This is a genomic window from Sphingopyxis sp. GW821-FHT12F08 (genome assembly GCF_058806755.1).
In genome coordinates this window covers 114082-165460 of the sequence record NZ_JBXAQA010000008.1, presented here as the reverse complement: position 1 = coordinate 165460, position 51379 = coordinate 114082, and the positions used below count along the sequence as shown (strand labels likewise).

Annotated in this window: 55 protein-coding genes (1 of these 55 cut by a window edge); 30 read left to right on the top strand and 25 right to left on the bottom strand. The window is 67.9% G+C overall.

The window, feature by feature from the left end:
* The first annotated feature begins 164 nt into the window (after positions 1 to 164).
* Together AC1RNQ_RS20565 and AC1RNQ_RS20560 are read left to right on the top strand one after the other, a co-directional pair.
* Positions 165 to 1832 (top strand): NAD+ synthase, encoded by a 1668-nt coding sequence (locus AC1RNQ_RS20565; protein WP_493174210.1) that lies wholly within the window; start codon positions 165 to 167, stop codon positions 1830 to 1832.
* 130 nt (positions 1833 to 1962) lie between these two features.
* Complete coding sequence (locus AC1RNQ_RS20560) at positions 1963 to 2397, top strand: DoxX family protein (RefSeq protein ID WP_493174208.1); 435 nt, start codon at positions 1963 to 1965, stop codon at positions 2395 to 2397.
* Here the strand turns inward: AC1RNQ_RS20560 and AC1RNQ_RS20555 are convergent.
* Positions 2321 to 3544, bottom strand: a complete 1224-nt coding sequence (locus tag AC1RNQ_RS20555; protein WP_493174206.1) for a diguanylate cyclase domain-containing protein — start codon at positions 3542 to 3544, stop codon at positions 2321 to 2323. The genes AC1RNQ_RS20560 and AC1RNQ_RS20555 overlap by 77 nt on opposite strands.
* Positions 3545 to 3941: 397 nt before the next feature.
* Between AC1RNQ_RS20555 and AC1RNQ_RS20550 the strand changes: the two genes are divergently transcribed.
* The 3 genes from AC1RNQ_RS20550 (at position 3942) to rpmG (ending at position 6666) form a co-directional block, all read left to right on the top strand.
* Positions 3942 to 5249: a glutamate--tRNA ligase gene (locus AC1RNQ_RS20550; protein ID WP_493174204.1), complete on the top strand. Its 1308-nt coding sequence runs from the start codon at positions 3942 to 3944 to the stop codon at positions 5247 to 5249.
* 297 nt (positions 5250 to 5546) lie between these two features.
* Positions 5547 to 6278 carry an energy transducer TonB gene (locus tag AC1RNQ_RS20545; protein ID WP_493174202.1) on the top strand — a complete coding sequence of 244 codons (732 nt, stop codon included), beginning with the start codon at positions 5547 to 5549 and terminating at the stop codon, positions 6276 to 6278.
* Positions 6279 to 6498: 220 nt separating this feature from the next.
* Positions 6499 to 6666 carry a 50S ribosomal protein L33 gene (gene rpmG, locus AC1RNQ_RS20540; protein ID WP_058810591.1) on the top strand — a complete coding sequence of 56 codons (168 nt, stop codon included), beginning with the start codon at positions 6499 to 6501 and terminating at the stop codon, positions 6664 to 6666.
* A gap of 358 nt (positions 6667 to 7024) precedes the next feature.
* On the opposite strand, the gene AC1RNQ_RS20535 is transcribed toward rpmG, so the two are convergent.
* On the bottom strand, positions 7025 to 7501 hold the full coding sequence (locus AC1RNQ_RS20535; protein WP_493174200.1) for an Lrp/AsnC family transcriptional regulator: 477 nt from the start codon (positions 7499 to 7501) through the stop codon (positions 7025 to 7027).
* 145 nt (positions 7502 to 7646) lie between these two features.
* Between AC1RNQ_RS20535 and AC1RNQ_RS20530 the strand changes: the two genes are divergently transcribed.
* A complete protein-coding gene (locus AC1RNQ_RS20530; RefSeq protein WP_493174198.1) occupies positions 7647 to 7787 on the top strand; it encodes a hypothetical protein in 141 nt (46 codons plus the stop codon).
* A gap of 413 nt (positions 7788 to 8200) precedes the next feature.
* Here AC1RNQ_RS20530 and AC1RNQ_RS20525 read toward each other — a convergent pair whose 3' ends face one another.
* Entirely contained in the window at positions 8201 to 8563 is a 363-nt protein-coding gene (locus AC1RNQ_RS20525) for a response regulator (protein ID WP_493174196.1), read from the bottom strand.
* A 75-nt stretch (positions 8564 to 8638) separates the two neighbouring features.
* On the opposite strand from AC1RNQ_RS20525, the gene AC1RNQ_RS20520 reads away from it, so the two are divergent.
* The 4 genes from AC1RNQ_RS20520 to AC1RNQ_RS20505 all read left to right on the top strand — a co-directional run bounded on the left by AC1RNQ_RS20520 (position 8639) and on the right by AC1RNQ_RS20505 (position 11492).
* On the top strand, positions 8639 to 8938 hold the full coding sequence (locus tag AC1RNQ_RS20520; protein ID WP_493174194.1) for a DUF3572 family protein: 300 nt from the start codon (positions 8639 to 8641) through the stop codon (positions 8936 to 8938).
* Positions 8935 to 9576, top strand: coding sequence for an HAD family hydrolase (locus AC1RNQ_RS20515; RefSeq protein ID WP_493174192.1), 642 nt, complete (start codon positions 8935 to 8937; stop codon positions 9574 to 9576). The genes AC1RNQ_RS20520 and AC1RNQ_RS20515 overlap by 4 nt, the downstream gene beginning before the upstream one ends.
* 25 nt (positions 9577 to 9601) lie before the next feature.
* Positions 9602 to 10066 carry a RidA family protein gene (locus AC1RNQ_RS20510; protein WP_493174190.1) on the top strand — a complete coding sequence of 155 codons (465 nt, stop codon included), beginning with the start codon at positions 9602 to 9604 and terminating at the stop codon, positions 10064 to 10066.
* 274 nt (positions 10067 to 10340) lie between these two features.
* Positions 10341 to 11492, top strand: coding sequence for a GNAT family N-acetyltransferase (locus AC1RNQ_RS20505; RefSeq protein ID WP_493174188.1), 1152 nt, complete (start codon positions 10341 to 10343; stop codon positions 11490 to 11492).
* A 177-nt stretch (positions 11493 to 11669) separates the two neighbouring features.
* Here AC1RNQ_RS20505 and AC1RNQ_RS20500 read toward each other — a convergent pair whose 3' ends face one another.
* Positions 11670 to 11984: a hypothetical protein gene (locus AC1RNQ_RS20500; protein ID WP_493174186.1), complete on the bottom strand. Its 315-nt coding sequence runs from the start codon at positions 11982 to 11984 to the stop codon at positions 11670 to 11672.
* 264 nt (positions 11985 to 12248) lie between these two features.
* On the bottom strand, positions 12249 to 13088 hold the full coding sequence (panC, locus tag AC1RNQ_RS20495) for a pantoate--beta-alanine ligase (protein ID WP_493174184.1): 840 nt from the start codon (positions 13086 to 13088) through the stop codon (positions 12249 to 12251).
* Positions 13089 to 13170: 82 nt separating this feature from the next.
* On the opposite strand from panC, the gene AC1RNQ_RS20490 reads away from it, so the two are divergent.
* From AC1RNQ_RS20490 to AC1RNQ_RS20460, 7 genes are all read left to right on the top strand, one after another.
* Positions 13171 to 13980 carry a division plane positioning ATPase MipZ gene (locus AC1RNQ_RS20490; protein ID WP_493174182.1) on the top strand — a complete coding sequence of 270 codons (810 nt, stop codon included), beginning with the start codon at positions 13171 to 13173 and terminating at the stop codon, positions 13978 to 13980.
* A 162-nt stretch (positions 13981 to 14142) separates the two neighbouring features.
* The gene (gene pgmG / locus AC1RNQ_RS20485; RefSeq protein WP_493174180.1) at positions 14143 to 15537 is read left to right on the top strand and encodes a phosphoglucomutase/phosphomannomutase PgmG; all 1395 of its coding nucleotides are present in this window, start codon (positions 14143 to 14145) and stop codon (positions 15535 to 15537) included.
* Between the two features lie 224 nt (positions 15538 to 15761).
* Complete coding sequence (gene lptB / locus AC1RNQ_RS20480; RefSeq protein ID WP_493174178.1) at positions 15762 to 16577, top strand: LPS export ABC transporter ATP-binding protein; 816 nt, start codon at positions 15762 to 15764, stop codon at positions 16575 to 16577.
* A gap of 14 nt (positions 16578 to 16591) precedes the next feature.
* On the top strand, positions 16592 to 18049 hold the full coding sequence (rpoN, locus tag AC1RNQ_RS20475) for an RNA polymerase factor sigma-54 (RefSeq protein WP_493174176.1): 1458 nt from the start codon (positions 16592 to 16594) through the stop codon (positions 18047 to 18049).
* 178 nt (positions 18050 to 18227) lie between these two features.
* The gene (galE, locus tag AC1RNQ_RS20470) at positions 18228 to 19244 is read left to right on the top strand and encodes a UDP-glucose 4-epimerase GalE (protein ID WP_493174174.1); all 1017 of its coding nucleotides are present in this window, start codon (positions 18228 to 18230) and stop codon (positions 19242 to 19244) included.
* 303 nt (positions 19245 to 19547) lie between these two features.
* Positions 19548 to 19673, top strand: coding sequence for a type B 50S ribosomal protein L36 (ykgO, locus tag AC1RNQ_RS20465; RefSeq protein WP_003046794.1), 126 nt, complete (start codon positions 19548 to 19550; stop codon positions 19671 to 19673).
* A 97-nt stretch (positions 19674 to 19770) separates the two neighbouring features.
* On the top strand, positions 19771 to 20376 hold the full coding sequence (locus AC1RNQ_RS20460; protein WP_493174226.1) for an HAD family hydrolase: 606 nt from the start codon (positions 19771 to 19773) through the stop codon (positions 20374 to 20376).
* Position 20377: 1 nt separating this feature from the next.
* On the opposite strand, the gene AC1RNQ_RS20455 is transcribed toward AC1RNQ_RS20460, so the two are convergent.
* A complete protein-coding gene (locus AC1RNQ_RS20455) occupies positions 20378 to 20776 on the bottom strand; it encodes an SMI1/KNR4 family protein (protein WP_493174172.1) in 399 nt (132 codons plus the stop codon).
* A gap of 4 nt (positions 20777 to 20780) precedes the next feature.
* Positions 20781 to 22934 carry a S9 family peptidase gene (locus AC1RNQ_RS20450; protein ID WP_493174224.1) on the bottom strand — a complete coding sequence of 718 codons (2154 nt, stop codon included), beginning with the start codon at positions 22932 to 22934 and terminating at the stop codon, positions 20781 to 20783.
* An 83-nt stretch (positions 22935 to 23017) separates the two neighbouring features.
* On the opposite strand from AC1RNQ_RS20450, the gene AC1RNQ_RS20445 reads away from it, so the two are divergent.
* From AC1RNQ_RS20445 to AC1RNQ_RS20425, 5 genes are all read left to right on the top strand, one after another.
* Entirely contained in the window at positions 23018 to 24844 is a 1827-nt protein-coding gene (locus AC1RNQ_RS20445) for an aminopeptidase P family protein (protein ID WP_493174170.1), read from the top strand.
* Positions 24845 to 24846: 2 nt separating this feature from the next.
* Positions 24847 to 25302 carry an acyl-CoA thioesterase gene (locus AC1RNQ_RS20440; RefSeq protein WP_493174168.1) on the top strand — a complete coding sequence of 152 codons (456 nt, stop codon included), beginning with the start codon at positions 24847 to 24849 and terminating at the stop codon, positions 25300 to 25302.
* 279 nt (positions 25303 to 25581) lie between these two features.
* Complete coding sequence (locus tag AC1RNQ_RS20435) at positions 25582 to 26082, top strand: hypothetical protein (RefSeq protein WP_493174166.1); 501 nt, start codon at positions 25582 to 25584, stop codon at positions 26080 to 26082.
* A gap of 33 nt (positions 26083 to 26115) precedes the next feature.
* A complete protein-coding gene (gene ribD / locus AC1RNQ_RS20430; protein ID WP_493174222.1) occupies positions 26116 to 27060 on the top strand; it encodes a bifunctional diaminohydroxyphosphoribosylaminopyrimidine deaminase/5-amino-6-(5-phosphoribosylamino)uracil reductase RibD in 945 nt (314 codons plus the stop codon).
* 6 nt (positions 27061 to 27066) lie between these two features.
* On the top strand, positions 27067 to 27681 hold the full coding sequence (locus tag AC1RNQ_RS20425; RefSeq protein ID WP_493174164.1) for a riboflavin synthase: 615 nt from the start codon (positions 27067 to 27069) through the stop codon (positions 27679 to 27681).
* Positions 27682 to 27971: 290 nt separating this feature from the next.
* On the opposite strand, the gene AC1RNQ_RS20420 is transcribed toward AC1RNQ_RS20425, so the two are convergent.
* The 7 genes from AC1RNQ_RS20420 to AC1RNQ_RS20390 form a co-directional block, all read right to left on the bottom strand.
* Positions 27972 to 28442: an MmcB family DNA repair protein gene (locus AC1RNQ_RS20420; RefSeq protein ID WP_493174162.1), complete on the bottom strand. Its 471-nt coding sequence runs from the start codon at positions 28440 to 28442 to the stop codon at positions 27972 to 27974.
* A 14-nt stretch (positions 28443 to 28456) separates the two neighbouring features.
* Complete coding sequence (ssb, locus tag AC1RNQ_RS20415; protein WP_493174160.1) at positions 28457 to 29014, bottom strand: single-stranded DNA-binding protein; 558 nt, start codon at positions 29012 to 29014, stop codon at positions 28457 to 28459.
* Positions 29015 to 29045: 31 nt separating this feature from the next.
* Complete coding sequence (feoB, locus tag AC1RNQ_RS20410; RefSeq protein ID WP_493174158.1) at positions 29046 to 30908, bottom strand: ferrous iron transporter B; 1863 nt, start codon at positions 30906 to 30908, stop codon at positions 29046 to 29048.
* Positions 30905 to 31186, bottom strand: coding sequence for a FeoA family protein (locus AC1RNQ_RS20405; RefSeq protein ID WP_493174156.1), 282 nt, complete (start codon positions 31184 to 31186; stop codon positions 30905 to 30907). Before AC1RNQ_RS20405 ends, feoB begins: the two co-directional genes overlap by 4 nt.
* Before the next feature lie 66 nt (positions 31187 to 31252).
* Entirely contained in the window at positions 31253 to 32275 is a 1023-nt protein-coding gene (gene rhuM, locus AC1RNQ_RS20400; RefSeq protein ID WP_493174154.1) for a RhuM family protein, read from the bottom strand.
* 90 nt (positions 32276 to 32365) lie between these two features.
* Positions 32366 to 33031, bottom strand: a complete 666-nt coding sequence (locus tag AC1RNQ_RS20395; protein WP_493174152.1) for a COQ9 family protein — start codon at positions 33029 to 33031, stop codon at positions 32366 to 32368.
* A 5-nt stretch (positions 33032 to 33036) separates the two neighbouring features.
* Positions 33037 to 33939, bottom strand: a complete 903-nt coding sequence (locus AC1RNQ_RS20390) for a DMT family transporter (RefSeq protein WP_493174150.1) — start codon at positions 33937 to 33939, stop codon at positions 33037 to 33039.
* Between the two features lie 129 nt (positions 33940 to 34068).
* Here AC1RNQ_RS20390 and AC1RNQ_RS20385 point away from each other — a divergent pair, with 129 nt between their 5' ends.
* Complete coding sequence (locus tag AC1RNQ_RS20385) at positions 34069 to 35154, top strand: alkene reductase (RefSeq protein WP_493174148.1); 1086 nt, start codon at positions 34069 to 34071, stop codon at positions 35152 to 35154.
* Positions 35155 to 35205: 51 nt separating this feature from the next.
* Here AC1RNQ_RS20385 and AC1RNQ_RS20380 read toward each other — a convergent pair whose 3' ends face one another.
* The 4 genes from AC1RNQ_RS20380 to AC1RNQ_RS20365 form a co-directional block, all read right to left on the bottom strand.
* Complete coding sequence (locus tag AC1RNQ_RS20380; protein ID WP_493174146.1) at positions 35206 to 35874, bottom strand: hypothetical protein; 669 nt, start codon at positions 35872 to 35874, stop codon at positions 35206 to 35208.
* On the bottom strand, positions 35867 to 36292 hold the full coding sequence (ribH, locus tag AC1RNQ_RS20375; protein ID WP_493174143.1) for a 6,7-dimethyl-8-ribityllumazine synthase: 426 nt from the start codon (positions 36290 to 36292) through the stop codon (positions 35867 to 35869). Before ribH ends, AC1RNQ_RS20380 begins: the two co-directional genes overlap by 8 nt.
* Positions 36292 to 37575, bottom strand: coding sequence for a 3,4-dihydroxy-2-butanone-4-phosphate synthase (gene ribB / locus AC1RNQ_RS20370; protein WP_493174141.1), 1284 nt, complete (start codon positions 37573 to 37575; stop codon positions 36292 to 36294). Before ribB ends, ribH begins: the two co-directional genes overlap by 1 nt.
* 249 nt (positions 37576 to 37824) lie before the next feature.
* Positions 37825 to 38445, bottom strand: coding sequence for an ankyrin repeat domain-containing protein (locus AC1RNQ_RS20365; RefSeq protein ID WP_493174139.1), 621 nt, complete (start codon positions 38443 to 38445; stop codon positions 37825 to 37827).
* Between the two features lie 96 nt (positions 38446 to 38541).
* On the opposite strand from AC1RNQ_RS20365, the gene AC1RNQ_RS20360 reads away from it, so the two are divergent.
* Genes AC1RNQ_RS20360 through AC1RNQ_RS20350 form a run of 3 tightly spaced genes read left to right on the top strand, consistent with a single transcriptional unit; the run spans position 38542 to position 40332 of the window.
* The gene (locus AC1RNQ_RS20360; protein WP_493174137.1) at positions 38542 to 39189 is read left to right on the top strand and encodes an SCO family protein; all 648 of its coding nucleotides are present in this window, start codon (positions 38542 to 38544) and stop codon (positions 39187 to 39189) included.
* Positions 39177 to 39620, top strand: coding sequence for a YcgN family cysteine cluster protein (locus AC1RNQ_RS20355; RefSeq protein ID WP_493174135.1), 444 nt, complete (start codon positions 39177 to 39179; stop codon positions 39618 to 39620). The genes AC1RNQ_RS20360 and AC1RNQ_RS20355 overlap by 13 nt, the downstream gene beginning before the upstream one ends.
* On the top strand, positions 39601 to 40332 hold the full coding sequence (locus AC1RNQ_RS20350; RefSeq protein WP_493174133.1) for a M48 family metallopeptidase: 732 nt from the start codon (positions 39601 to 39603) through the stop codon (positions 40330 to 40332). Before AC1RNQ_RS20355 ends, AC1RNQ_RS20350 begins: the two co-directional genes overlap by 20 nt.
* 159 nt (positions 40333 to 40491) lie before the next feature.
* Here the strand turns inward: AC1RNQ_RS20350 and AC1RNQ_RS20345 are convergent, their stop codons facing one another.
* The 5 genes from AC1RNQ_RS20345 to AC1RNQ_RS20325 all read right to left on the bottom strand — a co-directional run bounded on the left by AC1RNQ_RS20345 (position 40492) and on the right by AC1RNQ_RS20325 (position 46380).
* On the bottom strand, positions 40492 to 42699 hold the full coding sequence (locus AC1RNQ_RS20345) for a transglycosylase domain-containing protein (protein ID WP_493174131.1): 2208 nt from the start codon (positions 42697 to 42699) through the stop codon (positions 40492 to 40494).
* 68 nt (positions 42700 to 42767) lie between these two features.
* The gene (msrB, locus tag AC1RNQ_RS20340; protein ID WP_493174129.1) at positions 42768 to 43175 is read right to left on the bottom strand and encodes a peptide-methionine (R)-S-oxide reductase MsrB; all 408 of its coding nucleotides are present in this window, start codon (positions 43173 to 43175) and stop codon (positions 42768 to 42770) included.
* Between the two features lie 310 nt (positions 43176 to 43485).
* Positions 43486 to 44586, bottom strand: coding sequence for an NAD(P)/FAD-dependent oxidoreductase (locus tag AC1RNQ_RS20335; protein ID WP_493174221.1), 1101 nt, complete (start codon positions 44584 to 44586; stop codon positions 43486 to 43488).
* 13 nt (positions 44587 to 44599) lie between these two features.
* Positions 44600 to 45313, bottom strand: coding sequence for a methyltransferase domain-containing protein (locus AC1RNQ_RS20330; protein WP_493174127.1), 714 nt, complete (start codon positions 45311 to 45313; stop codon positions 44600 to 44602).
* On the bottom strand, positions 45310 to 46380 hold the full coding sequence (locus AC1RNQ_RS20325; protein ID WP_493174125.1) for a type III polyketide synthase: 1071 nt from the start codon (positions 46378 to 46380) through the stop codon (positions 45310 to 45312). Before AC1RNQ_RS20325 ends, AC1RNQ_RS20330 begins: the two co-directional genes overlap by 4 nt.
* A gap of 262 nt (positions 46381 to 46642) precedes the next feature.
* Here AC1RNQ_RS20325 and AC1RNQ_RS20320 point away from each other — a divergent pair, with 262 nt between their 5' ends.
* Positions 46643 to 47116: a DUF4402 domain-containing protein gene (locus AC1RNQ_RS20320; RefSeq protein ID WP_493174123.1), complete on the top strand. Its 474-nt coding sequence runs from the start codon at positions 46643 to 46645 to the stop codon at positions 47114 to 47116.
* Positions 47117 to 47317: 201 nt separating this feature from the next.
* On the opposite strand, the gene AC1RNQ_RS20315 is transcribed toward AC1RNQ_RS20320, so the two are convergent.
* Positions 47318 to 47980: a YggS family pyridoxal phosphate-dependent enzyme gene (locus AC1RNQ_RS20315; RefSeq protein ID WP_493174121.1), complete on the bottom strand. Its 663-nt coding sequence runs from the start codon at positions 47978 to 47980 to the stop codon at positions 47318 to 47320.
* A gap of 98 nt (positions 47981 to 48078) precedes the next feature.
* Between AC1RNQ_RS20315 and AC1RNQ_RS20310 the strand changes: the two genes are divergently transcribed.
* Positions 48079 to 48645 (top strand): thiamine phosphate synthase, encoded by a 567-nt coding sequence (locus AC1RNQ_RS20310; protein ID WP_493174119.1) that lies wholly within the window; start codon positions 48079 to 48081, stop codon positions 48643 to 48645.
* Positions 48646 to 48911: 266 nt separating this feature from the next.
* Here AC1RNQ_RS20310 and AC1RNQ_RS20305 read toward each other — a convergent pair whose 3' ends face one another.
* Positions 48912 to 49625: a hypothetical protein gene (locus AC1RNQ_RS20305; protein ID WP_493174118.1), complete on the bottom strand. Its 714-nt coding sequence runs from the start codon at positions 49623 to 49625 to the stop codon at positions 48912 to 48914.
* 290 nt (positions 49626 to 49915) lie between these two features.
* On the opposite strand from AC1RNQ_RS20305, the gene AC1RNQ_RS20300 reads away from it, so the two are divergent.
* Both AC1RNQ_RS20300 and leuS read left to right on the top strand, forming a co-directional pair.
* Positions 49916 to 50365, top strand: a complete 450-nt coding sequence (locus tag AC1RNQ_RS20300; protein ID WP_493174219.1) for a DUF3576 domain-containing protein — start codon at positions 49916 to 49918, stop codon at positions 50363 to 50365.
* A 124-nt stretch (positions 50366 to 50489) separates the two neighbouring features.
* A protein-coding gene (gene leuS, locus AC1RNQ_RS20295; RefSeq protein WP_493174116.1) for a leucine--tRNA ligase crosses the window boundary here: on the top strand, positions 50490 to 51379 show its start. 1660 nt of this gene lie beyond the right edge of the window; the window shows 890 of its 2550 coding nt (coding positions 1-890); the start codon lies at positions 50490 to 50492; the stop codon falls past the right edge of the window.

Here is a 51379-nt window from a genome sequence, read left to right as displayed (position 1 = left end):
CACCACCCCGTTCGACTAAAGGCCCGGCTGCGCCGGACCAAGTCTCTCTGCCCCTCCTCTGAAGAGGAGGGGTTTGAGTTGGGAAACCACCCCGAAGCCGGTGCTCCGCGTATCGCCCGTCCCGGTGGGTTGAAATCCGGGTGGTTGGTCCTAAACCCGCTTGCATGACCTCCCCCGCGCAGCAGCTCTCCATCGTCCTTTCGCAGATGACCCAGGCGGTCGGCGACCTCGCCGCCAATGCCGACGCGATGCGCGCGGTGCGCGCGCGGCACCGCGAGGCCGACCTGATCCTCTATCCCGAGCTGCAGCTGATCGGCTATCCACCCGAGGATCTGGTGCTCAAGCCCGCGCTCGCCGAGCGCGCGGCGACGCTGCTCGCCGAACTCGCGGCGGAGACCGCCGACGGCGGCCCGGCGATGCTCGTCGGCTCGGTCGAATGGGAGGCGGGCAGCCTCTACAATATCGTCGCGCTGCTCGATGGCGGGCGGATCGTCGCGACGCGCAGGAAGCACGAGCTGCCCAATTACGGCACCTTCGACGAGAAGCGCATCTTTGCCCCCGGCCCACTGCCCGATGTCGTCGAATGGCGCGGGGTGAGGCTGGGGCTGCCGATCTGCGAGGATGGGTGGTTGCCGAAGGTTTGCCGGCATCTGCTGGGGCAGGGCGCCGAGCTGCTGATCTCGGTCAACGGCAGCCCCTATGAGATCGACAAGGACGAGCGGCGTTTGACGCAGGTGTTCGCGGCCCGCGTCGCCGAAACCTCGCTGCCGGTGATTTTCCTCAACCGCATCGGCGGGCAGGACGAGATCGTGTTCGACGGCTGCTCGTTCGTGCTGAATGGCGACGCGACGACGGCGCACCGGCTGACCGACTGGGAGCCCGAGGAGCGGGTCACGCACTGGACGAAGGGTGCGGACGGCTGGCGCTGCGAGGCGGGCGCGATCGCCGAATGGGAGGCGCATCCTGCCGATATCTACAGCGCGATGATCCTGAGCCTTCGCGACTATGTGACACGCAATCGCTTCCCTGGCGTCGTGCTCGGGCTGTCGGGCGGGATCGATTCGGCGATCTGCGCCGCGATCGCCGCCGACGCGCTCGGCCCCGACAAGGTCTGGTGCGTGATGATGCCGAGCCGTTTCACGGGGCAGGCGAGCCTCGATGATGCCGCGGGCTGCGCGACGATGATCGGGTGCCGGCTCGACACCATATCGATCGTTCCTGCGGTGGAGGCGTTCGACACGATGCTGGCGGGCAGCTTCGCCGACAAGGATGTCGACATCACCGAGGAGAATGTCCAGTCGCGCATCCGCGGCGTGACCTTGATGGCGCTCAGCAACAAATTCGGCCCGATGCTGCTGACCACGGGCAACAAGAGCGAGATGAGCGTCGGTTATGCGACCATCTATGGCGACATGGCGGGCGGCTATAATCCGCTCAAGGACGCGTACAAGATGACGGTGTTTGCGCTCGCCCGGTGGCGCAACGACAATGTGCCGCGGCTGTCGCGCAACCCGGTGACGCCGGTGATGCCCGAGACCATCATCACCAAGCCGCCGAGCGCCGAGCTGCGTCCCGACCAGAAGGACGAGGACAGCCTTCCTCCTTACGTGGACCTCGACCGCATGCTGCACATGCTGGTCGAGGAGGAAGCGAGCGTCGACGATGTCGTGGCGCGCTATGGGTTCGATCGCGATGCGGTGGCGCGGATCGAGCGGCTGCTGATGCTCGCCGAGTACAAGCGGCGTCAGGCGCCGCCGGGGGTCAAGCTCTCGACGCGCAATTTCGGGCGCGACCGGCGCTATCCGATCACTCATGGTTTCCGGACGGGGTGAGCGAGCCATCCTTCGTAACCTCTCGTCATCCCGGGCTTGACCCGGGACCCGCCTTTTTCTTCAAGATAAGGCAGGCCCCGGATCAAGTCCGGGGTGACGATGAAGAACTTCGCGTTGAAGGGGAGAGGCAATGGCTTTACTCGGACCGCAAGTGCCGCCGGCGCGCGCGGCGACGGCGCTGGAGGTGTTGCGCGTTACCGTCGCTTTGCTGATCCTGATCCACGGCGTCTATCGGCTGACGATGGGGCTCGTCGCGCCCTTCGGCACCTGGCTGGACAGTATCGGCTTTCCCTATGGCACTGGCTGGGCGATGGCGGTGACGCTCTACGAACTCGTCGGACCCGCATTGATGCTCGCGCGCCGCTGGACGAGCTTCGCGGCGCTCGGCCACGCCGCGATCCTGACGCTGGGCGCGGTTCTCGTCCATATGCCCGCGGGCTGGTTCGTCGTCGGCGCGGGGCGCAACGGGGTCGAATATAGCGTGCTGCTTATCGCCGCGCTGCTCGCGATCGCCTGGGCCTGGTGGCCGCGGGGCGGGGGAGCGGAGACGGCGACGCTGCACTGACCGGCGCGGCATCGCGCGACGGCTTGGCGGCATAGAGCGCGGCGTCGGCGCTGCGCATCAGCTCGAGCAGCGACGCGCCGTCGCCCGGCGCGCGGGCGATGCCGGCGGTGGCGCCGATGCGGATCGGCTGGCCGTCGATGGGGAAGGGCGGCGCGAGCGCGGCGAGCAGCGCGCTGCTGCGTATGTCGAGCGCGGTGGCATCGCCGTCGGGCAGCAATATCGCGAACTCGTCGCCGCCGATGCGCGCGACGGTCGCGCCCTCGCCGGCCTGCGCGCGCAGGCGTCCGCCGATTGAAATGAGCAACCGGTCGCCCGCGGCATGGCCGTGGCGGTCGTTGACGGGCTTGAAGCCGTCGAGGTCGATCAGGATCAGCGCGGCGCCCGCACCACCCCCGGCGCCCTGCTCGCCGAAAATCTCCTCGGCCGCCATGTGCAGCGCGCGGCGGTTGGCGAGCCCGGTCAGCGGGTCGGTCATCGCCTGGCGCTGCAAGCGATGGCGGAGCAGCAGCATTTCGACCTGCTGGCCGTGCTGGTCGAGCACCAGCCGGGTCAGGAAGGCGGCGGCGAGCAGGATGATCGCGACCGCGACCAGGTCCATCCAATTGCCCGCGAGCAGCAGCATGGCGATCACCGGCGCCAGTCCGGCGGCGAGCACCGCGAGCGTCGCGCCGCGCACGGGGGCGAGGCAGAAGGCGGTGGTGAGCGTGCCCATCACCATGAACATCGGATAATAGCTGCGCTCGCCGGGGACCGAGAGCCACCAGCTCGACATCGTCCAGGCGCCGCACAGCGCCGCGATCGGCGCCGCGAGCAGGAACATCCGGTCGATCTGGCGGTGCGCGGCGGCGGCGCTCATCGGCCGGCCGCGACGGCGCAGCCAGTGCATCAGCCGGATCGCGGCGACGCCGACCGCGGTCAGCGGCATGCCGAAACGCACGATCCACGGCGCCTCGCCACCGGTCGTCAGCGTGGGCGCGTCGCCCGCGGTCGCGATCATCGCGGTGAGGATGACCGCGATCATCGTCGTATAGAGAATGGGAACCAGCACCTCGAGCCGCGCGACGCGCGCAAGCGCGAGCTCGTCGGCAATCGCCGCCGGTACGCGCGGCCACAGCCGCGAACGCCATCCCCTCGCTTCGCCCTCCATCGCGCCACGCTAGGCGCAAAGCGCGAAGAAGCGGTTAATCGTGGGGCAGGGGAAGGGGGAGTGAGGCGTCGGCGGGGGCCGCTTTGGGGGGCGGGGAGGGGGACGGTGCCGATCCTCCCCGGAACGGGGAGGGGGACCAGCGAAGCTGGTGGAGGGGCACAGGCGGCTTGCCTTGCCGTCGAGGTCGTGCACCACGGCTTCGCTAAAGGAAATGAGGGGCTCTTCGGTTGAGCGCCGCGGTAACCTCCTGTACCCCTCCACCACCCTCCGGGTGGTCCCCCTCCCCCTTTGGGGGAGGATCGCTTATGGCCGCAAATGCCCGGAACCCGCCTTTGCCCCCCGGGGCGCCCCCCTCGGCTCTCGCCATCGCCCGCCGATTGCGGCTATAGGCGCGCGGATGACCGTCACGACCCGTTTCGCTCCCTCGCCGACCGGCAATCTGCACGTCGGCAACGTCCGCACCGCGCTCCACAACTGGCTGTGGGCGAGGAAGCACGGCGGGCGCTTCCTGCTGCGCATCGACGACACCGATCTCGAGCGGTCGAAGGAGGAGTATGTCGCGGACATTCGCGCCGATCTCATCTGGCTGGGGCTCGATATCGACGGCGAGGAACGCCAGTCGGCACGCTTCGACCTCTATGCGGCCGAGTTCGCGAAGCTGAAGGCGGCGGGGCGCGTCTATGCCTGTTACGAGAACCCCGAGGAGCTCGACATCCGCCGCAAGGTCCTGCTCTCGCGCGGCCTGCCGCCGGTTTACGAGCGCAAACCCGCCGATGCGCCGGTGCCCGAGGGCGTGGCGCCACACTGGCGCTTTCGCCTCGACCATGACGCCGCGATCGAGTGGACCGATATGGTTCGCGGTCCGCAGCATTTCGAGCCGAAAACCATGTCCGACCCGGTGGTACGGCGCGCCGACGGCAGCTGGCTCTATCTGCTGCCGAGCGTGATCGACGATATCGCGATGGGCATTTCGCACGTCGTGCGCGGCGAGGACCATGTGTCGAACACCGCGGTGCAGATCCAGATGTTCGCCGCGCTCGGCGCGACGCCGCCCGAATTCGCGCATGAGGCGCTGCTCGTCGGGACCGAGGGCAAATTGTCGAAGCGGCTCGGCTCGCTCGGCATGGAAAGCCTGCGCGCGCAGGGGATCGAGCCGGTCGCACTCGTCGCGCTGCTCGCGCGGCTCGGCACCAGCGACCCGGTCGAGCCGGTCGCCGACGCCGCGCCGCTGGTCAGGGCGATCGACTTCGCGCATTTCGGCCGCGCCCCGGCGCGCTTCGACGAGGCCGAACTCGCGCTGCTCAACCAGAAGATCGTGCATCAGCTGGATCATGACGCGGTCGCCGGCCGGCTGCCCGCGGCGATCGACGCCGCGCGCTGGCACGCGATCCGCCCGAACCTGATGACCGTGGCCGAGGCCGCCGCGTGGGTTGGCGTATTCGACGGTCCCCTCGCGCCGCCGCCCGCGGCCGCGGAGGACCGCGCCGTGCTCGCCGCCGCCGCCGCCGCCGCGCCCGGCATCGATTGGGGCGCCGACCCCTGGCACGCGCTGACGGGCGCGGTGAAGGAGGCGACCGGTGCCAAGGGCCGCGCGCTGTTCCTGCCGCTGCGCCGCGCGCTGACGGGCCGCGACCATGGCCCCGACATGGCCGAACTGCTGCCGCTGATTACCAAGGACCAGGCGGTGGCGCGGCTTTCGGCTTAGGCTTGCGAATCGGCGATGGCCGCTTTCGGGCGGCTGCGAACGTTTATCTCCCCTCCCTGCAAGGGAGGGGCTGGGGGTGGGTTTGCCGCCGAAAGGCGGCGCTCTGCCTCTTGCTCGCTGCGCTCGCTACCCACCCCTAACCCCTCCCTAGAAGGGAGGGGAACCTCTCATATCCACCCCCTTGCCGACCTTTGCGCTTGACAATCATCGTGATGTTATAATATCTCATCATGACGATCTGGCCGGATAGCGACACAAGCGCGGGTGGCCCCGGTCGGGAAGGCAAGGAGAGGCGCCATGACCCTGATACCCATGATTTCCGCACTGTCTGTGCGCCGCGCCGAGCGCGTCGCGGCGAGAGGCGAATCGCTGCTGATGCGCGGCAGCTACGATCCCGGTGCGGGGCACCGTCCGTTTGCCGCGGTGCTGGCGATCGGTCTGCCGGCGGCACTCGTCGTCGCGGTCGCGCTGTCGCCGATGATCGCGGTCATCAAAGACAAGCTGGACCCGACGATCGTCAAGCCGATCCCGCTGCCGACCGAACCCGAACCGCCGGTCGATCCCGCGCCGCAGCGACAGCCAACGACCGAGCCCCCGGTGACCGTGACGAAATCGCCGCTGCCGCCGATTGCCCAGAATCCACCGGTCTTCGATCCGCTGCCGCCCTATGTCCCGCCCGCCGGCACCGGGAGCGGACCGACGATCATCACCGAACCCGCGCCGCCGCCGCCCGCGCCCAAGCTGGTGCTCGCGAAGCTCGACGAGCGCTTCATTGCCGGCTTCCAGCCCGACTATCCGGCGCGCGAGCAGCGCGAGGGGATCGAGGGCGTCGCCAGGGTCCGCGTGCTGATCGGCGCCGACGGCAAGGTCAAGCAGGTCGAACTGGTCAGCAGCGACAGCCCGGGCTTCTTCGAGGCGACCAAGCGGCGCGCGCTCGCCAAATGGCGCTTCAAGCCCGCGACGCGCGGCGGGGTCGCCGAGGAAAGCTGGAAGGAGATGACGGTGCGGTTCGAGATTCGCAACGCCTGACTCTCCCCGGGCGGGCGGCGGCCGCGCACCTGACACCGGCCGTCGTTCGTTCGTTTCGCTTGACATAAGCGCCGAATCCGGTCAGAGGCGCGCGGATTAATGGGGGCAGCGCGAAGCTCGCGCGGCCCTCTTGTTTTTCAAACCCACCGCCGGGACACCCAGTCCCGCCACATGTGCCGGAAGGTCCGGCGGATGTGCAGTCAATTCGAGGAACAGGGCCATGGCCAAGCCGACGACCGTCAAGATCAAGCTCGTGAGCACCGCCGACACCGGCTTCTTCTACGTCACCAAGAAGAACCCGCGCACGATGACCGAGAAGATGGCGCAGCGCAAATATGACCCCGTCGTGCGCAAGCATGTCGAGTTCAAGGAAGCCAAGATCAAGTGATGCATTTCCCCGTGCGCTGAACGCGTGCGGGCAGGAAATGCGTCATCTCCGCGAAAGCGGGGATCGATGCGATCCAGAAGGGCGGCCCCTGCGCCGCCCTTTTTCGTGCGCGTGAATGACGGCTTTGGGGTGGGAGTGGTTTCCAGACCTTAAACCCCTCCTCTTCAGAGGAGGGGCAGAGAGACTTGGTCCGGCGCAGCCGGGCCTTAGTCGAACGGGGTGGTGGCCGAAGGAGCACGCCCAGCCGAGAGCACCACCCCGCTGCGACTAACGAACAAGTTCGTAAGTCTCGCACCCCCTCCTCTGAAGAGGAGGGGCTGGGAATGGCAAGAAACGCCCGATACCGGACAACCTCCCCTTACCCCTCGCGCAGCGGCCGCCGCGCCACGTCATTCTCGATGATGTTGCGGATGGTGATCAGCGTCTTGAACGAATGCACGCCCTTGTCCTCGCCGAGCGCGCGGCGGGTGAAGCGGTCGTAATCCTCCATCGCCCCGACCTGGACCTTGAGCAGGAAGTCGTCGTCGCCGGTGACGTCCCACGCGCCGGTGATCTCGGGGTGGCGCACGATCTCGCGCGCGAAATTGTCCATCGTCTGCGGCCCCGCCTGCTGCATCTGCACCAGCACATGCATCGTCAGCGCCGACCCGGTCAGCGCCGGATTGACCACCGCGATATCGGCGACGATCACCTTTTCGTCGCGCAGCCGCCGCAGGCGGCGCAGCACCGCCGACAGCGACAGCCCGACCTTGTCGGCGAGGATGCGCGCGGGCTGCTGATTGTCCTCGCGCACCAGCGCGAGCAGGCGGCGGTCGAAATCGTCGAGATCGGGCATTTTTCGCATATACGCGACTATAACGCGAAAATTGGTCATTCATATGGCGATTATAGGCGCCAATCGCCGCGCGTGCGAACGTAGAAGCATCGCGTCCGGGCCGCTCTCCCCCGTCCCTTGCCGGCCCGGACCCAGGAGATGTCCGATGACCCATATACGCAACGAATCGACTTGGATCGGCCGGCTTTACGCTGCGCTGATCGAAGCCTCGGCGACCGCCGTCGCGGTCCATTATGACGCGCCGTGGAATCGGGTGCGAGGGAAGCGTGCCGACCCTGACGCCTGACATGTCTCAGCCGTTGGATCAGGGTGAGGGTGCGTCCTTGCGCCGCCCCCTCGGGGCGAGAGTATGCCACCGCTCCGATCAGGCGACTGTGTCAATTCGTCCGCGAACGGCGGTATTGGGGTGGTGAGCGGACGGTGCCGATCCTCCCCGGACCGGGGAGGGGGACCAGCGAAGCTGGTGGAGGGGCACAAGCGGTTGGCCTTGCCGGCGAGGTAACGCGCTGCAGCTTCGTACCTGGAAACGAGCGGCTTGTCCGTTTGGCGTTACGCAAACCTCCTGTGCCCCTCCACCACCCTCCGGGTGGTCCCCCTCCCCCGTTGGGGGAGGATCGCTCTTGACCGCCAACGCCCGATGGCGGTCATTCACCGTCCTGCTTTGCATATGACAAAATCGCCCCCCAGGGACGGGACGCCTCAAGCAAAAGCCCCGACGCTCTCGATGAACTTGATCACCGAAATCGGCTTCGAGACATAGGCCTCGGCGCCCGCGGCGCGGATCTGGTCCTCGTCGCCTTTGCCGGCATAGGCGGTGACCGCCATGATCGGGACTTCGCGCAGCATCAGATCGGCCTTCATCTGGCCGATCAGCTCGAGCCCGCTGACATGCGGCAGCTGGATGTCCATGATGATCAGGTCGGGGGTCAGCGCGCGCGCCGTCGCCAGCGCGTCGCGCCCGTCGCGCACCGGATGGGCGTTATAGCCATGGGCGTTGAGCAGGTCGCAGAACAGGCGCAGGTTGAGCTCATTATCCTCGACGACCAATATGGTCTTGCCCATGCTATTTCGCTTCCCCACCTTACGCCCGGCGCCGGTTTAGGCGAATCGGCCCGCGGAAACAATCGCCTCGCGGGAATGAAGGACGATCACTTGCACGATGCCGACGAAGCGCTGGCGCTGAACGCGCTGGGCTGGATCCTGACCGACGAACCGCGCGCCGAGCGGCTGCTCGCGCTCACCGGGCTGGCGCCCGATACGCTGCGCGAATCGCTCGGTGAGCGATCGACGCTCGCCGCGATCCTCGCCTTCCTAGCCGCGCACGAGGCCGACCTCGTCGCCTGCGCGGTCGGCCTCGACATCAAGCCCGAGGATATCGCCGCCGCTGCCCATCGCCTGTCCGGCGACGAAAGGAACGTTGGAGGAGTTTGGGCATGACCCGACCGCTCGTCATCACCGATTGCGACGAGGTGCTGATGCACATGGTCGTGCCCTTCGCGCAGTGGGTCGACGAGGAACATGGCGTGCTGTTCCGCATCGAGGATGCGAGCTTCGCCGGCGCCTTGAAGCGCAAGGAATGCGGCACGCCGCTCGAGGCGGCCGAGGTCTGGCCTTTGCTCGACGGTTTCTTCACCAGCCAGATGACGCGCCAATATCCGATCCCCGGCGCGCTCGCGGCGATGGCCGAGATTGCGCGGCACGCCGATATCGTCGTGCTCACCAACGTCGGCCCCGAGCATCAGCAGCGCCGGATCGACCAGCTCGCGCTCCACGATTTCCACGCGCCGGTGATCGGCAGCCGCGGCGGCAAGGGTGAGCCCGTGCGGCGGCTGATCGAAGAATATCGGCCCTCGGTCGCCGTGTTCATCGACGATCTCGGCGGGCATCACACGTCGGTCGCGCAAGAGGCGCCCGATGTGTGGCGGCTCCACCTGGTCGGCGAACCCGCGATCGCCGACAGGATCGCGCCCGCCAGGCACGCGCATGCGCGGATCGACGATTGGGCCGGGGCGCAGGACTGGATATTGGCGCGCCTCGCCGAAAACATCCCCGCGCCATTGCCCGTTTTGGGCTAACCCGTCACCATATAAGGAAGCTCCCATGGATATCGCCGCCAAGCTCGCCGACCTCGGCCTCGAACTGCCCAAGGCCGCCGCGCCCGTCGCCGCTTATGTGCCCGTCGTCGAACAGGGCGGCCTGCTCTACGTCAGCGGCCAGCTGCCGTTCGAGGGCGGCAAGGTCGTCACCGGCCGGCTCGGCGCCGACGTCGATGTCGCGGGGGGTTACGACGCCGCGCGGCGCTGCGCGCTGATGCTGCTCGCGCAGATCGGCAACGCGCTGGAGGGCGACTGGTCGCGCGTCGAGAAATTCGTGAAACTCGGCGTCTTCGTGAACAGCACCCCGGATTTCACCGACCAGGCCAAGGTCGCGAACGGCGCGTCCGAACTGCTCGAGGCGCTGTTCGGCGAAGCGGGGCGTCACGCGCGCGCGGCGGTCGGCGTCGCGGTGCTGCCGCTGGGCGCCGCGGTCGAGGCCGACGCGATCGTCGCGGTGCGGCCGGCCTAGGGTCCGTACTTAATTGCAGCGCCGTCGAGGTTTGAAGCAAAATGGCCCAGTGCGAGGAGAGAAGGCGAAGACATATGTCGATATTTCGAGACTTCTCGACGAAGCAATGGGCCATTTTGATCAAATCCCTTCGGGACGCCCAAATGGCTTCCATCTCGGGCCGAAAGCCGCTTGGAAAGGCAACCAGCCTTCCCGGCGCGTCTTTCGGCCCGATATGTTCGCCATTTGGACGCCTCGACGGCGCTGCAATTGAGTACGGACCCTAGGGACCGCGATGGCCGAGGCCGACCCGCCCGCGCGCAGCATCTCGCTCGGCACCGGCGTCGACGCGATCGATGCCGCGGCGTGGGACGCGCTCCACGACGGCGGCAATCCGTTCGTGTCGCACCGCTTCCTGTCGCTGCTCGAAAAATCGGGCAGCGTCGGGCCGGGGACCGGCTGGCAGGCAGCGCCGCTGCTCGTCGAGGACGCGGCGGGGACGCTCGTCGCCGCGGCGCCCGCCTATCTCAAAAGCCACAGCCAGGGCGAATATGTCTTCGACCACGCCTGGGCCGATGCCTGGGCGCGTGCGGGCGGCGATTATTATCCGAAGCTGCAGATCGCCGCGCCCTTCACCCCGGTGCCGGGGCCGCGGCTGCTGGCGAAGAACGACGAGGACACGACCCTGCTGCTTCGCGCCGCCGAGGCGGTGGTGCGCCAGAACGGTCTGTCGTCGGCGCACGCCACTTTCGTTGCGCCCGGGCAGATGCCGATCTTCGAGGCAGCGGGCTGGCTCGTCCGCCGCGACATCCAGTTTCATTTCGCCAATGCAGGCTACGCAAGCTTCGACGATTTCCTCGGCACCCTGACCTCCATGAAGCGCAAGCAATTGCGCAAGGAGCGCGCGCGCGCGGTCGAGGGGCTACGCGTCGAGGAGCTCGCCGGCGCGGCGATCCGGCCCGAGCATTGGGACGCGATGTGGCTCTTCTATCAGGACACCGGCGCGCGCAAATGGGGACAGCCGTACCTCACGCGCGAAGCATTCGGCCTGATGGGAGCCACGATGGCGGCGGACATCATCCTGGTGCTCGCCTTCGATAGCGAAGAGCGTGCCATCGCGGGCGCGATGCACTTCGTCGGCGCCGATACGCTCTACGGGCGCTATTGGGGCTGCCTGACCGAGATCCCCTATCTGCATTTCGAGCTTTGCTATTATCGCGCGATCGACATTGCGATCGCCCGCGGCCTGGCGCGGGTCGAGGCGGGGGCGCAGGGCGGGCACAAGCTCGCGCGCGGCTATGGTCCGGTCGCGACCTGGTCGGCGCACTTCATCGCCGATCCGGGGTTCCGGCGCGCGGTCGCCGACTATCTGGAAACGGAACGCCGCGCCGAGGAAGCGGAAATGGACTGGCTGGAGGGGCATATGCCCTTCAGGCGGTCAGTCTGAAATATTTCGCGCAAAGACGCGAAGACGCAAAGAAGCTGGATCGTGCCGACAGGCACCATTTCCCTCATCGATGCGGCAAGTCCGGCCGGTTGAAGGGAAAGCCGCTTCGCGGCAAGCGCGACATCTTTGCGTCTTTGCGCGAAACAAAAGTCGCGACGTCGCGGGCTTGAAGGAGCGTCAGGCTGCAAACCGGCGCGCGGCCGGGCGGCGCGCGGTTTCGTCGAGCCAGGCGCGCGCCTGGCGCTGGGCTTCGGCGATTTCCTCGCGCGTCATTTCGTCGGACAGGTCGGCGCGGCATTGCTGGCCTTCCTTGTTGCCGCCGAGCGCCGCGAGGTTGAACCATTTATGCGCCTGGATCAGGTCGACATCGACCCCGCCGCTGCCGGTCGAAAAAGCGATGCCGAGATCGAAATAGGCGCCCGGGTCGCCGCGCGCGGCGTCGAGCAGCCGGCTTTCGATCAGATATTGTGCGGACTTCAGACTGTTGGCCATGCTAACCCCCTGTCGCCTCTCCCCACCGAGAAGCTTCGACGGCGAACCTTGCGGATCATGGTCAACAAAGCGTTAACGATGCGGCGACTTTTTCGGGGATAAGCTGAAAAATGGCGGAAATCCAGGATTCCCGGACATCACGCCATCCAATTTCCGTTCGCCCTGAGCTTGTCGAAGGGCCGTTCTTTCTTTGAAGCTTAGAGAAGAAGGACGGTGCTTCGACAAGCTCAGCACGAACGGATGTGGGTTAGGCCCCGTATTCGATCAGCCGACCGGATAATTGTCGATCAGCCGCGTTTTGCCGATTCGCGCCGCCGCGAGAAGCCGCGCGGGGGCCCGATATTCGGCGAGCCGTTCGAGGCTGTCGGCGTCGGCGAGCGCGACATAGTCGACGCTGTCGAAGCCGCCCGCGACGATCGCCTTTTCGGCGGCGGCGAGGCTGTCGGCGACATCGGCCCCGCCGGCGATCGCCGCGACCGCGGCCTTGAGCGCGTCGGGAAAGGCGGTCGCCGCGGCGCGCTGTGCTTCGGACAGATAGGCGTTGCGCGACGACAGCGCGAGGCCGTCGCCGTCGCGCGCGATCGGTGCGCCCAATATGTCGGGCGCGAAGTCGAGGTCGCGCGCCATGCGGCGGATGATCGCCAGCTGCTGCCAGTCCTTCTCGCCGAAGATCGCCACGTCCGCGCGGACCTGGTTGAACAATTTGGCGACGACGGTCGCGACCCCGTCGAAATGGCCCGGCCGCGCGGCGCCGCAATAGTCGCTGCCGAGCTCGGCGACCTCGATATGCGTGCTGTGTCCCGCGGGATACATGGTGGCGACATCGGGCGCCCACAGCAGCGCGACGCCTTCGTCGGCGAGCAGCGCGGCGTCGCGCGCCTCGTCGCGCGGATAGGCGGCATAATCCTCGTTCGGACCGAATTGCGTCGGGTTGACGAAGATCGACACCACGACATGGTCGGCGACGCGTTTTCCCATCTGTACCAGCGACAGATGGCCGTCGTGCAGCGCGCCCATGGTGGGGACCAAGGCGACGCTCTTGCCGCCTTGCTGCAGTGCCGAAACGGCACGGCGGAGCATCGCAATGTCACGGATGATTTGCACGGCTGCCCCGCCTCCGATAATGGCGGCTCATACGCCACCCACGCGGCTCCCATGCGCCGCCGACAGGAAAATCGCAACGCTCATGACGACCCCCGCGCCGCACCGCATCATCTTTGCCAATGAAAAGGGGGGGACCGGCAAGTCGACCTGCGCCGTGCATTTCGCCGTGGCTTTGGCGAGCCAGGGCTGGAAGGTCGCGGGGCTCGACCTCGACCCGCGCCAGCGCACCTTCCACCGCTATCTGGAGAATCGCGCCCAGACCGAAAAGCGCCGCGGCATCGCCCTGCCGACCCCCGATTTCGAGGTGTTCGGCGGATCGACGATCGAGGAGCTCGACGAACAGGTCGCGCGCCTGTCCACGGGCGCCGATTATTTCGTCGCCGATACGCCCGGCCGCGACGATGTCTTCGCGCGCCACCTCGCGACCGGCGCCGACACGCTGATCACCCCGATGAACGACAGCTTCATCGATTTCGACCTGATCGGCCAGGTCGACCCCGAAAGCTTCCAGGTCACGCGCCCCAGCTTCTATTCCGAACTCATCTGGGATGCGCGCAAGGCGCGCGCCAAGACCGACGGGCGCACGATCGACTGGATCATCCTGCGCAACCGCCTCCAGCATGTCGACGCGCACAATATGCGCCGCGTCGGCGAGGCGCTGACCCAGCTGTCGCGCCGCGTCGGTTTCCGCGTCATCCCCGGGCTCGGCGAGCGCGTCATCTACCGCGAACTCTTCCCGGCGGGGCTCACCCTGCTCGACAAGGCGCATCTCGGCGGGATGGGCATCGGGCATGTCGTCGCGCGGCAGGAACTGCGCGAGGCGATGGCGGGATTGAACCTGCCCGTGCGCCAGCGGTTGCACCCCGACGGCGATCTGTTCGCGGCGGCTTAGAAATTCAGGCGCTAACCCATTTGCCGTTCGTGCCGGGCTTGTCGAAGCACCGTCCTTCTGGGAGCGGAAAAGAAAGAACGGCCCTTCGACAAGCTCAGGGCGAACGGGTTAAGAGGACGGCGCTCCGCTTCAAGTCTTCTCTCCCCCAATGAGGACATTCCCATGACCCATATCTTCCACCCGACGATGCTGCGCGAATATGATATCCGCGGCGTCGTCGGCGACACGCTGTCGGCCGCCGACGCCACTGCGATCGGGCGCAGCTTCGCGACGATGATCAGGCGCGCGGGTGGGCAGTCGGTCGCGGTCGGTTACGACGGGCGGCTGTCGTCGCCGATGCTCGCCGACGCGCTGATCGACGGGATCAACGCCGCGGGGGTCGATGCGCTGAACGTCGGGCTGGGTCCGACGCCGATGCTCTATTATGCCGCGTCAACGCAAAAGGTGGACGGCGGCATACAGATAACCGGCAGCCACAATCCCCCCGATTATAACGGCTTCAAGATGGTGTTTCAGGGACGCCCGTTCTTTGGCGCCGACATCCAGGCCATCGGCGCGATGGCCGCGGCGGGCGACTGGGAAGTCGCCGGCCCCGGGGGCCAGGGATCGTCGCAGAGCCTCGACATCGTCGACGCCTATGTCGACCGGCTGGTCGAGGGTTTCGCCGGGGGTGCCTTCCGCATCGGCTGGGACGCCGGCAACGGTGCCGCGGGAACCGTCGTCGAGAAATTGACCGCGCGCCTGCCGGGCGAGCATTTCCTGTTGTTTACCGACATCGACGGCCATTTCCCGAACCACCATCCCGATCCGACCGAAGAGAAGAATCTGGCGGATCTTCGGAAGCTCGTCGCCGAGAGGAACCTCGATTTCGGCGTCGCTTTCGATGGAGACGGCGACCGCATCGGCGCGATCGACGGCGAGGGGCGGGTGATCTGGGGCGACCAGCTGCTGCAGATCTACGCCGCCGCGGTGCTGAGGGACCGGCCCGGCGCGACGGTGATCGCCGATGTGAAGGCGAGCCAGGCGCTGTTCGACCGCGTCGCCGAACTGGGCGGCCAGCCGCTGATGTGGAAGACCGGCCACAGCCTGATCAAGGCGAAGATGAAGGAAACCGGCAGCCCGCTGGCGGGCGAGATGAGCGGGCATATCTTCTTCGCCGACCGCTATTATGGTTATGACGACGCGCCCTATGCCGCGATCCGCCTGATCGAAGCGGCGACCAAGCTCGGGCAGAGCGTCACCGAATTGCGCGGCGCAATGGCGCCGATGGTGAATACCCCCGAGCTGCGCTTCCAGGTCGACGAGATACGCAAATTCGCCATTGTGGACGAGGTTCTCGCGCGGCTCGCCGCCGCGGGGGCCAAGGTCGACCGCACCGATGGCGCGCGCGTGCTGACGGGCGACGGCTGGTGGCTGCTCCGCGCCTCGAACACGCAGGACGTGCTCGTCGCGCGCGCCGAGGCGAAGGATGAAGCCGCGCTCGCACGGCTGATGGCGGCGATCGACGAACAGCTCGCGTTGTCGGGGGTCGCGCGCGGGGAGAGCGTGGGGCATTGAATTCCCTTCCCTGAAAGGGAGGGGTGCGAAGACTTGGCAGCTTGCTGCCTAGTCGTAGCGGGGTGGGTGGCGGCGCAGAAAGAACGCCTGCGGCGACCCACCCCCGACCCCTCCCTGAAGAAGGGAGGGGAGAAAATGTACCCCTGCAAAAATCTTGCCAGATTGACCTGCCCGGCGCTCCTCGGGTAACGCCAGCCGGTATTTGCGAGGACAGCGACGACGCCATGACCGACGACACCTCTCTTGCGACTCCTCCCACCGCCGGCGACCATGGCGTCGCCGACCATGTCGCGCACGTCCAGGAAGATGCCGCCGCGGGCAACGGGCTCGCGGTCATTTCAATCGCCAAAAGCTATGACAAGCGCACCGTCCTGTCCGACGTGTCGCTCTCGGTGGGCAAGGGCGAGGTCGTCGGGCTGCTCGGCCCGAACGGCGCGGGCAAGACCACCTGCTTCTATTCGATCATGGGGCTGGTGAAGCCCGACGCCGGGCGCATCATGCTCGACGGCGCCGACATCACCGCGCTGCCGATGTATCGCCGCGCGATCCTCGGCCTCGGCTATCTGCCGCAGGAAACCTCGATCTTTCGCGGCATGACCGTCGAACAGAATATCAGCGCGGTGCTCGAACTCGCCGAGCCCGACCGCGTGTCGCGCGAGCGGCGGCTCGAGGAACTGCTCGAGGAATTCGGCCTCACGCGGCTGCGCGATTCGGCGGCGATGGCGCTGTCGGGCGGCGAACGCCGCCGCGCCGAAATCGCGCGTGCGCTTGCCGCCAACCCCTCGATCATGCTGCTCGACGAGCCCTTCGCGGGCATCGACCCGCTGTCGATCTCGGACATTCGCGACCTCGTCGCCGATTTGAAGACGCGCGGCATCGGGGTGCTGATCACCGACCATAATGTCCGCGAGACGCTCGACCTCGTCGACCGTGCCTGCATCATCTACGACGGCAAGGTGCTGCTCGCGGGCTCGCCCGCCGAACTCGTCGCCGACCCCGAGGTGCGTCGCCTCTACCTCGGCGAGGGTTTCTCCCTGTGATGGCATAGCCGCCGATGGCGTTGGGTCCGCGCCTCGATCTCCGCCAGTCGCAATCGCTGGTGATGACGCCGCAGCTGCAGCAGGCGATCAAGCTGCTCGCGCTGTCGAACCTCGAACTCGACGCCTATCTGGCCGAGGCGCTCGAGGGCAATCCCCTGCTCGACACCGCGTCGGGCGACGGCGACGCCGCGGGCGACGATGCGCCCGAGATCGACGCCGCTCCGGTCGAGGCCGCGAGCCTCGACGCCGACCAGGCGCTCGCCTCCGACAGCGGCGCCGCCGACGATCTCGACGTCGATCTCGCCGCCGAAAGCTTCCACCACGACAGCGCGAGCGACAGCGTCGGGCTGTCGGAGGGCGGCGAGGCGATCGACTTCGACAGCTTCGCCGGCGAGGCCGACAGCCTCTACGAGCATCTGCTGGCGCAGGTCGGCGAGCGTTTTTCAGGGCTGGAGGCGCTGATCGCCGAGCAGCTCGTCGCGATGATCGACGAGGCGGGGTACCTCCGCGCCGACCTGTCCGAACTCGCGCAGCGGCTCGGCGTGCCGCTCGCTTTGGTCGAGCACGTGCTCGCGGGGGTGCAATGCTTCGATCCCTCGGGGGTCGGCGGGCGCGACCTTGCCGAATGCATTGCGATCCAGGCGCGCGAGGCCGACCGCTACGACCCCGCGATGGCGACGATGATCGCGCATCTCGACCTCGTCGCCAAGGGCGCCTTCCCGCAGTTGAAGCGCATCTGCGGGGTCGACGACGAGGATCTCGCCGACATGATCCGCGAGCTGCGCGGCTACGACCCCAAGCCCGGGCTCCGCTTCGGCGGGTCGCCGACGCAGGCGGTGGTGCCCGACCTTTATGTGCGCCAGACCGCGAAGGGCTGGGCGGTCGAGATCAACAGCGGGACCTTGCCGCGGCTGCTCGTCAACCGGCGTTACTATAGCGAGCTCGCGGCGGGTGCGGCGGCGAAGAGCAAGGCGTGGCTGTCCGAACAGCTCGCCGGCGCCAACTGGCTGGTGCGTGCGCTCGACCAGCGACAGCGCACGATCGTCAAGGTCGCGAGCGCGATCGTCAAGCAGCAGGAGGGCTTCTTCCTCCACGGCGTCGCGCATATGCGCCCGCTGACCTTGCGTCAGGTCGCCGAGGAAATCGGCATGCACGAATCGACCGTCAGCCGCGTCACCAGCAACAAATATCTGAGCTGCGCGCGCGGGCTGTTCGAGCTCAAATATTTCTTCTCGAGCGGGATTTCGGCGACCCAGGGCGACGGCGCGGTGTCGTCCGAATCGATCAAGAGCCGGATCAAGGCGATGATCGAGGGCGAGGACGCCAAGGCGATCCTGTCCGACGAGACGATCGCGCAGAGGCTGTCGGCCGAGGGCCACGACATCGCGCGGCGGACGGTGGTGAAGTACCGCGAGGCGATGGGTTTTGGCTCGTCGGTGCAAAGGCGGCGGCAGAAAGCGCTGGCGGGGTAGCGCCGATCCTCCCCAGAACGGGGAGGGGGACCATCGAAGATGGTGGAGGGGCACGTGCAGTCGGGCGCGGCGTGTGACCTCCTGTGCCCCTCCCCCGGCGGGGGAGGATCGGAATCGCCCGCTAACCATTTCCTAACCACGTCGCGGCTAGCTTTCCGGCCAAAGGAGCCGACCGCCCGTGACCGCACCGCCGCATCCCTTCACCATCCTCGTGACCGGCGGCGCCGGCTATATCGGCAGCCACGCGGTGCTCGCGCTGCTCGATGCGGGCTGGCGGGTCGCGGTGCTCGACAATCTGGTCACCGGCTTCCGCTGGGCGGTGCCGGGGGGCGCGGTCTTTTACGAGGGCGATATCGCCGACGCGGCGCTTGTCACGCGGATCGTCGCCGAGCAGGATGTCGGCGCGATCATGCATTTCGCGGGGTCGGTCGTTGTGCCCGAATCGGTGACCAACCCGCTCAAATATTACGACAATAACTCGTCGCGCAGCCGCGCGCTGATCGACACCGCGGTCCATGCCGGGGTGCGCCATTTCATCTTCTCCTCGACCGCCGCGACGTACGGGATCCCCGAGCGCGTGCCCGTCCGCGAGGATGCGCCGCAGCGGCCGATCAACCCCTATGGCATGTCGAAGCTGATGACCGAGGCGATGCTGGGCGACGTCGCCGCGGCGCACGACTTCAACTATTGCGCCTTGCGCTATTTCAACGTCGCCGGCGCCGACCCCCAGGCGCGTAGCGGCCAGTCGACCGCGGGCGCGACGCACCTGATCAAGGTCGCGGTCGAGGCCGCGCTCGGCCGCCGCCCTCATGTCGACGTCTTCGGCACCGACTTCGCGACCCCCGACGGCACCGGGGTGCGCGACTATATCCACGTCAGCGACCTTGCCGCCGCGCATCTGCTCGCGCTCGACGCGCTGATCGCCGCGCCCGATATCAGCCACAAGCTCAACTGCGGCTATGGCCGCGGCTTTTCGGTGCTCGAGGTGCTCGACGCCGTCGACCGCGCGACGAATCGCAAAATCGAGCGGCGTCTGGGCGACCGCCGCCTCGGCGATCCCGACGCGCTGATCGCCGACAATGGCGCGATTCGCGCGGCGTTCGGATGGCAGCCGCGCTACGCCGACCTCGACACGATCGTCGCGCATGCGCTGGCATGGGAACGCGCGTTGGTCGAACGGCGGCTGGCGGCGTGATGCTTCGATTTGGATTCGCGCAGAGGCGCAGAGGTCGCAGAGATTTTTTTGTTCACGCGGAGGCGCGGAGGCGCGGAGAAGGAAGAGAGAAGATTGGCGGCTTTGCCGCCTTTTTCTTTTCTTCTCGGCGATCTCTGCGCCTCTGCGCGCAATTTTCCTCTCCGCGTCTCCGCGCCTCCGCGTGAACCCATTCCAATCGTGACCCTGAGGATCAAAACGCCGCCAAGCAGGTTGACTTTTGGCCCGCATCCCCATAGTTGCGCCGCTTCGCGTTACCGCCTGAGTTTTTACGGACACAAGATCATGAAGATTCGCAACAGCCTGAAGTCGCTGAAGGACCGCCACCGGGACAACCGCGTGATCCGCCGTCGCGGCCGGACCTATGTGATCAACAAGACCAACCGCCGCTTCAAGGCGCGCCAGGGCTGATGCCCCTGCGCGGGGCAAATCTGCCCCGTTTGCTTTTGCTGAACTGCGTAACGCCGTCGGACCCTTCCGGCGGCGCTTTCGCGTGTCTGGTGCGCGTATGATCGCGCGGTCGGTGATCTTCGACGTCGGCAAGGTGCTGTTCGACTGGGATTTGCGCCACCTGTTCGGCAAGCTGATCGCCGATCCGGGCGAGCTCGAATATTTCGTCGCCAATATCGTCACCCCGCAGTGGCATTTCCAGCACGACGCCGGCCGTCCCGCCGCCGACATGGTTGCTGAACGAAAAGCGGAATTTCCCGAGCATGGCGCGCTGATCGACGCTTATGGCGCGCGTTTCAACGAGACGATCCCGGGGCCGGTGCCGGGCAGCCTCGAGCTCGTCGAACGGCTCGACGCCGCGGGGGTGCCGTTGTTCGCGATCACCAATTTCGGCCATGATTTCTGGGAAGCCTTCCGCCCGACCCAGCCGGTCTTCGACCGCTTCCGCGATATCATCGTCTCGGGCACCGAAAAGATGATGAAGCCCGACCCCGCGATCTACCGCCTCGCGATCGAGCGATTCGGGATCGACCCCGCGGGGGCCTTGTTCATCGACGATGTCGCGGCAAATGTCGCGGGGGCCGAATCGGTCGGGATCGCGGGGCATCAGTTCGTCGATGCCGAGACGCTGGAGCGCGAATTGGTGGGCCGGAAGTATCTCTAGCTCACTCCACGCCGACCAAATTCAGGAAACTGTCGAAATCTTCGGAGACGACGTCTGCGCTCTCCATTCCTGCAATCATGTCGATAGTTACGACCGGCCAAGGAAGGCTTTGGCGCAGATCGAGCGCCAGATATTCACCGGCTCCATTGCCGCCGAAGATGAACACGTCTTGGAACTCCGGCTGTCCGTATGTTCCGGTTTGCTGACGCTCGACGACCTCGCTCACGGAGTCGAGGCAGAAGTAGAGTGGGTGGACGGGAAGCGGACCCTCACCGCCATTGCTCAACGAAAGCAGTGCAAAATAGCTTGCCGGTACTCCGGCTGGAGCTACCGCCTGAAGTCTCGTTAGCGCATCGGGAGTGGCACCCGGCACGCCGTGCCACTCCTTCCCTTCGAACATGCTCCTATTTCTCGACCCCCAACTGCGTCAGCACGAAGGCGAATTCCTCGGCATCCTCGCGCAGCGCGCCCCAGCGGCCCGACTTGCCGGCATGGCCCGCGCCCATGTTGGTGCGCAGCAGCAGCGTCGAATCATTGGTCCGCGTCGCGCGGAGCTTGGCGACCCATTTCGCCGGCTCCCAATAGGTCACGCGCGGGTCGTTGAGCCCCGCCGACACCAGCATCGGCGGATAGGCCTTCGCGGTGACGTTGTCGTAGGGGCTGTAGCTCAGCATATAGTCGAACGCCGCCTTGTCGGTGATCGGATTGCCCCATTCGGGCCATTCGCCCGGGGTCAGCGGCAAAGTTTCGTCGACCATCGTGTTGATGACATCGACGAAGGGCACGCCGGCGAGCACCGCACCCCACAGCTCGGGCGCCTCATTATAGATCACGCCCATCACCTGCCCGCCGGCCGAGCGGCCCTCGACCGAAATCTTGCCCGCGCTGGTATAGTTTTTCGCGATCAGCCCTTTGGCGACGTCGATGAAGTCGTTGAAGCTGTTCTTCCGCTCGGTCGTCTTGCCCGCGAGATACCAGGCGCGGCCGAGGTCGTCGCCGCCGCGGACATGCGCGATCGCATAGACCATGCCGCGGTCGACGAGGCTGAGCCGCGTCGTCGAGAAACCCGGCGGGACGCGATAGCCGTAGCTGCCATAGGCATAGAGATGCATCGGCGCGCTGCCGTCGAGCTTGGTGCCCTTCTTGTAGACGAGCGAGGCGGGGATCATCGTCTTGCCGTCGCGGCTCGGCAGATTAACCCGTTCGGTTACATATTGTGTCGCATCGTAACCGGATGGAATTTCCTGCACCTTGAGCGTCTCGAGCTTGCCGCTTGCGAGATCATAATCATAGACGGTGTCGGGCGTGACCATCGATTCATAGTCGAGCCGGAGCTTGTCCTGATGATATTCGGGATTGTCGCCGAGCCCCGCGACATAGGTCGCGGCGGGGAATTTGATCCGGCCCGGGGTGAGCGGCGCGTCATATTTGCGGATATCGACCTGGTCGAGCCCGTCCTCGCGCGCTTCGAGCACGAAATAATCGCGGAACACCGAGAAACCGGTGATGTAGCTGTGGTCGCTACCGGGGATGAGCGTCTTCCATGTGTCCGGAGCCTTAACGCTCGCGGTGGCGACGCGGAAGTTCGGATGCTCGTCGTTGGTGTGGATGTAGAGCGTGCCGTTCCGCTCATCGACGCTATATTCGCGGCCCTTCTTGCGCGCGGACACGAGCTGCATCGGCGCTTCGGGATTGTCGGCGGGGAGCAGATAGACTTCGCTCGTCTCGTTATCGCCGGTCGCGATCACGATATAATTGTCCGCCGCCGTCTTGCCGATGCCGACGCCGAAGCCGATGTCGGGCTCCTTGTAGAGCAATTTGTCCTCGGTAATCGGCGTGCCGAGCTTGTGCAGCCGGACATTGTCGGTGCGCCAATTCTCGTTGGCGAGGCCGTAGAGCAGCGCGTCGTTGTTCGAGGTCCAGACGAGCGACGACAAAGTGCCCGGAATGACGTCGGGCAGCATCTCGCCGGTTTCGAGGTTGCGGATACGCACTTCGAAACGCTCGGAGCCATTGTCGTCGAACGAATAGGCCATCAGCCTGCCGTTCGGGCTGATCGAGACTTCGGCGAGGCGGAAATAATCCTTGCCCGCCGCCATTGCGACCTCGTCGAGGATCAACGCCGCCTCGCCGGCGCCCGCCGCGGGCTTGCGGTACCATTTCTTATATTCGGCGCCTTCTTCATATTCGACCCAGTAGGTCCAGTCGCCGTCCTTCTGCGGCACCGAGGAATCGGCTTCCTTGATGCGGCCCTTCATTTCCTGGAACAGGGTTTCGACGAGGCCGGCGTGCGGCTTCATCGCGGCGTCGAACCAGGCATTCTCCGCCTTCACATAGTCGAGGACGTCCTTGTCATCGATCACCGGATAGCTCTCGTCCTTCAGCCAGTGGTACGGATCGGAGAGGGTTTTGCCGTGCAGCGTCATGTCGTGCGGGCGCTTGTCCGCGACGGGGGCGGCGGCCAAGGCAGGAGGCGTATCGGTCAATGTCGTCTCTTTCTCTTCGGCGAAAGCACCGGGGGGCGCGACAAGCGGGGTGGCAATTGCCGCCAGAAACATCCAAATAGCGCGCATCACGAAAACCCCCGCGGTGTCGCCCGGATCGGGCGGGATTGCCGCGATGTAGGAACAAGGAACATCCGATGTCCAGCCCCGTCCACGCTGACCGCCTGACCCGCCTGCGCGCCGAACTCGCCGCGTGCGGGATCGACGGCTTCGTCGTGCCGATCAGCGACGAGCATATGAGCGAATATGTCGGCGCCTATGCGCAGCGCATGGCGTGGCTGACCGGCTTCGGCGGCTCGGCCGGGACCGCGGCGGTGCTGCCCCAAAAGGCGGCGGTGTTCATCGACGGGCGCTACACGGTGCAGGTCCGCGACCAGGTCGACGGCGCGCTGTTCGACTATGTCGGCGTGCCGGCGTCGAGCGTCGCCGAATGGCTCGGCGCGAACGTCAGCGCGGGGCAGAAAATCGGTTACGACCCCTGGCTGCACGGCATCGACTGGGCCAACGCCACGGCGAAGGCGCTTATGGCCAAAGGCGCCGAACTCGTTGCAGTCGCGTCGAACCCGCTCGACGCGGTGTGGGACGACCAGCCCGCGCCGAGCGACGCGGTCGTCGCGGTGCATGACGTCAAGCTCGCGGGGCAGAGCGCGATCGACAAAAGACAGGTCATCGCCGATTGGCTGAAGGACAAGGGCCTCGACACGGCGGTGATGACCGCGCTCGATTCGATCGCCTGGACCTTCAACATCCGCGGGTCCGACGTCAGCCACACGCCGGTGGGCCTCGCCTTCGCGCTGCTCCATGCCGACGCGACCGCCGACCTGTTCATCGCGCCCGAGAAGATGACCGACGCGGTGCGGGCGCATCTCGGCAACAGCGTGCGGATCCATGATCGCGCCGCGTTCGAGGCGGCGCTGGCGGGCCTCAAGGACAGACATGTCGCGGTCGACCCCGGCTCGGCGGTCGCGGCGATCTTCACCGCGCTCGAGGCGGCGGGCGCGAAGATCGAGCGCCACCGCGACCCCGCGGTGCTGCCCAAGGCGATCAAGAACGACACCGAGCTCGACGGCACGCGCGCCGCGCATGTTCGCGACGGCGTTGCGGTGTCGCGTTTCCTGCAATGGATGGAGAATGTCGCGCCCGAGGGGAATCTCGATGAACTCGGCGCCGCGGCCAAGCTGCGCAGCTTCCGCGAAGCGAACGGCGGGCTCGTCGATTTGAGCTTCGACACGATTTCGGCCGCCGGCCCCAATGGCGCGCTGCCGCACTACAAGGTCGACGCGACGACCAACCGCGCGATCGAGACGGGCACGCTCTACCTCGTCGATTCGGGCGGGCAATATGCCGATGGCACCACCGACATCACGCGCACCATCGCGATCGGCACGCCGACCGCCGAGATGCGCCGCCGCTTCACCCAGGTGCTCAAGGGGCATATCGCGCTCGCCACCGCGCGCTTCCCCAAGGGCACGCGCGGCAGCCAGCTCGACATCCTCGCGCGCCAATATCTGTGGGCCGACGGGGTCGATTATGCGCATGGCACCGGGCACGGCGTCGGCACTTATCTGGCGGTCCACGAAGGGCCGCAGCGCATCGCCAAGCCCTCGGGCGGGCAGGCGGGGACCGAGGAGGTGCTGCACGCGGGCATGATCCTCTCGAACGAGCCCGGCTATTACAAGGCGGGGCATTTCGGCATCCGCATCGAAAATCTGGTGATCGTCGTGCCGCAGAGCATCGCCGGCGCCGAAGAGGATATGCTGGGGTTCGAGACGATCACCTTCGCGCCGATCGCGAGAGATCTCGTCGATACCGCCTTGCTCTCGCCCGCCGAGGCCGACTGGCTCGACGCCTATCATGCCGCGGTGTTCGAAAAGCTGTCGCCGGGCATGGAGAGCGCCGACCGCGCGTGGCTCGAGGCGGCGTGCGCGCCGCTCGACCGCACCCCCGCCGCGCTCGCCGCCTGACCATGGCGATGGAGCAGGTTCCGCTCGGCGATTTCCGCGTGCACGAAACGGTGCGCGTGCGCTTCAACGAGATCGACGGGCAGAATATCGTCTTCAACGCCCATTATCTCGTCTACGCCGACATCGGGGTGACCGAATATTTCCGCGCGCTCGGCGAGGGGCAGCCCGGACCCTATTTTCACCAATATGGTACAGACATTCGCGAGACGCATTGCGAGATCGACTATCACGCGCCCGCGCGGCTCGACGAGCTGATCACCATCGCCGCGCGAATCAGCACCTTCGGGCGCACGAGTTTCACGCTTCATTGTGGAATTTTTCGCGATAACGAGCGGCTTACCGATATCGAAATCAGCTACGCGCATATCGATAGCGACAGCGGGCAGCCGACGCTGCTGCCGGGCAGCTTCATTGCGGAGGTGCGGCGATTCGAATCGCGGACGCCGGTGCAGGACTGATTCGCGGCGGCCGATTCGAACCGGATCGCATTTCTCGACTCAAAAAGTCGAGAAATCCGCGTTTTTGGGCAAAAAAAAAGGGCCACCCGAAGGTGGCCCGTGAAAGTTTTGGGAGAGGATGCCTAAAAGGCATGCTCATATTGCAGCGCACAAAAAATGTTGCAACTGCGAAATGAGCATCTGCAATTGCATTTTTTGCAATCATGGTGCCGACCGGTTGTCGAAACGCGCAATCGCTGCCCCCTCGCAAATCGGCGCGACATCGCCTAAATTGCGGGCATGCGTATGTTCACTCCCCCTGACCTTGGCGGCGGCCTGTCCGATTTCTGGGCCTATATTCGCGAACCGCGTCCGCACCGCTGGGCGGTGTGGGGCGTCGCGATCGCGCTGACCTACGTCGTGTTCAACGGCGTGTCGTTATATCTGATCCCCTATGAGAAGCCCAAGGCGCAGATCGTCTATTTCGAGAATTGGAGCGAAAAGCGCAGCGATGCCGAGGTGCGCGCCGACTGGGTCGCGCGCGCCAGGGAGATCACGCAGCGCAACGCCGAAAAGCGCGCCGAATATCAGCGCCTCGCCGACATGATGGGGGTCGACTATGATTCGGCCGAGGCCGACAGGCTGACGCGCGAAACGCTCGGCGCCGATGCCGCCGCGGCGGCGAAGAAGAAACCCGAGCCGCCGAAGCGCTCGATGCTCGCCGAGCGCGCGGCGCGCGGCCCGCAGCCGGCCCCCGGCCCGCAACCGGCGCCAGCCGCACCCGCCGCGACCGCCCGCTAATCGATGCAGCGACCCCGCGCCGATGCCGACTGGATGGCGGCGGCGATCGCGTTGTCGCGGCGCGGCCGCCCCGGCTCGGCGCCCAATCCCAATGTCGGCTGCCTGCTCGTCAAGGACGGGCGCGTCGTCGGGCGCGGCTGGACGCAGGCGGGCGGGCGCCCGCACGCCGAGGCGATGGCGCTCGCCGCCGCGGGCGATGCGGCGTGCGCGAGCACCGCCTTCGTCAGTCTCGAACCCTGCGCGCATGTCAGTCCGCGCGGCCCGGCGTGCTGCGATTCGCTGATCGCGGCGGGGGTCACGCGCGTCGTCGTCGCGGCACAGGACCCCGACCCGCGCACCGACGGGCAGGGTATCGCGCGGCTGCAGGACGCCGGGATCGAGGTCGTCGTGGGCATGCTGCCCGCCGAAGCACGCGCCGCGATGGCGCCGTGGTGGACGCGGCAGGCCGAAGGGCGCCCCTTCGTCACGCTCAAGCTCGCGACCTCGCTCGACGGCTGCATCGCGCGCGCCGACGGCGCGAGCCGCTGGATCACCGGCGCGCGCGCGCGGGCGCATGGCCATCTCGAGCGCGCCATGCACGCGGGCATCCTCGTCGGGCGCGGCACGTATGAGGCCGATTCGCCGACGCTCGACGTGCGCCTGCCCGGCCTCGAGGACCGCAGCCCGCAGCGCCTGCTGCTCACGCGCGGCGCGGCGCCCGCGGGCTGGACGGCAGTCGCCTCGCCCGAAGCGGTCGAGGGCGTCGATTCTTTGCTCGTCGAGGGCGGCGCGGGCGCGGCGTCGGCTTTCCTCGCCGCCGACCGCGTCGACCGGCTCCTGCTCTACCGCGCGCCGATCCTGATCGGTGGGGGCAGAGCCGCGCTTGGCGATATCGGGCTCGCCGATCTCGCCGCCGCGCACGGGCGCTGGCGGCTGGAGGGCAGCCGCCTGCTTGGCAGCGACCGGCTCGACGTCTACGAGCGCGTCAGAGAAGGATAAAGCCCCATGTTCACCGGCATCATCACCGACATCGGAACCGTGCGCGCGCGCGAGGATCGCGGCGACGCGCGGCTGGTCATCGCCACCGCCTACGACACCGACAGCATCGACCTCGGCGCCTCGATCGCCTGTTCGGGCGCGTGCCTGACCGTCGTCGACAAGGGCAAGGGCGCCGACGGCGACTGGTTCGCGATCGACGCGAGCGCCGAGACGATCGCGTGCACCGCGCCGGGGATGTGGGAGCCGGGACGCCGCCTCAACCTCGAACGCGCGCTCAAGGTCGGCGACGAACTCGGCGGGCATATCGTCACCGGCCATGTCGATGCGGTCGGCCGCATCGTGTCGATAACGCCCGTGGGCGACAGCATCGCGGTCACCGTCGCGGCGCCGCCCGCGCTCGCGCCGCATATCGCGGCGAAGGGCTCGATCACCGTCGACGGCGTGTCGCTGACCGTCAACGAGGTCGCCGACCTCGCGTCGGGCGAGGCGCATTTCACGCTCAACATCATCCCGCACACGCAGGCGATGACGACGCTCGACGAGGCGGCCGAGGGGCGCCCGGTGAACCTGGAGATCGACATCCTTGCGCGCTACCTCGCGCGGATGCAGGCGCGGGGCTAATTGGGCTTCGAGGCCGGTTACGTGAATATCTCGCGCAAAGGCGCGAAGGCGCAAAGAAGAAGAATCTCACACAAAGACACAAAGAGGGCGGCTTTCCCAAACGCCGCAGCGAGAGACTGGCGCGAAGCGCATTTTTCATGGTCGCCTGCGGCGACAGGCCGCGGCCGCGCAACAGCGCGCCCTCTTTGTGTCTTTGTGTGAGATTATCGAAAGGCCCGCCGCGCCGGCTGCCCTTTTTGCGCCTTCGCGCCTTTGCGTGAGATAATTTCCCGGTGCCGACGCGAGCGGTATCAGCCCTCGACCCAGCCCGCCGCGATCTCGGGATCCATCGCGACCATCGAGCGCCGCATCGCCAGCCGGCCGATGCGCAGCAGCTCGGCCTTGCGCCGGGCGGGGGCGAGGTTGCAGCTCGCCGCCTCGCGCACCACCGCCGCGCCATAGCGGTCGGCGACGATCAGCCCCGAGGTTTCGGGGCGGTAGTCGGGGGTTTCGAGGATCGCCGGGTCGAGCCCCGCCGCGAGTGCCCAGTAGAAGCGGTCGCACCAGTCGCAATAGTCGGGCCATTTGCCGTCGCCGTGCAGGTCGGCGCGGCTGACCTTGATCTCGACGATGGTGATCTGGCCCCTGGCGTCGATCGCGGTGAGGTCGGTGCGCCGCCCGTTGGGGAGCGGCACCTCGGGGATCGCGACCAGCCCCTGCTGCGCGAACAACCGGCACACGCCGCGCGCGACATCGGCGGCGATCAGCAGGTCAGTTGCCATCGCTTGGCCGATGCTCAGAACGGAACGTCGTCGTCCAGATCGTCGTCGAACGGCGGACGCCCGCCGCCGCCGCCCGAACCGCCGCCGAAGCCGCCGCCACCGGAGCCGCCCGACGAACCGCCGCCGCCGCCCTGGGTCCAGCTGTCGCCGGAACCACCGCCCGAACCGCCACCCCAGTCACCGCCGCCGCGTGAACCACCGCCACCGCCACCGCCGCCCGGGGCGCCGTCGAGCATCGTCAGTGCGCCGCCGATGCCCGCGATCACGACCTCGGTCGTATATTTGTCGTTGCCGTCGCGGTCCTGCCACTTGCGGGTGCGCAAGGACCCTTCGATATAAACCTTGCTGCCCTTTTTCAGATAGCGCTCGACCACGCCGACGAGGCCCTCGCCGTTGATCACGACATTATGCCATTCGGTGCGCTCCTTGCGCTCGCCGGTCATCCGGTCCTTCCAATTTTCCGACGTCGCGATGCGGATATTGGCGATCTTGCCGCCGTTCTGGAACGACTTGATCTCGGGATCGGCGCCCAGATTGCCGATCAAAATTACCTTGTTGACGCTGCCAGCCATGCCGCTCCGCTCCGCTTGAAAGTTGCAAGGATCAGCCGAGGTCAAAGGCGACGGCGGTCCAATATGTGATACCAGCAGCGACATAGGCGAGCGCAAACAAATAGCCAACCATGAACAAGGGCCATTTCCAACCATTGGTCTCGCGCCGGGTGATCGCGATCGTCGAAATGCACTGGGGCGCAAAGACGAACCAGGCGAGGAAGGCGAGCGCGGTGGCGATGCTCCAGCGCCCGGCGATGCGGGTGCCGAGCTGTTCGGCCATCGCATCCTCGTCGCCGCCGGCGTCGATCGCGTTCGCGGTCGCCATCGCCGACACCGCAACCTCGCGCGCCGCCATCGCGGGGATCAGCGCGAGCGCGATATCGTGGTTGAAGCCGATCGGCGCGACGACGACCTCGAGCCCGCTCGCGATGCGGCCGCCGACGCTATATTCGACCTGGCTCTGCCCCGCGGGGGCCTGCGGAAAGGTGAGGAGCAGCCACAATATCACCGTCGTTGCGGCGATGATCGTGCCCGCGCGGCGCAGGAATATCCACGCGCGCTGCCACAGCGCGATGACGATGTCGTTCCAGCGCGGCCATTGATAGCGCGGCATTTCCATCATGAAACCCGCGGCATTGCCCTTGGTCACCGAGCGGCGAAGGACGAGCGCGACGAGCAGCGCGCCGACGATGCCGCTGAGGAACAGGCCGAAAAGCACCAGCCCCTGCAGCCCGATCGGCGTGCCGCCGACCTTTTGCGCGGGGATGAAGGCGCCGATGATCAAGGTATAGACGGGCAGCCGCGCCGAACAGGTCATCAGCGGCGCGATCATGATCGTCGTCAGCCGGTCCTTCTCGTCGGGAATCGCGCGCGTCGCCATGATCCCGGGGACCGCGCAGGCGAAGCTGGAGAGCAAGGGAATGAAGCCGCGGCCCGACAGCCCGACCTTGCCCATCAGCCCGTCCATCAGAAAGGCGGCGCGGGTCATATAGCCCGACGCCTCGAGCAGCAGGATGAAGAGGAAGAGGATCAGGATCTGCGGCAGGAAGACGACGACCGCACCGACCCCGGCGAGCAGCCCCTCGACGATCAGCCCGCGCAGGAAATTGTCGGGCAGCGCCGCGACGACCCATTGCTGGAGCACCCCGACCCAGCCCTCCAGCATGTCGGCGGGCGGCGCGGCCCAGGAAAAGACCGCCTGGAACATGATGAACATCAGCGCGACGAGCAGGACGAGGCCGCCGACGGGGTGGAGCACGATCGTGTCGACGCGTTGGGTCCAGCGTCGCACGGGGGTTTCGTCGATCGTCGCGGCGCGCGCGATCGCGTGCGCGCGCTGGTGCAGCGAGGCGTCGTTCGGCAGCGCGGGCGCCGCATGGCTTGACGGCTTATGCGTCGCCAGCGCGCCGTCGATCGCGGCGAGCAGTTCGGTCAGCCCGCGCTTGCGCACCGCGACGGTCGGCACGACGGGAACGCCGAGTTCTTGCGACAGCCGTGCGGGATCGAGTGTCAGCCCGTCGCGGGTCGCAAGGTCGAGCATGTTGAGCGCGATCACGGTCGGCAGGCCGAGCGCGAGCAGTTCGAGCGCGAAGCAGAGATGATTGTCGAGATTCGCCGCGTCGACGACGACGACCAGCGCGTCGGGGCGCCTTTCGCCCGCCTGCCGGCCGAGGATAACGTCGCGTGTCACCGCCTCGTCGAGGCTCGCGGGGTTGAGGCTGTAGGTGCCGGGCAGGTCGACGAGCGAGATCGGGCGGCCGTCGGCGAAGCTCGCATGCCCCGCCTTGCGCTCGACGGTGACCCCCGGATAATTGGCGATCTTCTGCCGCGCGCCGGTCAGCGCGTTGAACAGGCTCGATTTGCCGGCATTGGGATTGCCGACGAGGGCGATCGAGGGAATGGCGCCCGTCATGCGGGTTTGGGCTCGCGCTCGCCCGAATCGGCATGGGGGGCCTCGATCGAAATCATCGCCGCCTGCCGCGCGCGGATGATCACCCGCATGCGCCCGACCGCCAGCGCGAGCGGATCGCGCGAGAAGATGCTGCCGCGGTGGAGCGGGGTGACCTCGACGCCCTCCATAAGGCCGAATTCGCGCAGGCGCCGGCCTTCGTCCTCGGACATGGCGGTCCAGTCGATCCCGGCGATCCGCACCGCGACGCCCAGCGGCGCGCTATCGAGCAAAGCAGTCATTTGCGAGCGATTATCAATATCGACGGGCGCGCGCCACCATCTTTTTCGGCGGAAGGCCGGGTGTGATCAACTCCGCCTTTTCCCGATGTCCTTTTGGGCGGCCTTGATCGCTGCGATGTCCCGATCCGCCTGCTCGTGCCTCAGCTGCTTTTGCGCAGTCTTGAACTTTGCATATTCGCGTTCGGCATATTGCGTCGCATCCGCCATCGACACGCTCCCGCCCGAACGCAGCACCGCGCGGCCCAGATTCGATAGCTGCCCGTCCAAAAGCTCGCCAGCCTGCGCCATCGAGGTCAGCCGCCCAACGTCCATCTGGTCCTCGAAAATGTCGAGCAGGATGGTTGTCAGCCGGTTCAGTTCCTTGACCTCGGCTGCCGCCAGATAATTTTTGGAGGTGCCGACATCGGCTTTGCGGATATTCTCGTTCGGCCAGCTCTGCAGGCCCATATGGGGCTGACCGGCATCGGCGCGCGAGCGCAGCACCTCCGCCGGCGTGTTGGAGCAGACGGCATAGATCAGCTTTGCCTGGGTGTTCCGGTAAAAGTCCCGCCACATTGGGGACGCGCCGTCATAATCCTGGCACATGGCGCAAATGGCGCGGAGTTCACGATAGACATTCGCCTCGTCGGACCGAATGTCGCGGATGATTTCCTTGAGCTCGGCGATGCGGTCGCGATTTTGGGGGTTCTTCAGCCGAGCCACGTCGATGACGAAGCCCTTGGTTGCGAATTGAACGAGCTTTTCGGTCGCCCATTTGCGAAAAAGCGTCGCCTGTTTCGAGGACACCCGGTAGCCGACCGAGATGACCATATCGAGGCTGTAGAATGCCACCGGCTTCGTCGAGGAAGCAATTTGCGTTTTATGCAAATTGCTCTCGTCGAGTTCTCCTTCATCAAGGATGCTGGCGATGTGCCTGGAGATGGTGGATACATCGCGCCCGAAGAGCTCGGCGATTTGTGCCTGGGTCATCCAAAGCTGGTCGCCGTCGTAGCTCAGTTCGACGTGAAGGCCCGTTCCGTCGCCATAGACGAGAAAGCGATCTCCGGTCGCTTCATCCTCGTGCAGATGCACCGGCTCAAGATTCGACATGGTGCGAAGCCTCGATTCGAACAGAAAGTGAACAAGGCTAGCAGAGGGTAAATCGATATGCCAGCAGTGACTGGCGTTGGCTGAACTCGCTCAGCGCCCCGGATAACGCAATCGCCCGACGAAGCGCGCGAGGCTGGGGCGTTCGATCTTCGTCGCGGCGCGGCGGTGCTTCCAGCTTTCGAAGCGCATCACCCCGTCGATCCGCCGCGCGAGGAAGGCGCGCGTGTCGGCGCAACCCTCGCTGTCGTCGTTCAGGAACACCGCCATCGTCGCGGCATAGACGCTGCCGAGGATCGCGCGCTTGCTGTAGTGATTATAGTCGGTCGCGGTATCGCCCGCGAGCCGCCACATCAGATCGGCGGCGCGCCAGCCGAGCTTCGCGGCGAAAGGAACATTGGTCGGCAAGGCGAGCAAAGCCAGCGCGCGGCGCAAGGCTTCGCGATTCGGCGCCAGCAGGTCGATCCGTGTCTCGACCAGCGTGGTGATCCGTTCGCGAATCTTGAGCGTCGCGAGCTTTTCGGCGGGCCAGCGCGCCGCCATTGCGGCGTCGATGTCGGCGAACCAGGCATCGACCATGTCACGCCCGCCGCCGGGAAGGGCGAGCCGCGCGACATCGATATCGACGCCGGCGCGCGACGCCGCATCGGCCAGCGCCGCCTCGCCGAAGCCGTCGAAGGCGGCATTTTCGGCGATCAGCGGCGCGAGCGCGGCGCGAATCTCTGCGAGCGTGGGGTCGGCGGGCAGGGTGGAAGCCATGGGCGTCAGATAGGCTGTTCGCGGCGGCTCGGCAACCGGATCAGCACCAGCGCCGCGCCGACCATCAGCCCGCCGAGCAGGTCGACGGGGCCGAGCAGCTCGCCGAACATCAGCCAGCCCGCGAGCGCGGCGAGCGCAGGCTGCACCAGCAACGTCAGCCCGATCACCAGCGGGCTGAAACGCGGCAGCGACCAGATCATCAACCCCTGCCCGGCGATCTGGCTGGTCAGCGCGAGCAGGATCAGCGGGGTCCAGTTATGCGGCATCACGACCTCGCCGAGCGCAAACGCCGTTGTCAGCAGGATCGGCGGGCAGACGAGCGAGGCGATGGCGAGCGCCGACCAGGCGCCGATCGTGCCGCGCACGCGCTGCATCAGGATGACATAGCCGGTGTAGAGGATGCCCGCGAGCAGGCTGAGCAGGTCGCCGGCCAGATAGTCGGGCGACAGTTCATAGCTTTGCCCCATCAAGAGCGCCGATCCCGCGAAGGCGAGGGTGATCGCCAGCGCCTGCCATCCGCGCGGCAGCGTGCGGGTCAGGAAAATACCCCAGATCACCAGCAGCAGGCTGGCGCAATTGCCGAACAAGGTCGAATTGGCGACCTTGGTCTTGAGGATGCCGATGTGCCAGGCGGCAAGGTCGAAGGCGAAGAAGATGCCCGCGGCGGCGGCGATCAGCACCGCGGGGCGCGGCGGCAGCCGCCCGCCGGTCTCGCGCCAGGCGAGGACGATCAGCACGGGGGCCGCCAAGGTCATGCGCCAGAAGGCCGAGGCGGTCGGCCCGGTATCGGCGAGGCGGACGAGCATCGCGCCGATCGACAGCGCCATATTGCCCGCGAGCAGCGCGGCAAAGGCCCAGCGTCCGGGCGGTGTCGCTGCGCTGTCGCTAGGGTCCCTGCCCTCAGTCACCGCTTGTCCTGCCGTTAGATTTTCTTTTGCTACCCATGCTTGCGCCGGGGCATCGCTGTCCATAGCTTCGCAGCCCATAGCGGCGACCCCGGGGGGCGTCGCTTTAAAAAAGAAGACGAGGAGAATATCATGCCCGCATCGCTTTTCGATCCCATCCAGCTGGGCGCCATCGCGGCGCCGAACCGCATCATCATGGCGCCGCTGACGCGCGGCCGCGCCGGCCCGGGCTTCGTGCCGAACGAGCTGGCGCGCGACTATTATCGCCAGCGCGCTTCCGCCGGGCTGATCATTTCCGAAGCGACGGGGATCTCGCAGGAAGGCCTCGGCTGGCCGAGCGCGCCGGGCCTGTGGACCGATGCGCAGGTCGAAGGCTGGAAGCCGGTGACCGAGGCGGTGCACGCGGCCGGCGGGCGCATCGTCGCGCAGCTGTGGCACATGGGCCGCCTGGTCCATTCGGTGTTCAACGACGGCAAGCCGCCGGTCTCGGCCTCGGCGACGCAGGGCGAGGGCCGCGCGCATACGCCGGTGGGCCGCAAGGACCTCGAGGTCGCGCGCCCGCTCGAGCTCGGCGAAATTCCCCGCCTGATCGCCGATTATGCGCACGCCGCCGAAAATGCCAAAAAGGCTGGTTTCGATGGCGTGCAGCTCCACGGCGCCAACGGCTATCTGATCGACCAGTTCCTGCGTGACAATGCGAACCTGCGCGGCGACGATTATGGCGGGCCGGTCGAGAACCGCATCCGCCTGCTGCGCGAAGTCACCGAAGCGCTGATCGCCGTGTGGGGCAAGGACCGCGTATCGGTGCGCCTGTCGCCCAACGGCAATTCGCAGGGCGTCGACGACAGCAATCCCGAACCCCTGTTCACCGCCGCCGCCGCGGCGCTCGACGCGCTCGGCATCGGCTTCCTCGAGCTGCGCGAACCCGGCCCCGACGGCACCTTCGGCAAGACCGACGTGCCCAAACAGTCGCCGGCGATCCGCGCCGCGTTCAAGGGTCCGCTGATCCTCAACAGCGATTACGATGTCGCGCTCGCCGAGGAAGCGCTGGCCAGCGGGCGCGCCGACGCGATCGCTTTCGGCCGCCCGTTCATCGGCAACCCCGACCTGGTCGAGCGGATCCGCACCGGCGCCGAGTGGTCGGCCGACAATCCGCAGACCTGGTATGCGCCGGGCCCCGAGGGTTACACCGACTATCCGGCGCTGCAGGTGGCGTAAAGGTCCTTCCGATCCTCCCCAACGTTTCGCGTTGGGGAGGATCCTTTTTCGCTAATCGCGCTCGGCCAGCGCCTTGTCGACGATCCCCGCGCCGATCGGGCCGATCACGCTGCCGCCGAAGCGGAAGAGCAGGAAGGCCGCGGCGAACAGGATCAGCGGTTCGATCGTCAGCACGACGATCGCCGCGATCAGCGCCGCGATGAAGATGGTGACGAAGCCGCCGCTCAGCGCGGCCTGGCCCTTGGCGCCGAGCTCGATCGTGCGCGGCCCCTTGCTGTCCCACCATTTGGCGGTGACGATCGTCTTGCGCGCGGCGCCGGCGCGCGGCGCCGGGCGGCTCGGCGTCGGTGATGCCGGGCGATTGGCTTGCAGGCCGGGCCGGTCGGTCGACGGCTGCGTCCACGGCCTTTTGTTGCGTTCGGCGATTGCGGCGGCCATGCGGCCCCGGCCGCTCTCGGCGGCCGCGGGTGTCGCCGCCGGGGCAGGCTGCGCCGGTGCCGGGCGGGCGCTCAGCCCCGATTCGGCGCGCGCTGCGGCGGAGGTGTCGGGCGCGGCGCTGGTCCGCTCGGGGCGGATCGGCTCGACGCCCAGCGCGCGATCGTGCTGGTCCATGCGCTCGGCGGCGCTCAGCGGGGTCTGGCCGGTCGTCTTGTCGATCACCACCAGCCGCCCGCCGCGTTCGACGACGGAATATCGGCTGGGAGGCGGGCGATCAACCAATGCCGAATTGTTCCTTCAGGGCCAGCATGGCGAGCGCGGCCTTCGCCGCTTCGCCGCCCTTATCCTTGCGCGTCTTGTCGGCGCGCGCAAGCGCTTGCTCTTCATTCTCGACGGTCAATATGCCGTTGCCGATCGCGAGCCCGTCGAGCGTCAACGCCATGATGCCGCGCGCGCTTTCGTTCGACACCACCTCGAAATGATAGGTTTCGCCGCGGATCACGGCGCCGAGCGCGACGAACGCGTCGTAGCGCCCGCTGTCGGCGGCGAGCGAGATCGCCGCGGGCACTTCGAGCGCGCCCGGGACGGTCACCGTCTCGTGGCTGTGCCCCTCGGCCTCGAGCGCCGAGCGCACGCCATCGAGCAGCATGTCGTTGAGATGGCTGTAGAAGCGCGCTTCGACGATCAGCACATGCGCCATTATTCGGCCTCCCCCGGGATCGAGCGTTCGCCGACGACCGACAGGCCATAGCCTTCGAGCCCGACGAGATTGTGGTGCGACGGGGTCAGGAGCTCCATCGCATGGACGCCGAGGTCGACGAGGATCTGCGCGCCGATACCGTAAGTGCGCAGGTCCATGCCGCCCGACGGCGGCGGCGGCGGTGTCGAATCGGCGTCGGCCGATCCGGGCAGCGGCCGCATCAGCAGCACGATGATCCCCGATCCGGCCTCGCCGATCGCGTCCATCGAGCGCTGCAGGCGGCGCTTCTTGGCGCCCGGACGCCCCATCAGGTCGTCGAACAGCGACACCGGGTGCATGCGCACCAGCGTCACCCCGCCGGGGTCGACCATGCCCTTCTGCAGCACCAGATTGACGCTGCCGTCGGTCTTGTTGCGATAGGATTTGAGGCGCCAGTCGCCGCCATAGTCCGATTCGAAGGGTTCGTCGGCGACGCATTCGACCAGCCGGTCGGTGCGGCTGCGATAGGCGATCAGGTCGGCGATCGTGCCGATCTTCATCCCGTGGCGCCGCGCGAAGGGGATGAGGTCGTCGAGGCGCGCCATCGTCCCGTCGTCGTTCATCACCTCGCAGATCACCCCCGAGGGGTTGAGCCCCGCGAGCCGGCTGATGTCGACCGCCGCCTCGGTATGGCCCGCGCGCACCAGCACGCCGCCGTCGACCGCGATCAGCGGAAAGACATGGCCCGGGGTGACGATGTCGTCGCGCCCCTGCGACGCGTCGATCGCGACCGACACGGTGCGCGCGCGGTCGGCGGCCGAAATGCCGGTGTCGATGCCCTCGCGCGCCTCGATCGAGGTGGTGAAGGCGGTGCCGTGGCGCGAGCGGTTGTTGCGCGTCATCAGCTCGAGCCCGAGCTGCTCGACGCGCTCGCGGGTCAGCGTCAGGCAGACGAGCCCGCGGCCGTGCGTCGCCATGAAATTGATCGCATCGGGGGTCGCCATCTGCGCCGGGATGATCAGGTCGCCCTCATTCTCGCGGTCCTCGTCGTCGACGAGGATGAACATCCGGCCGTTGCGCGCCTCGGCGATGATTTCCTCGGGGCTGGCCATCGGCGACAGGTCGCTGCCGTGCGCGAGCCAATTCTCGAGCTTGCGCAGCGTGTCGGCGGTGGGGTTCCAGCCGGGCGACTCGAGGTCGCGCAGGCTGTTGGCGTGGAGACCGGCGGCGCGCGCGAGCCCCGAACGGGACATGGCGCCGTCGTCGACGATGGCGCGGATGCGCTCGATGAGTAAAGTAGACATGCTGCGCAGTTTTCACACCGCAATGTGATTGTCAATATTGAAATCACATTGCGACGGCGGTTTTCGCGCAGAGGCGCAGCGATCGCAGAGCGGCGGCTTGGGGCGAGGAGTAGCTAAAACCCCTCCTCTGAAGAGGAGGGGCTTGGAAACGGCAACTAACGCCCGATCGCGGTCGTCGCCGCTTCGCCTAAAAATCTCTCTGCGATCTCTGCGCCTCTGCGCGAATCCTCTCGCGCAAGGCCGAAAGAATCATTTCGGCCCGAAGGTCGTCCCCAAATCGCGTACCGGCGCATCGGCCTTGGTGTCGAGCATCGCGAGCAGCTGCCCGCTGCGGTCGTCGCGCCTGGCATAGTCGCGCGCCGACATGCCCGCGATATGGTCGGCCTTGTCGGGATTGGCGCCGCGGCGGACCAGCAGGCGCACCATCGCGCTGTTCTTGGCCTGCACCGCCAGGATCAGCGCGGTCTCGCCGCGCCGGTTCGCCTGGTCGACCGGCGCCTTCTTGCCGAGCAGTTCCTCGGCGGCGTCGGCGGTGTTGAGCAGCGCGGCGTGCATCAGCGGGGTCATCCCCTGGCGGTCGCCGATCGACGGATCGCCGCCCTTGTCGAGCAGGAAGCGCAGCCAGACCGTGTCGCGGCGTTTGGTGACGAGGATCAGCGCGGTCTCGCCCGTGTCGGGGTTGCGCGTGTTGACCAGCGCCGGATCCCCCTTCAGCGCGTCGGTCGCTTTGGTCCCGTCGCGGTCGTCGACCGCCTGCAGGAAGGCGTAGCCGCCGCGGAACTGCGCCTGTGCCGCGGGGGCGAGGGCGAGCGCGGCGATGCTGGCGACCAGCGACAGCGAGGCGAGGCGAAAGGCGGTGCGACGGAGCATGACCAGCGGGACCCTGTTGAAACGGCCGCGCGTCCCTTTTGGCGGGGACGACGACAAAGGTTGATTTTCGGCGCCTAGCCCAGCAAGGCTGGCGCGATGATGAATGAGCTGAATATGGGCCAAAAGGCCGTTCGTGCAAGCCTGCTCCTGCTGGCGGGAATCGCGCTCGCCGGTTGCGGGGCCCCCGCCGCGCCCGGGACCGACGCGCGGCCGCCGCTCGAGGGGGCGAAGATCGGCGGGCCGTTCGAACTGACCGACCAGGACGGCAAGGCGGTCCGCGACAGCGACTTCGCGGGCAAATATCGCCTCGTCTATTTCGGCTACAGCTTCTGCCCCGACATCTGCCCGGTCGACGTGCAGAAACTGATGCGCGGCCTCGCCGCCTTCGAAAAGAGCGATCCCGTGCGCGGCGCGAAGGTGCAGCCGCTCTTCGTCACCGTCGATCCGGCGCGCGACACGCCCGCGGCGCTGAAGCCCTTCGTCGCGCGCTACCACCCGCGGCTGCTCGGGCTCACCGGCACCCCCGAACAGATCGCCGGCGTCGCCAAGGCCTATGTCGTCACCTATCACAAGGTCGAGGGCTCGGCCCCCGACCGCTATCTGATGGCGCACAGCCAGCTCGCTTTCCTGATGGACCCGGCGGGAAAGCCCTTGGCGCTGCTGCCGCTCGACGACCCTTCGACCGATGTCGACGAGGGCGCGCCCGACAAGGTCGCCGCCGACCTTGCGAAATGGGTGACGTGACGACGCGGCGCTTCTGGGAAATGCCGCTCGCCAGCCTCGACGCCGGCGAATGGGAGGCCTTGTGCGACGGCTGCGGCAAATGCTGCCTGCACAAATTGGAGGATGAGGACACGGGCCGCATCTATCCGACCAATGTCGCGTGCCGCTTGCTCGACCTCCAGACCGCGCGCTGCGGCGACTATAAAAATCGGCGGCGCCACGTCCCCGACTGCCTGACGCTGACCAAGGCCAGCGTCGAGGACATCGAATGGCTGCCGCAAAGCTGCGCCTATCGCCTGCGCGCCGAGGAGCGGCCGCTGCCCGAATGGCATTATCTGATCAGCGGCGACCGCGACGCGGTGCACCGCGCGGGCCAGTCGATCGCCGGCTGGACGGTCGGCGAACAGGTCGCGGGGCCGCTGGAAAATCATCTTGTCGAACGCATCGTCTGATCTGAAGGCGGCCGAGGGGCCGCATATCCGGGTCGGCGAGACGGTGTGGCCGGTGCGGCTGGTCCACCACGCCCAGTCGCGCCGCTATCGCCTCGTGTTCGACGCCGCGCGCGCCGAGCTCCGGCTCACCCTGCCGCGCCGCGGCAGCGCGGCCAAGGCGCTGCGCTGGGCGAGCGAGCAGCAGGACTGGCTGGTGCAGCAGGTCGGCAAGGCGGTCGTCCCCGTCGAGATCGGGCCGGGCGCCAGCGTGCCGCTGTTCGGCATCCCGCGCCGTATCGTCTGGGATCCGGCGCTGCCGCGCGCGGTGCGTGTCGAGGACGACATGCTGGCATTGGGCGGCCCCGCCGACGGGGTCGGCCGCCGCGTCGAGCGCTGGCTGAAGGCCCAGGCGCTCGAGCTGATGGCCGAGGAGAGTCGCGCGATCGCCGCGCGTGCGGGCCTCAGCGTCGGGCGCATCGGGGTCGGCGACCCGCGCAGCCGCTGGGGCAGCTGCACCGCGACCGGCGACCTGCGCTACAGCTGGCGGCTGGTCATGGCGCCCGACCATGTCCGCCGCGCGACCGTCGCGCACGAGGTCGCGCACCTCAAGCACATGGACCATGGCCGCGCCTTCCACACGCTGGTCGACGAACTCCACGACGGCGACGTCGCCGCGGCGCGCGCGTGGCTGCGCCGCGAAGGGCGCGGATTGCACCGCTATCGGTTCGGTTGAGTAGATCCTCCCCATCGCGCAGCGTTGGGGAGGGGGACCGCGCCCGCAGGGCGTGGTGGAGGGGTTGAAAGGTCGCGCCGACGCCTGACGGCGTCGACCCCTCCGTCAGCGCTTCGCGCTGCCACCCCCCCATCGCTTCGCGTGGGGAGGATCGACGGATCAGTTCCCTTGGTTGCCCCCACCCTGCGGCGGCACGCGCACCGTCGAGCTCTTGACCGCGGGCGGCAGCGCCTTGTTCGCGGGCGGGGCCTTGGGTGCGGGCTGCGGCGCTTTGGGCTGCGCGCCATTGCCGCCGCCAGTCTGCTCGTCGAGCCAGCGCTGGTCCATCACCGGTGGCTCGACCTGCGGCTCGCCGCCCTCGCCGCCATCACTGGGGGGGCGGTTCTCGCTGCCGCCATAGGGCAGCTCGACCGGCATGCCATTCTCGTCGACGAAGCCCTCTTCTCCCGGCTCGCCCAGATAGGCCTCGTCCTCGTCCTCGAGCTGCCAGTCGGGCAGCTTGACCTCGGTGTCGAAGGCCTCGACCGGGCGCCGCGCGACCGCGACGCGCATGAAATCGGCAAAGGCCAAAGCCGGCGCGCGGCCGCCCTGCAGCCCGCCGACCGCCTTGGCATCGTCGCGGCCCATCCACACGCCGGTGGTCAGCCCGCTCGAAAAACCGAGGAACCAGCCGTCCTTGTTGCTCGACGTCGTGCCGGTCTTGCCCGCGACCGGGCGGCCGATCTGCGCCGCGCGCCCGGTGCCGGTGGCGACCGCGGTCTGCATCAGGTCGGTGATCCCCGCCGCGACCCAGTCGTCGACGAGCACGGTGCCGCGCTCGGGCGCGCGCTGGTAGAGCAGGCGGCCGTCGGCGGTGGTGACCTTGGTGATGCCATAGGGCGCCGCCGACACGCCCTTGCGCGAAATGGCGGCAAAGGCGGCGGTCATGTCGATCACCCGCACCTCCGAGCTGCCGAGCACCATCGCGGGCTGGGTGTTGATCGGGGTCGAGATGCCGAAGCGCCGCGCCATATTGGCGACCGACGAGGTGCCGACTTCGTCGCCCAGCTTCGCGGCGACGGTGTTGACCGAGTAAGCGAAGGCGCTGCGCAGATCCATCGCGCCGGCAAAGCGCCCCGACGAGTTGCGGGGCGACCAGCCGCGGATCGTCACCGGTTCGTCGACCACTTCGTCGTCGACCTTATAGCCCGATTCCAATGCCGCCATATAGACGAAGACCTTCCACGCCGATCCCGGCTGGCGGGTCGCCTGCGTCGCGCGGTTGTAGTTCGACGCGACATAGTCGGTGCCGCCGACCATCGCGCGCACCGCGCCGTCGCGGTCGATCGACACCAGCGCGCCCTGCGCGCTGGCGGGGACATTGGCCTGGATCGCCGCGGTCGCGGCGCGCTGCATGCCGAGGTCGATCGTGGTGTAGACATCGATCGCCTCGCTGCCCTCGTCGATCAGCATGTCGAGCTGGGGCAGCGCCCAGTCGCTGAAATAGCGCGCGCTGTTCTGCCCCGTCTCCTGCGCCATCTGGACGTCGGCGGGCTTGGCGCTGTCGGCCTGCGACTGGGTGATCACCCCCGCGTCGACCATGACCGCCAGCACGACACCGGCGCGGCCGAGCGCGGCCTGCGCGTCGGCGGTCGGCGAATAGCGCGACGGCGCCTTGACGAGGCCCGCGACCACCGCCGCCTCGGACAGCGACATTTCGGTCGCGCTATGCCCGAAGAAGCGCCGCGACGCGGCGTCGATGCCATAGCTGCCGCCGCCGAAATAGACCTTGTTGAGATAGAGCTCGAGGATCTCGTCCTTCGAGAATTTCCATTCGAGCGCCATCGACAGCACCATCTCGCGCGCCTTGCGCGTCCAGGTGTAGCTGTTCGACAGGAAGATGTTGCGCGCGAGCTGCTGGGTGATCGTCGACGCGCCCTGCAGGCGGCGCCCGGTGCCGCGATTCTGCACCGCGACGACCGCGGCGCGCGTCATGCCGACGGGGTCGATCCCGGGGTGATAGCGAAAGCGCCGGTCCTCGACCGCGACCATCGCGTCCTGCATCACCCGAGGCGTTTCCCTGAGGGTCAGCCAGCGCCCGTAATTGGGGCCGAGCGACAGGAACACCGTGCCGTCGGCGGCGTGGACGCGGATCGTCTGCCCCGCGGGCGATTTCTTGAGTTCCTCGAAGCTCGGGATGCGCTGCACCGCGATCCCGACCGCGACCGCCAGCGCGACCGCGCCGACGAGCGCGAGGCCGAGGCCCCAGCGGACGATGCGCCGCAGCCACAGGCGCCAGCGCGGCGGCTCGCCCTTGGGAGGCGAGCCACCTGCTTTGGCGCTGCTCGATGATTTACCTGCGGATACCTGCTGTCGTTCGCGGCGCAAAGCCGATGTCCTTCCCTCGCCGCGTCCCTGTTCGCGTCAGTCCGAATGGTCCGGACGAGGGTGGCCCGTCAGCCCTCGCCGCTGCCCGCGTCATCCGGCGCGCGGTCCGCGAAGTCAAGCGCCGCGCTGTTGATGCAGTAGCGCAGCCCCTCGGGCCCGGGGCCGTCGGGGAAGACGTGGCCGAGATGGCCTTCGCATCTGGCACAGCGCACTTCGGTGCGGACCATGCCGTGGCTGGTGTCGGTCAGCTCGGTCACCGCGGCATCGGCCGCGGGCGCGGTGTAGCTCGGCCAGCCCGACCCGCTGTTGTATTTGGTGCGGCTGTCGAACAAAGGCGCGCCGCATCCGGCGCAATGATAGACGCCGTCGCCCTTGTGGTCGGTATATTTGCCGGTGAAGGCGCGCTCGGTGCCGCCCTCGCGCAGCACATGATGCGCCATCGGGTCGAGCGGCTTGGCGGTCTCGGGATCGGTCATCGGATGATCTCCTGCGTTGCCGCCAATATCGGATCGACGCGCGCTGGCTGCAAGGGCTTCGGGGCAACGCTGGTTGCGGGAAGATTCGCGCAGAGGCGCAGAGAACGCAGAGAAAGAAGATTTGGTTCACGCGGAGACGCGGAGGCGCGGAGATATGGCTTTCGCCGCGAAGCGGCCTTCTCGGTGCAACGTTGCTTCACAACGACACCTCCTAAATGGAATGGGGCCTATCGGCCCGAGGGCCCGTCTCCGCGTCTCCGCGTGAGCAAAAATCTCTGCGCTCTCCGCGCCTCTGCGCGAATCTTTTCGCTCAGCCGAGCCGGGTGGCCCGGGACGCGAGGCGAACGAGCCGGGGGAAGGCGGCGGCGCATGACGTGAGCGCGCCCGCCGTCCGCGGATTTTCGCCGAGGCGCCAGACGAGATTCGCCAGCGCGAAGGGCCGCGCCATGCGCGCGGCGAGCGCGCGCTGGAAGCCCGGCGCCGCGCCGCCGCCGCCGTGCTGCCACGCCGCCACCGCCGCCTCGGCGCTGGCGAAGGCGAGCCCCATGCCCTCGCCCGCGAGGCTCGCGATCACCCCCGCCTGGTCGCCCAGCCGGAACAGCCCGGGTGCGGTGTCGGCGGTGCGCCAGCCATAAGGGACATGGCCGATCGCATCGATAGTGTGCGACCAGTCGGTTTGAGCGAGCCGCTCGCCGAGCCGCGGCAGCGCGTCTCCGAGCTTGCGCAGCAGCGTCGCCGGATCGCCGCCCGCTTCGTCGAGCCGCGACTTGTGCACGGCGAGGCACAGATTGCCGCTGCCGTCCTCCTGCCGCACCAGCCCCGCATAGCCGCGGTCGAAGAGATGCAGCTCGACCGCCTCGCCGACCAGCCGGCCCAGCGCCGGATGCGCGGGCAGTCGCAGCCGCAGGCCCATGACCGGGTCGCTACGCTGCCATGCGGCGGGCTCGCGCGCAAAGCCCCGAAAGCCATGCTTGCCCGCCGCGAGGAAGATCGCCGGGGCCGCCAGCGCCGCGCCGTCGCGCGTCTGCACGGCGCCGTCCTCCAGCGCCGTCGCATGGACGCCGCGCTCGAGCCCCGCGCCCGCTGCCTCGGCGGCGGCCTGCAACGCCGAATCGAGCCGCCGGCGCGACACACCCATCGCTGCGCCGGGTAGCCGCGTTTCGCTCATCCGCTCGCCCGCGAACAGCCGCACGCAGGTGACGCGCTGCCCGCCGAGCGCCGCTCCATCGATGCCGAGTGTCTCGAGCCGCGCCAGCGTCTGCCAGCTCAGAAACCCCCCGCACAATGCGTCGCCCGTTTCGCGCGCGCGGTCGAGCAACAGCGCCTTGGCGCCGCTCCGCGCCAGCCCGATCGCCGCCGCCGACCCGGCGGGCCCGGCGCCGACGACGATCGCGTCGGTCCCGGTCCCCATCCCGTTCACGGCGTCACCGGATGTGCTCGACGCAGAGGCGGTAGGGAAAGCTGCGAAAGATGCGGCACTGGTTCGCCGCCGCGGGCAGGGCGTCGGCCAGCATCGCCGCCCATTCGGTGCGGCGAAAGCTGCGCCCGACCGACAATTGCCCGTCGCGCCGGACGATCGGATCGACGAAGGCCAGCGCCGCGAGCAGCGGGAAGCCCGCAAAGGGCAGCCGCTGGCGATGCAGGTCGTTGACCAGCCAGCCGCGCGCCGCCCCGGCGTCCATGAATTGAAGGAATTCGGCACGCTGCGCAGGGGTCATATGGTGGGTGACGAGGCTCGACAGGATGATATCCCACCCCTCGCCCGCGAGATCGCGATAGTCGCCGGTGACCAGCCGCGCGCGTCCGCCGAGCCGCGCTTCGGCGACGGGCGCGCTCTTCGGATTGAGGTCGACCCCGGCGAGGTCGAGCGCGACCCCGCGCTTGTCGCCCCAGCGCGCGATCCGCGCCAGCATGTCGCCTGCGCCGAAACCGACGTCGAGGATGCGCCACGGCCGCGCGCCGGCCCCTTGCGCGCGTACCCGCTCCAGAAATCCCAGCGTCGGCCGCGCCGCGAGCGTCAGCGCGTTGATCCGCGACAGGTCGGCGAGCACCCTGGCATAGCGATCGGGCGCCAGTTCGAACGCGTCCATCTCCTCTTCGGCCTTGATCGGTATGCGGAGGCTGGCGAAGGGGTTCATGACGCGGTGAAGCGGATCGCCTCGGCGGCGAGCCCGGGGCCGAAGGCGATGGCGATCCCCTCGCCCCGCGCCTGCCGCTCCATCATCCGCGCGAGCACGAAGAGGATCGTCGCCGACGACATATTGCCCCACGCCGCGAGCACCGCGCGGCTGTCGGCCAGCGCCTCGGCGGGGACGTGCAGCGCCGCCTCGACCGCATCGAGCACCGAGCGCCCGCCCGCGTGCACCGCGAGCAGCGGCGGCGGCGCCCCGTCGCCGAACAGGTTCGCCTGCACTTGCGGCTCGCCGAGCGCCGCGCGCAGCCGCCCGGGCACCTCGCCCGACAGCTGCATTTCGAATCCCTTGTCGCCGATGTCCCAGCGGATGAGGTCGTCGCTGTCTTCGAGCGCGAGGCTGCGGCCCTCGCCGAGTTCGAGCCCGCGCGCCTCGGCCGAGACGATTCCGGCCGCCGCGCCGTCGCTGAACTGGAGCATCGCGAGCAACGGCTCGGGCTGGTAGGCGAGGCTGAGGTGCAGGGTCGACAGCTCGACGCTCACCACCAGCACCACGGCATCGGGCTCGGACCGCACGATATGCCGCGCGCTCCGCAGCGCGGTGACCCCGGCGTAGCAGCCCATGAAGCCGATCAGCACGCGCTCGACCGTCGCGGCGAGCCCCAGCCGGCGCGCGACGATCTGGTCGATCCCCGGCGCGACGAAGCCGGTGCAACTCGCGACGACCAGATGCGTGACGCGCGCGGGGTCGAAGGCGGCGCCCAGCCCGGCGACCGCCTGCAACGCGAGCTCGGGCGCGTGCTGCGCATAGGCCGCCATGCGCACCGAGGTCGGCGGCAGGCCGGGGACGTCGTAGAATCCCCCCGGCGCGACCGGCGACCCGCCCGCGGGCGTCGGCGGCAGCACCGACCAGCGATGCGCGATCCCCGAGCGCGCGGCCATGCGCGCAAAGAGCGCGCGCATCCGCGCGTCGGTCAGCCGCGGGGTCGCCCAGTCGATGAAGGCGTCATGGATGTCGTGATCGGGCGTCGCGGTGGCGAGCGCGTTGAGCCAGGCGGGGGGAGCGGGGAGCATGGCGTTGCTTTGGGCCAAAAGCGGGGGGTTCGCCAGTGGTTATGAAAGCCCCTCCCCTTCAGGGGAGGGGTTGGGGTGGGGGCCCACGAGATAGCGCAAGGCCGCTGGCCCCCACCCGCTGCGACTAACGAACAAGTTCGCAAGTCTCGCTGCCCTCCCCTGAAGGGGAGGGTGAGGTGGATTTACCCCGGCTTAACCATGAAAAGGCTATCGCCAAGGCGTGGGACCGCGCCTTTTCCTTGCCCTTGGCCTGTTCGCCGCCGTGCCTTCGGTGGCATCGGCGCAGTGCCTGCTGTGCGGGCAAGACGGCGCGGCGGGCGCGGCCGTTATGCGCAAGGCCGAGACCCCGCTCCGCGTCGAGGTCGAAACCCAGCTCGATTTCAGCCGCGTCGCGGTCGGCGCGATGGGCGGCGCGGTCGAGCTCGACCCGCTGTCGGGCGTCCGCCGCCTCAGCGGCGACGTCGTCGACCTCGGCGGCTTCGCGGTCACCGGCACGGTGACGGTCACCGGCGAGCCCGGCGCCGCGGTGCGCGTGATCCTGCCCGCTGTCGTCGACCTCGACGGCGACCGCGGCCGCAGCGCGCGCGTCAGCGGGCTCGTCACCAACCTCTCTGCCGCGCCGCGGCTCGGCCCCGACGGGCGGCTGCAATTCCGCTTCGGCGGCCGGCTGCAGATCGCCGGGCTCGACGACGGCGACTATCGCGGGCGCATCCCGGTGACGGTGGAATATGAATAAGGCGGACGTCGGCTTTGGGGTGGGGAGCGGACGTTGCCGATCCTCCCCCGCAGGGGGAGGGGGACCACCCGAAGGGTGGTGGAGGGGTACGGGAGGTCACGCGGAGCGCCCGACTGCATGTACCCCTCCACCATGCTTCGCATGGTCCCCCTCCCCGTGCCGGGGAGGACCGGCGTTGTCCGCAACCGCCCGTTACCCGCCCTAACCCCGCCCCCCGAACAGCGCCGTCCCCACGCGCACATGCGTCGCGCCGAGCATCACCGCGCTCTCGTAATCGCCGCTCATCCCCATCGAGCGCAGCGGCAGGGCGTGGCGCCCGGCGAGTTCGTCGAGCAGCGCAAAATAAGGCGTCGGGGCGACATCGGCGGGGGGGATCGCCATCAGCCCGTCGATCTTGAGTCCCGCGTCCGCGGCTTCGGTCAGTAAAGCGGGCAGGTCGGCGACCGCGCAGCCGCCCTTCTGCTTTTCGTCGCCGATATTGACCTGGACGAACAATATCGGCTGGCGCCCCGCTTTCGTGCAGGCCCTGGCGAGCGCCTGGACCAGCGACGGGCGGTCGACCGAGTGGATCGCGTCGAACAAAGCCACCGCTTCCTCGGCCTTGTTCGATTGCAGCTGGCCGATCAGGTGGAGGGTGATGCCGGGTTTTTCGGCGCGGAGCGCGGGCCATTTGGCTGCCGCCTCCTGCACGCGATTCTCGCCGAAATGGCACTGCCCGGCGGCGATCAGCGGGCGGATTGCTTCGGCGTCGTGGGTCTTCGACACCGCGATCAGCGTCACCGCGTCCGCCTTGCGCCCGGCGCGCGCCGCCGCGGCGGCGATTCCCGCCTCGACCCTGGCCAATCGCTGCGCTGCGTCTTCCATCGCTTTTCCTTCGCTGGCCGCCGCGCGTTGCGCGCGGCGGCGACGCGCCTATAGAAAAGCCGATGCCCCGGCGCCACCCCCTCCCAAGTCGCACCCTCTTGCCGCAGATCTGGCTGTTCACCGATGCCCGGCTCGGCGATGCGCTGTTCGCCGCCGTAGCAAGCCTGCCCCCCGCCAGCGGCATCGTCCTGCGCCACGACGACCTTGCGCCGGGCCAGCGCTGGCGCCTCGCGCGCCGGCTCGCGCGTGCGGGCCATCTGCTGCTGCTCGCCGGACCGCCGGCGCTTGTGCGGCGCTGGGGCGCCGACGGCGTCCATCTGCGCCAGCCGCAGGCGAAGCAGGCGGCACAGGCGCGTCGCCTCGGCCTCATCGTGTCGATGCCCGTGCATAATGCCCGCGAAGCCCGGGAGGCGCGCCGTGCCCAGGCCGACCTCGCCTTCGTCTCGCCGCTCCACCCGACGCGCTCGCACCCCGGCGCTCCTGTGCTCGGACACAAGGCATGGCTGCGCCTCGCCCGGCTTGCGAAGGCCCAGCCGGTCGCGCTCGGCGGCATGACCCCGGCGCGCGCGCGCGCGCTTCGCCGGGCCAGCGCGGCAAGCGGATTCACGCCCGGCTGGGCGGCGATCGATGCGTGGATGAGCGGTGTGGGGCGGGAGCGGCCGTAGAGATCCTCCCCCAACGGGGGAGGGGGACCACCCGAAGGGTGGTGGAGGGGCACGAGAGGTCATACGCGGCAAGTGATCGCGAGTGCCGCCATTTCCGGAAACCTTGCCGTCGCGCGTAACCGCGACGGCAAGGCAACCCCGCCTGTACCCCTCCACCAGCTTCGCTGGTCCCCCTCCCCGTTTCGGGGAGGATCGGCAACGGCAGTGCCCACCCCAAAGCCGAGGTTCACCGGTTCGCTTGTAGTGAATGAGGCGAAACGCCGCGTTTAGAAGCGGAACGCGGTGCCCACATAGACCGCCTGGCTGTCGCGGCGCGCGTCGGTCAGCGGCTGGACGCCGTCGTCGCTCTTGTAACGCACGCCCGCGGTGACATCGAGGTTCCTGGTCACGCGATAGCTGCTCACGACGTCGACGGTCTGGTCGTCGCCCGGCGCGGTCAGGCGGTCGGTCGCGCCCGCGGGATCGACCGGCCGCGCGAGCATCTTCGTCGCGAAGCGCGACTTCTTCTCATTCTGCTCGGGCGCCTTGGCCTGCGGCAGGTTGCGAAGGTCGAGACCGCGCGGCAGCGCCGGGGTCACGAATTTCTCGAACCCGACCGATGCGCCGAGGTTATAGGCGACGGGGGTGATCGCGACGGGTGCCTTGCGGCCCTGCGCCAGCGCGGCGGTCAGCGCCGCGCTCGACGAATCGTCGCGGCTGCGCACCACGACGGTGATCGCGCGGTTGCCGCGATTCTCGTCGGTCAGCGCGGGGGTGAAGCTGAAGCTGCGGCGCGCGTCGGCCGACACCTTGGCATAGCGCGCAATCAGCCGCGGATCGCCCGATGCGGGGGTGAACTGCCCCAGCAGCGTATCCGACAGCGAGGTTTCGCGGATACGGTCGGCGCGGCTCATCGCGGCGAGCGCGGGGGGCAGGGCAAGCGGAATGGCCGCCAGAACGACGACCCCTGCTTTCCAGAAATGGCGCGATGTGCGCGGCATTGTCTGCGACTCCAACCCCAGTACCGACCCTAGATAGGCCCGATGCGCCGACTTTTCCAGTGATTCGCGCGAAAGCAAATCTTTAGCCCCTGATTTTTGCGGGCCTGTTGCGCGATGACCACAGTGGGGCCGCCAGCTGACTCCCCGATGAACGGCGCAAACAAGCGCATTGCCGCGCTTGCCGCCGCGCGACAGGCGCGATAGAGACGCTGCCAATTCTGTAACAGCGCAGCACTCGTCCGCGCCATTTGATAAGGTGTTTCGGCATGTCCAAGCTTTCCGTCCCTGCCATGTTCGGCGCCCCGACCGGTCGCCGCACGGCCACGCTCGCGCTGCTCGGGCTCGCGGCGCTCGGCCTTTCGGCGTGCGGCGGCAAGGAACGGCCGCGCGCCGATCTCGCCGCCAGCCAGGTGACGACGATCGGCGTGAACAGCTATTTGTGGCGCGCCAGCCTCGACGCGCTGTCGTTCATGCCCTTGCTCCAGGCCGATTCGTCGGGCGGGGTGATCATCACCGACTGGTATGCGAATCCCGGCAACCCGAACGAGCGGATGAAGGTCACCGTGTCGATCCTCGACCGCGATCTGCGTGCCGATGCGCTCCGCGTCGCGGCGTCGCGCCAGGTCGCGCAGGGCGGCACCTGGGTCGACGCGCCGGTGCAGGCGGCAACGGTACAGAAGCTCGAGGAAATCATCCTCACCCGCGCCCGCGACCTGCGCCGTTCGGCCTTCGAGGGCTGATTATATTCACTTCGTCATCCCGGCGAAGGCCGGGATCTCACCGGTGCGTCATGATACCGGGGGTGAGATCCCGGCCTTCGCCGGGATGACGATCTTGTATGACAGATCAACGGGGTAAGAAATAATGACCCGCGAACCGCGCTTCGGCGCCCTGGCTGCCGATGCCCGCTGGCAGGCGGCGTGGGAAGCCGCCGACAGCTTCGCCACCACTGACAGTGCCGATCGGCCCAAGGCCTATATCCTCGAGATGTTCCCCTATCCCTCGGGGCGCATCCACATGGGGCATGTCCGCAACTATGCGATGGGCGACGTGCTCGCGCGCTTCAAAAGGATGACCGGCCACGACGTCCTCCACCCGATGGGCTGGGACGCCTTCGGCATGCCCGCCGAAAACGCCGCGATGGAAAAGGGCGTCCACCCCGGCGGCTGGACGCGGGGCAATATCGCGGCGATGCGCTCGCAGCTGAAGCGCCTCGGCCTCGCGATCGACTGGAGCCGCGAGCTCGCGACCTGCGAGCCCGATTATTATGGGCAGGAACAGGCGCTGTTCCTCGACCTGTTCGCCGCGGGGCTGGTCACGCGCAAGCATAGCTATGTCAACTGGGACCCCGTCGACAGGACCGTGCTCGCCAACGAGCAGGTCATCGACGGGCGCGGCTGGCGCTCGGGCGCGCTGGTCGAAAAGAAGAAATTGTCGCAGTGGTTCCTGAAGATCACCGACTTCGCCGACGAGCTGCTCGAGGGGCTGGAAGCCCTCGACAAATGGCCCGACAAGGTGCGGCTGATGCAGGAAAACTGGATCGGCAAGTCGCAGGGGCTCGAATTCAGCTTCAAACTGGCCGGCGGCGCGCCGGGCTTCGACGTCTTCACGACGCGCCCCGACACGCTCTATGGCGCGAGCTTCGCGGCGATCTCGCCCGACCATCCGCTCGCCGAGAAACTGGCCAAGGATTCGCCCGAGCTCGCGGCGTTCATCGAGGAATGCCGCCGCCAGGGCACCGCGGCCGAGCAGAT

Excerpts from the sequence above, each read along its gene's own strand:
- AC1RNQ_RS20565 (WP_493174210.1), top strand. The coding sequence starts at position 165 with ATGACCTCCCCCGCGCAGCAGCTCTCCATCGTCCTTTCGCAGATGACC.
- AC1RNQ_RS20560 (WP_493174208.1), top strand. The coding sequence starts at position 1,963 with ATGGCTTTACTCGGACCGCAAGTGCCGCCGGCGCGCGCGGCGACGGCG.
- AC1RNQ_RS20555 (WP_493174206.1), bottom strand. The coding sequence starts at position 3,544 with ATGGAGGGCGAAGCGAGGGGATGGCGTTCGCGGCTGTGGCCGCGCGTA.
- AC1RNQ_RS20550 (WP_493174204.1), top strand. The coding sequence starts at position 3,942 with ATGACCGTCACGACCCGTTTCGCTCCCTCGCCGACCGGCAATCTGCAC.
- AC1RNQ_RS20545 (WP_493174202.1), top strand. The coding sequence starts at position 5,547 with ATGACCCTGATACCCATGATTTCCGCACTGTCTGTGCGCCGCGCCGAG.
- rpmG (WP_058810591.1), top strand. The coding sequence starts at position 6,499 with ATGGCCAAGCCGACGACCGTCAAGATCAAGCTCGTGAGCACCGCCGAC.
- AC1RNQ_RS20535 (WP_493174200.1), bottom strand. The coding sequence starts at position 7,501 with ATGCCCGATCTCGACGATTTCGACCGCCGCCTGCTCGCGCTGGTGCGC.
- AC1RNQ_RS20530 (WP_493174198.1), top strand. The coding sequence starts at position 7,647 with ATGACCCATATACGCAACGAATCGACTTGGATCGGCCGGCTTTACGCT.
- AC1RNQ_RS20525 (WP_493174196.1), bottom strand. The coding sequence starts at position 8,563 with ATGGGCAAGACCATATTGGTCGTCGAGGATAATGAGCTCAACCTGCGC.
- AC1RNQ_RS20520 (WP_493174194.1), top strand. The coding sequence starts at position 8,639 with ATGAAGGACGATCACTTGCACGATGCCGACGAAGCGCTGGCGCTGAAC.
- AC1RNQ_RS20515 (WP_493174192.1), top strand. The coding sequence starts at position 8,935 with ATGACCCGACCGCTCGTCATCACCGATTGCGACGAGGTGCTGATGCAC.
- AC1RNQ_RS20510 (WP_493174190.1), top strand. The coding sequence starts at position 9,602 with ATGGATATCGCCGCCAAGCTCGCCGACCTCGGCCTCGAACTGCCCAAG.
- AC1RNQ_RS20505 (WP_493174188.1), top strand. The coding sequence starts at position 10,341 with ATGGCCGAGGCCGACCCGCCCGCGCGCAGCATCTCGCTCGGCACCGGC.
- AC1RNQ_RS20500 (WP_493174186.1), bottom strand. The coding sequence starts at position 11,984 with ATGGCCAACAGTCTGAAGTCCGCACAATATCTGATCGAAAGCCGGCTG.
- AC1RNQ_RS20490 (WP_493174182.1), top strand. The coding sequence starts at position 13,171 with ATGACGACCCCCGCGCCGCACCGCATCATCTTTGCCAATGAAAAGGGG.
- pgmG (WP_493174180.1), top strand. The coding sequence starts at position 14,143 with ATGACCCATATCTTCCACCCGACGATGCTGCGCGAATATGATATCCGC.
- lptB (WP_493174178.1), top strand. The coding sequence starts at position 15,762 with ATGACCGACGACACCTCTCTTGCGACTCCTCCCACCGCCGGCGACCAT.
- rpoN (WP_493174176.1), top strand. The coding sequence starts at position 16,592 with ATGGCGTTGGGTCCGCGCCTCGATCTCCGCCAGTCGCAATCGCTGGTG.
- ykgO (WP_003046794.1), top strand. The coding sequence starts at position 19,548 with ATGAAGATTCGCAACAGCCTGAAGTCGCTGAAGGACCGCCACCGGGAC.
- AC1RNQ_RS20460 (WP_493174226.1), top strand. The coding sequence starts at position 19,771 with ATGATCGCGCGGTCGGTGATCTTCGACGTCGGCAAGGTGCTGTTCGAC.
- AC1RNQ_RS20455 (WP_493174172.1), bottom strand. The coding sequence starts at position 20,776 with ATGTTCGAAGGGAAGGAGTGGCACGGCGTGCCGGGTGCCACTCCCGAT.
- AC1RNQ_RS20450 (WP_493174224.1), bottom strand. The coding sequence starts at position 22,934 with ATGTTTCTGGCGGCAATTGCCACCCCGCTTGTCGCGCCCCCCGGTGCT.
- AC1RNQ_RS20445 (WP_493174170.1), top strand. The coding sequence starts at position 23,018 with ATGTCCAGCCCCGTCCACGCTGACCGCCTGACCCGCCTGCGCGCCGAA.
- AC1RNQ_RS20440 (WP_493174168.1), top strand. The coding sequence starts at position 24,847 with ATGGCGATGGAGCAGGTTCCGCTCGGCGATTTCCGCGTGCACGAAACG.
- AC1RNQ_RS20435 (WP_493174166.1), top strand. The coding sequence starts at position 25,582 with ATGCGTATGTTCACTCCCCCTGACCTTGGCGGCGGCCTGTCCGATTTC.
- ribD (WP_493174222.1), top strand. The coding sequence starts at position 26,116 with ATGGCGGCGGCGATCGCGTTGTCGCGGCGCGGCCGCCCCGGCTCGGCG.
- AC1RNQ_RS20425 (WP_493174164.1), top strand. The coding sequence starts at position 27,067 with ATGTTCACCGGCATCATCACCGACATCGGAACCGTGCGCGCGCGCGAG.
- AC1RNQ_RS20420 (WP_493174162.1), bottom strand. The coding sequence starts at position 28,442 with ATGGCAACTGACCTGCTGATCGCCGCCGATGTCGCGCGCGGCGTGTGC.
- ssb (WP_493174160.1), bottom strand. The coding sequence starts at position 29,014 with ATGGCTGGCAGCGTCAACAAGGTAATTTTGATCGGCAATCTGGGCGCC.
- feoB (WP_493174158.1), bottom strand. The coding sequence starts at position 30,908 with ATGACGGGCGCCATTCCCTCGATCGCCCTCGTCGGCAATCCCAATGCC.
- AC1RNQ_RS20405 (WP_493174156.1), bottom strand. The coding sequence starts at position 31,186 with ATGACTGCTTTGCTCGATAGCGCGCCGCTGGGCGTCGCGGTGCGGATC.
- rhuM (WP_493174154.1), bottom strand. The coding sequence starts at position 32,275 with ATGTCGAATCTTGAGCCGGTGCATCTGCACGAGGATGAAGCGACCGGA.
- AC1RNQ_RS20395 (WP_493174152.1), bottom strand. The coding sequence starts at position 33,031 with ATGGCTTCCACCCTGCCCGCCGACCCCACGCTCGCAGAGATTCGCGCC.
- AC1RNQ_RS20385 (WP_493174148.1), top strand. The coding sequence starts at position 34,069 with ATGCCCGCATCGCTTTTCGATCCCATCCAGCTGGGCGCCATCGCGGCG.
- ribH (WP_493174143.1), bottom strand. The coding sequence starts at position 36,292 with ATGGCGCATGTGCTGATCGTCGAAGCGCGCTTCTACAGCCATCTCAAC.
- ribB (WP_493174141.1), bottom strand. The coding sequence starts at position 37,575 with ATGTCTACTTTACTCATCGAGCGCATCCGCGCCATCGTCGACGACGGC.
- AC1RNQ_RS20365 (WP_493174139.1), bottom strand. The coding sequence starts at position 38,445 with ATGCTCCGTCGCACCGCCTTTCGCCTCGCCTCGCTGTCGCTGGTCGCC.
- AC1RNQ_RS20360 (WP_493174137.1), top strand. The coding sequence starts at position 38,542 with ATGATGAATGAGCTGAATATGGGCCAAAAGGCCGTTCGTGCAAGCCTG.
- AC1RNQ_RS20355 (WP_493174135.1), top strand. The coding sequence starts at position 39,177 with ATGGGTGACGTGACGACGCGGCGCTTCTGGGAAATGCCGCTCGCCAGC.
- msrB (WP_493174129.1), bottom strand. The coding sequence starts at position 43,175 with ATGACCGATCCCGAGACCGCCAAGCCGCTCGACCCGATGGCGCATCAT.
- AC1RNQ_RS20335 (WP_493174221.1), bottom strand. The coding sequence starts at position 44,586 with ATGGGGACCGGGACCGACGCGATCGTCGTCGGCGCCGGGCCCGCCGGG.
- AC1RNQ_RS20330 (WP_493174127.1), bottom strand. The coding sequence starts at position 45,313 with ATGAACCCCTTCGCCAGCCTCCGCATACCGATCAAGGCCGAAGAGGAG.
- AC1RNQ_RS20325 (WP_493174125.1), bottom strand. The coding sequence starts at position 46,380 with ATGCTCCCCGCTCCCCCCGCCTGGCTCAACGCGCTCGCCACCGCGACG.
- AC1RNQ_RS20315 (WP_493174121.1), bottom strand. The coding sequence starts at position 47,980 with ATGGAAGACGCAGCGCAGCGATTGGCCAGGGTCGAGGCGGGAATCGCC.
- AC1RNQ_RS20305 (WP_493174118.1), bottom strand. The coding sequence starts at position 49,625 with ATGCCGCGCACATCGCGCCATTTCTGGAAAGCAGGGGTCGTCGTTCTG.
- AC1RNQ_RS20300 (WP_493174219.1), top strand. The coding sequence starts at position 49,916 with ATGTTCGGCGCCCCGACCGGTCGCCGCACGGCCACGCTCGCGCTGCTC.